At 59.0% G+C, this 55,156-nt stretch carries 57 protein-coding genes, 1 tRNA gene and 1 pseudogene (2 of these 59 only partly in view); 31 read left to right on the forward strand and 28 right to left on the reverse strand.

From position 1 onward, the window contains the following. The 3 genes in view from emhC to ACIF4X_RS06635 are tightly spaced (at most 3 nt apart) and all read right to left on the reverse strand, a layout consistent with a single transcriptional unit that may run on beyond the window. Window positions 1–794, reverse strand: partial view of an efflux RND transporter outer membrane subunit EmhC gene (emhC, locus tag ACIF4X_RS06625; protein ID WP_397481455.1) — the 5' portion only. 667 nt of this gene lie to the left of the window's left edge; 794 of the gene's 1,461 nt are visible here — the first part of the coding sequence; it begins with the start codon at window positions 792–794; its stop codon lies beyond the left edge, outside the window. After that, window positions 791–3,940 carry an efflux RND transporter permease subunit EmhB gene (emhB, locus tag ACIF4X_RS06630; RefSeq protein WP_397481456.1) on the reverse strand — a complete coding sequence of 1,050 codons (3,150 nt, stop codon included), beginning with the start codon at window positions 3,938–3,940 and terminating at the stop codon, window positions 791–793. The genes emhC and emhB overlap by 4 nt, the downstream gene beginning before the upstream one ends. Window positions 3,941–3,943: 3 nt before the next feature. Further along, the gene (locus ACIF4X_RS06635) at window positions 3,944–5,101 is read right to left on the reverse strand and encodes an efflux RND transporter periplasmic adaptor subunit (RefSeq protein ID WP_397481457.1); all 1,158 of its coding nucleotides are present in this window, start codon (window positions 5,099–5,101) and stop codon (window positions 3,944–3,946) included. A 266-nt stretch (window positions 5,102–5,367) separates the two neighbouring features. Between ACIF4X_RS06635 and emhR the strand changes: the two genes are divergently transcribed. Continuing rightward, window positions 5,368–6,000 (forward strand): efflux system transcriptional repressor EmhR, encoded by a 633-nt coding sequence (gene emhR, locus ACIF4X_RS06640; RefSeq protein ID WP_007917080.1) that lies wholly within the window; start codon window positions 5,368–5,370, stop codon window positions 5,998–6,000. 472 nt (window positions 6,001–6,472) lie between these two features. Here emhR and ACIF4X_RS06645 read toward each other — a convergent pair whose 3' ends face one another. Genes ACIF4X_RS06645 through ACIF4X_RS06655 form a run of 3 tightly spaced genes read right to left on the reverse strand, consistent with a single transcriptional unit; the run spans window position 6,473 to window position 9,054 of the window. Beyond that, on the reverse strand, window positions 6,473–7,522 hold the full coding sequence (locus ACIF4X_RS06645) for an alkene reductase (protein ID WP_397481458.1): 1,050 nt from the start codon (window positions 7,520–7,522) through the stop codon (window positions 6,473–6,475). A 28-nt stretch (window positions 7,523–7,550) separates the two neighbouring features. Next, window positions 7,551–8,717 carry an MFS transporter gene (locus ACIF4X_RS06650; RefSeq protein WP_397481459.1) on the reverse strand — a complete coding sequence of 389 codons (1,167 nt, stop codon included), beginning with the start codon at window positions 8,715–8,717 and terminating at the stop codon, window positions 7,551–7,553. A gap of 34 nt (window positions 8,718–8,751) precedes the next feature. After that, window positions 8,752–9,054, reverse strand: a complete 303-nt coding sequence (locus tag ACIF4X_RS06655) for a helix-turn-helix transcriptional regulator (protein WP_007917068.1) — start codon at window positions 9,052–9,054, stop codon at window positions 8,752–8,754. Window positions 9,055–9,224: 170 nt separating this feature from the next. Between ACIF4X_RS06655 and ACIF4X_RS06660 the strand changes: the two genes are divergently transcribed. Next, entirely contained in the window at window positions 9,225–9,803 is a 579-nt protein-coding gene (locus ACIF4X_RS06660; RefSeq protein WP_397481460.1) for an ACP phosphodiesterase, read from the forward strand. Between the two features lie 124 nt (window positions 9,804–9,927). On the opposite strand, the gene ACIF4X_RS06665 is transcribed toward ACIF4X_RS06660, so the two are convergent. Together ACIF4X_RS06665 and olsB are read right to left on the reverse strand one after the other, a co-directional pair. Further along, the gene (locus tag ACIF4X_RS06665) at window positions 9,928–10,719 is read right to left on the reverse strand and encodes a lysophospholipid acyltransferase family protein (protein WP_397481461.1); all 792 of its coding nucleotides are present in this window, start codon (window positions 10,717–10,719) and stop codon (window positions 9,928–9,930) included. Continuing rightward, window positions 10,719–11,474, reverse strand: a complete 756-nt coding sequence (olsB, locus tag ACIF4X_RS06670) for an L-ornithine N(alpha)-acyltransferase (protein WP_007916280.1) — start codon at window positions 11,472–11,474, stop codon at window positions 10,719–10,721. The genes ACIF4X_RS06665 and olsB overlap by 1 nt, the downstream gene beginning before the upstream one ends. Window positions 11,475–11,627: 153 nt before the next feature. Here olsB and ACIF4X_RS06675 point away from each other — a divergent pair, with 153 nt between their 5' ends. From ACIF4X_RS06675 to ACIF4X_RS06695, 5 genes are all read left to right on the forward strand, one after another. Continuing rightward, window positions 11,628–12,506 carry an acyl-CoA dehydrogenase gene (locus tag ACIF4X_RS06675; protein WP_397481462.1) on the forward strand — a complete coding sequence of 293 codons (879 nt, stop codon included), beginning with the start codon at window positions 11,628–11,630 and terminating at the stop codon, window positions 12,504–12,506. 181 nt (window positions 12,507–12,687) lie between these two features. Beyond that, on the forward strand, window positions 12,688–13,761 hold the full coding sequence (locus ACIF4X_RS06680; RefSeq protein ID WP_397481463.1) for a serine hydrolase domain-containing protein: 1,074 nt from the start codon (window positions 12,688–12,690) through the stop codon (window positions 13,759–13,761). Continuing rightward, window positions 13,758–14,054, forward strand: coding sequence for an amidase (locus ACIF4X_RS06685; RefSeq protein WP_397481464.1), 297 nt, complete (start codon window positions 13,758–13,760; stop codon window positions 14,052–14,054). The genes ACIF4X_RS06680 and ACIF4X_RS06685 overlap by 4 nt, the downstream gene beginning before the upstream one ends. Window positions 14,055–14,260: 206 nt before the next feature. Next, the gene (locus tag ACIF4X_RS06690; RefSeq protein WP_397481465.1) at window positions 14,261–14,851 is read left to right on the forward strand and encodes a YceI family protein; all 591 of its coding nucleotides are present in this window, start codon (window positions 14,261–14,263) and stop codon (window positions 14,849–14,851) included. Between the two features lies 1 nt (window position 14,852). Beyond that, window positions 14,853–16,010 carry a phosphatidylserine/phosphatidylglycerophosphate/cardiolipin synthase family protein gene (locus ACIF4X_RS06695; protein WP_397481466.1) on the forward strand — a complete coding sequence of 386 codons (1,158 nt, stop codon included), beginning with the start codon at window positions 14,853–14,855 and terminating at the stop codon, window positions 16,008–16,010. Between the two features lie 136 nt (window positions 16,011–16,146). Here the strand turns inward: ACIF4X_RS06695 and bglX are convergent, their stop codons facing one another. Next, window positions 16,147–18,438: a beta-glucosidase BglX gene (gene bglX, locus ACIF4X_RS06700; protein WP_397481467.1), complete on the reverse strand. Its 2,292-nt coding sequence runs from the start codon at window positions 18,436–18,438 to the stop codon at window positions 16,147–16,149. A 261-nt stretch (window positions 18,439–18,699) separates the two neighbouring features. On the opposite strand from bglX, the gene ACIF4X_RS06705 reads away from it, so the two are divergent. From ACIF4X_RS06705 to ACIF4X_RS06720, 4 genes are all read left to right on the forward strand, one after another. Continuing rightward, window positions 18,700–19,308: a LemA family protein gene (locus tag ACIF4X_RS06705; RefSeq protein ID WP_277760980.1), complete on the forward strand. Its 609-nt coding sequence runs from the start codon at window positions 18,700–18,702 to the stop codon at window positions 19,306–19,308. Between the two features lie 117 nt (window positions 19,309–19,425). Beyond that, window positions 19,426–20,181, forward strand: a complete 756-nt coding sequence (locus ACIF4X_RS06710; RefSeq protein WP_397481468.1) for a TPM domain-containing protein — start codon at window positions 19,426–19,428, stop codon at window positions 20,179–20,181. A gap of 33 nt (window positions 20,182–20,214) precedes the next feature. Beyond that, the gene (locus ACIF4X_RS06715; RefSeq protein ID WP_397481469.1) at window positions 20,215–20,832 is read left to right on the forward strand and encodes a TPM domain-containing protein; all 618 of its coding nucleotides are present in this window, start codon (window positions 20,215–20,217) and stop codon (window positions 20,830–20,832) included. 310 nt (window positions 20,833–21,142) lie between these two features. Beyond that, window positions 21,143–22,360 carry a class I SAM-dependent methyltransferase gene (locus ACIF4X_RS06720; RefSeq protein ID WP_397481470.1) on the forward strand — a complete coding sequence of 406 codons (1,218 nt, stop codon included), beginning with the start codon at window positions 21,143–21,145 and terminating at the stop codon, window positions 22,358–22,360. 90 nt (window positions 22,361–22,450) lie between these two features. Here the strand turns inward: ACIF4X_RS06720 and ACIF4X_RS06725 are convergent, their stop codons facing one another. Continuing rightward, window positions 22,451–23,341, reverse strand: coding sequence for a DMT family transporter (locus ACIF4X_RS06725; RefSeq protein ID WP_397481471.1), 891 nt, complete (start codon window positions 23,339–23,341; stop codon window positions 22,451–22,453). 273 nt (window positions 23,342–23,614) lie between these two features. Between ACIF4X_RS06725 and ACIF4X_RS06730 the strand changes: the two genes are divergently transcribed. From ACIF4X_RS06730 to ACIF4X_RS06740, 3 genes are all read left to right on the forward strand, one after another. Further along, the gene (locus tag ACIF4X_RS06730) at window positions 23,615–24,196 is read left to right on the forward strand and encodes a DJ-1/PfpI family protein (RefSeq protein ID WP_397481472.1); all 582 of its coding nucleotides are present in this window, start codon (window positions 23,615–23,617) and stop codon (window positions 24,194–24,196) included. A 13-nt stretch (window positions 24,197–24,209) separates the two neighbouring features. Continuing rightward, window positions 24,210–24,515: a ribbon-helix-helix domain-containing protein gene (locus ACIF4X_RS06735; RefSeq protein WP_016982789.1), complete on the forward strand. Its 306-nt coding sequence runs from the start codon at window positions 24,210–24,212 to the stop codon at window positions 24,513–24,515. A gap of 182 nt (window positions 24,516–24,697) precedes the next feature. Next, the gene (locus ACIF4X_RS06740) at window positions 24,698–25,042 is read left to right on the forward strand and encodes a YegP family protein (protein ID WP_397481473.1); all 345 of its coding nucleotides are present in this window, start codon (window positions 24,698–24,700) and stop codon (window positions 25,040–25,042) included. A gap of 138 nt (window positions 25,043–25,180) precedes the next feature. Here the strand turns inward: ACIF4X_RS06740 and ACIF4X_RS06745 are convergent, their stop codons facing one another. Together ACIF4X_RS06745 and ACIF4X_RS06750 are read right to left on the reverse strand one after the other, a co-directional pair. After that, window positions 25,181–26,062: a dihydrodipicolinate synthase family protein gene (locus ACIF4X_RS06745; protein ID WP_397481474.1), complete on the reverse strand. Its 882-nt coding sequence runs from the start codon at window positions 26,060–26,062 to the stop codon at window positions 25,181–25,183. A gap of 22 nt (window positions 26,063–26,084) precedes the next feature. Continuing rightward, entirely contained in the window at window positions 26,085–26,867 is a 783-nt protein-coding gene (locus tag ACIF4X_RS06750; protein ID WP_236429965.1) for an aldolase, read from the reverse strand. Between the two features lie 106 nt (window positions 26,868–26,973). Here ACIF4X_RS06750 and ACIF4X_RS06755 point away from each other — a divergent pair, with 106 nt between their 5' ends. Next, window positions 26,974–27,516, forward strand: coding sequence for a helix-turn-helix domain-containing protein (locus tag ACIF4X_RS06755; RefSeq protein WP_397481475.1), 543 nt, complete (start codon window positions 26,974–26,976; stop codon window positions 27,514–27,516). 97 nt (window positions 27,517–27,613) lie between these two features. Here the strand turns inward: ACIF4X_RS06755 and ACIF4X_RS06760 are convergent, their stop codons facing one another. Then, entirely contained in the window at window positions 27,614–28,633 is a 1,020-nt protein-coding gene (locus ACIF4X_RS06760) for a DUF4917 family protein (RefSeq protein ID WP_397481476.1), read from the reverse strand. A gap of 154 nt (window positions 28,634–28,787) precedes the next feature. Here ACIF4X_RS06760 and yiaY point away from each other — a divergent pair, with 154 nt between their 5' ends. After that, complete coding sequence (yiaY, locus tag ACIF4X_RS06765; RefSeq protein WP_397481477.1) at window positions 28,788–29,936, forward strand: L-threonine dehydrogenase; 1,149 nt, start codon at window positions 28,788–28,790, stop codon at window positions 29,934–29,936. A gap of 29 nt (window positions 29,937–29,965) precedes the next feature. On the opposite strand, the gene ACIF4X_RS06770 is transcribed toward yiaY, so the two are convergent. Beyond that, window positions 29,966–30,586, reverse strand: coding sequence for a hypothetical protein (locus ACIF4X_RS06770; protein WP_397481478.1), 621 nt, complete (start codon window positions 30,584–30,586; stop codon window positions 29,966–29,968). Between the two features lie 220 nt (window positions 30,587–30,806). Here ACIF4X_RS06770 and ACIF4X_RS06775 point away from each other — a divergent pair, with 220 nt between their 5' ends. Both ACIF4X_RS06775 and ACIF4X_RS06780 read left to right on the forward strand, forming a co-directional pair. After that, window positions 30,807–32,084 carry a hypothetical protein gene (locus ACIF4X_RS06775; RefSeq protein ID WP_397481479.1) on the forward strand — a complete coding sequence of 426 codons (1,278 nt, stop codon included), beginning with the start codon at window positions 30,807–30,809 and terminating at the stop codon, window positions 32,082–32,084. Window positions 32,085–32,165: 81 nt separating this feature from the next. After that, window positions 32,166–33,077 (forward strand): LysR family transcriptional regulator, encoded by a 912-nt coding sequence (locus tag ACIF4X_RS06780; protein ID WP_397481480.1) that lies wholly within the window; start codon window positions 32,166–32,168, stop codon window positions 33,075–33,077. A 42-nt stretch (window positions 33,078–33,119) separates the two neighbouring features. Here the strand turns inward: ACIF4X_RS06780 and ACIF4X_RS06785 are convergent, their stop codons facing one another. Together ACIF4X_RS06785 and ACIF4X_RS06790 are read right to left on the reverse strand one after the other, a co-directional pair. Further along, window positions 33,120–34,286 (reverse strand): MFS transporter, encoded by a 1,167-nt coding sequence (locus tag ACIF4X_RS06785; protein ID WP_397481481.1) that lies wholly within the window; start codon window positions 34,284–34,286, stop codon window positions 33,120–33,122. Window positions 34,287–34,301: 15 nt separating this feature from the next. Beyond that, on the reverse strand, window positions 34,302–35,537 hold the full coding sequence (locus ACIF4X_RS06790) for an aminotransferase class I/II-fold pyridoxal phosphate-dependent enzyme (protein ID WP_397481482.1): 1,236 nt from the start codon (window positions 35,535–35,537) through the stop codon (window positions 34,302–34,304). A gap of 379 nt (window positions 35,538–35,916) precedes the next feature. On the opposite strand from ACIF4X_RS06790, the gene ACIF4X_RS06795 reads away from it, so the two are divergent. From ACIF4X_RS06795 to ACIF4X_RS06805, 3 genes are all read left to right on the forward strand, one after another. Continuing rightward, window positions 35,917–37,110, forward strand: coding sequence for a CaiB/BaiF CoA transferase family protein (locus tag ACIF4X_RS06795; RefSeq protein ID WP_397481484.1), 1,194 nt, complete (start codon window positions 35,917–35,919; stop codon window positions 37,108–37,110). Then, window positions 37,107–38,033, forward strand: a complete 927-nt coding sequence (locus ACIF4X_RS06800; RefSeq protein WP_397481485.1) for a hydroxymethylglutaryl-CoA lyase — start codon at window positions 37,107–37,109, stop codon at window positions 38,031–38,033. The genes ACIF4X_RS06795 and ACIF4X_RS06800 overlap by 4 nt, the downstream gene beginning before the upstream one ends. 185 nt (window positions 38,034–38,218) lie before the next feature. Further along, window positions 38,219–39,550, forward strand: a complete 1,332-nt coding sequence (locus ACIF4X_RS06805; protein ID WP_397481486.1) for an MFS transporter — start codon at window positions 38,219–38,221, stop codon at window positions 39,548–39,550. A 274-nt stretch (window positions 39,551–39,824) separates the two neighbouring features. On the opposite strand, the pseudogene ACIF4X_RS06810 reads toward ACIF4X_RS06805, so the two are convergent. After that, window positions 39,825–40,105: pseudogene (locus ACIF4X_RS06810) on the reverse strand (type II toxin-antitoxin system RelE/ParE family toxin). Further along, window positions 40,095–40,334: a CopG family ribbon-helix-helix protein gene (locus ACIF4X_RS06815; RefSeq protein ID WP_397481487.1), complete on the reverse strand. Its 240-nt coding sequence runs from the start codon at window positions 40,332–40,334 to the stop codon at window positions 40,095–40,097. The pseudogene ACIF4X_RS06810 and the gene ACIF4X_RS06815 overlap by 11 nt, the downstream one beginning before the upstream one ends. A 178-nt stretch (window positions 40,335–40,512) precedes the next feature. Between ACIF4X_RS06815 and ACIF4X_RS06820 the strand changes: the two genes are divergently transcribed. From ACIF4X_RS06820 to ACIF4X_RS06850, 7 genes are all read left to right on the forward strand, one after another. Further along, window positions 40,513–41,247, forward strand: a complete 735-nt coding sequence (locus ACIF4X_RS06820; protein WP_397481488.1) for a hypothetical protein — start codon at window positions 40,513–40,515, stop codon at window positions 41,245–41,247. A gap of 29 nt (window positions 41,248–41,276) precedes the next feature. Further along, window positions 41,277–42,005, forward strand: a complete 729-nt coding sequence (locus ACIF4X_RS06825) for a hypothetical protein (RefSeq protein ID WP_397481489.1) — start codon at window positions 41,277–41,279, stop codon at window positions 42,003–42,005. Window positions 42,006–42,009: 4 nt separating this feature from the next. Continuing rightward, window positions 42,010–42,426: a fosfomycin resistance glutathione transferase gene (gene fos, locus ACIF4X_RS06830; protein ID WP_397481490.1), complete on the forward strand. Its 417-nt coding sequence runs from the start codon at window positions 42,010–42,012 to the stop codon at window positions 42,424–42,426. A gap of 60 nt (window positions 42,427–42,486) precedes the next feature. Next, entirely contained in the window at window positions 42,487–43,125 is a 639-nt protein-coding gene (locus tag ACIF4X_RS06835; protein ID WP_034153111.1) for a LysE family translocator, read from the forward strand. A gap of 79 nt (window positions 43,126–43,204) precedes the next feature. After that, entirely contained in the window at window positions 43,205–44,554 is a 1,350-nt protein-coding gene (locus tag ACIF4X_RS06840) for a diguanylate cyclase domain-containing protein (RefSeq protein ID WP_397481491.1), read from the forward strand. Window positions 44,555–44,671: 117 nt separating this feature from the next. Beyond that, window positions 44,672–44,827, forward strand: coding sequence for a KGG domain-containing protein (locus tag ACIF4X_RS06845; protein WP_007911485.1), 156 nt, complete (start codon window positions 44,672–44,674; stop codon window positions 44,825–44,827). A 76-nt stretch (window positions 44,828–44,903) separates the two neighbouring features. Further along, complete coding sequence (locus tag ACIF4X_RS06850) at window positions 44,904–45,407, forward strand: DUF4142 domain-containing protein (protein ID WP_397481492.1); 504 nt, start codon at window positions 44,904–44,906, stop codon at window positions 45,405–45,407. Between the two features lie 45 nt (window positions 45,408–45,452). Here ACIF4X_RS06850 and ACIF4X_RS06855 read toward each other — a convergent pair whose 3' ends face one another. After that, a complete protein-coding gene (locus ACIF4X_RS06855) occupies window positions 45,453–45,863 on the reverse strand; it encodes a low affinity iron permease family protein (protein WP_397481494.1) in 411 nt (136 codons plus the stop codon). A 213-nt stretch (window positions 45,864–46,076) separates the two neighbouring features. Here ACIF4X_RS06855 and ACIF4X_RS06860 point away from each other — a divergent pair, with 213 nt between their 5' ends. Both ACIF4X_RS06860 and tam read left to right on the forward strand, forming a co-directional pair. Further along, window positions 46,077–47,162 carry a type I restriction endonuclease gene (locus ACIF4X_RS06860; RefSeq protein WP_064119711.1) on the forward strand — a complete coding sequence of 362 codons (1,086 nt, stop codon included), beginning with the start codon at window positions 46,077–46,079 and terminating at the stop codon, window positions 47,160–47,162. Window positions 47,163–47,295: 133 nt separating this feature from the next. After that, complete coding sequence (gene tam / locus ACIF4X_RS06865) at window positions 47,296–48,066, forward strand: trans-aconitate 2-methyltransferase (protein WP_397481495.1); 771 nt, start codon at window positions 47,296–47,298, stop codon at window positions 48,064–48,066. Window positions 48,067–48,248: 182 nt separating this feature from the next. On the opposite strand, the gene ACIF4X_RS06870 is transcribed toward tam, so the two are convergent. Then, a complete protein-coding gene (locus tag ACIF4X_RS06870; protein WP_397481496.1) occupies window positions 48,249–48,977 on the reverse strand; it encodes a class I SAM-dependent methyltransferase in 729 nt (242 codons plus the stop codon). A 565-nt stretch (window positions 48,978–49,542) separates the two neighbouring features. Here ACIF4X_RS06870 and ACIF4X_RS06875 point away from each other — a divergent pair. Beyond that, on the forward strand, window positions 49,543–49,905 hold the full coding sequence (locus ACIF4X_RS06875) for a DUF6124 family protein (RefSeq protein ID WP_397481498.1): 363 nt from the start codon (window positions 49,543–49,545) through the stop codon (window positions 49,903–49,905). A gap of 218 nt (window positions 49,906–50,123) precedes the next feature. Here ACIF4X_RS06875 and ACIF4X_RS06880 read toward each other — a convergent pair whose 3' ends face one another. The 8 genes from ACIF4X_RS06880 to ACIF4X_RS06915 all read right to left on the reverse strand — a co-directional run. Next, window positions 50,124–51,338: an aldose 1-epimerase family protein gene (locus ACIF4X_RS06880; RefSeq protein ID WP_397481500.1), complete on the reverse strand. Its 1,215-nt coding sequence runs from the start codon at window positions 51,336–51,338 to the stop codon at window positions 50,124–50,126. 364 nt (window positions 51,339–51,702) lie between these two features. Continuing rightward, complete coding sequence (locus ACIF4X_RS06885; RefSeq protein ID WP_397481502.1) at window positions 51,703–52,110, reverse strand: type II toxin-antitoxin system HicB family antitoxin; 408 nt, start codon at window positions 52,108–52,110, stop codon at window positions 51,703–51,705. Between the two features lie 36 nt (window positions 52,111–52,146). Then, on the reverse strand, window positions 52,147–52,326 hold the full coding sequence (locus tag ACIF4X_RS06890; RefSeq protein WP_397481503.1) for a type II toxin-antitoxin system HicA family toxin: 180 nt from the start codon (window positions 52,324–52,326) through the stop codon (window positions 52,147–52,149). 313 nt (window positions 52,327–52,639) lie between these two features. Then, a tRNA-Gly gene (locus ACIF4X_RS06895) sits at window positions 52,640–52,713 on the reverse strand. 158 nt (window positions 52,714–52,871) lie between these two features. Further along, window positions 52,872–53,756, reverse strand: a complete 885-nt coding sequence (locus tag ACIF4X_RS06900) for an alpha/beta fold hydrolase (protein ID WP_064119706.1) — start codon at window positions 53,754–53,756, stop codon at window positions 52,872–52,874. A 317-nt stretch (window positions 53,757–54,073) separates the two neighbouring features. Beyond that, window positions 54,074–54,766, reverse strand: a complete 693-nt coding sequence (locus tag ACIF4X_RS06905) for a pseudouridine synthase (RefSeq protein ID WP_397481504.1) — start codon at window positions 54,764–54,766, stop codon at window positions 54,074–54,076. A gap of 33 nt (window positions 54,767–54,799) precedes the next feature. After that, entirely contained in the window at window positions 54,800–55,030 is a 231-nt protein-coding gene (locus ACIF4X_RS06910) for a cysteine-rich CWC family protein (RefSeq protein ID WP_397481505.1), read from the reverse strand. Beyond that, window positions 55,023–55,156: the 3' end of a diguanylate cyclase gene (locus ACIF4X_RS06915; protein WP_397481507.1), read on the reverse strand. Its footprint extends 1,354 nt past the window's final position; only the last 134 of its 1,488 coding nucleotides appear in the window; the start codon falls outside the window, past its right edge; it ends in the stop codon at window positions 55,023–55,025. The genes ACIF4X_RS06910 and ACIF4X_RS06915 overlap by 8 nt, the downstream gene beginning before the upstream one ends.

The following is a 55,156-nucleotide window of genomic DNA, read 5'->3' on the forward strand; positions in this document are numbered from 1 at the left end:
GCCGCTTGCAGGTTGGCCGGGATACCGGTGCCGAGCAGCAGGGTCAGGCTGTTTTCGTCTTGCGCGACCTGACGGGTATAACGCGCCAGTTGTGCACGGGCGTTTTCCACGGAAGTGCGTGACTGCGCCAGATCCAGCGCCGAAGCCACGCCGACTTCGTTGCTGCGGCTGGTCAGCTTGTAGCTTTCTTCGAAGGCACCGAGGGTGTCTTGCGTCAGCTTGAGCAGTTCCTTGTCCGCTTGCCAGGTCAGGTAAGCATTGGCGACGCTGGCGACCAGACTGATCTGGGTGCTGCGACGTGCTTCTTCAGTGGCGAAGTATTGTTGCAAGGCTTGTTCGCTCAGGCTACGCACCCGACCGAAGAGGTCGAGTTCGTAGGCGCTGATGCCGACGGTGGCGGAGTAGGAGCTACTGATGCTCGACTCGCCGGTCTGCGAGGCACGGGCCGGAACCCGTTGACGGCTACCGCTGGCATTGGCCGAAACGGCCGGGAACAGATCGGCACGTTGGATGCGGTATTGAGCCGCATAGGCGTCGATGTTCAGCGCCGCGACGCGCAGGTCGCGGTTGTTTTCCAGGGACACCTGGATCAGCTGTTGCAGCGCCGGGTCATGGAAAAACTGCTTCCAGCCCTGCTCGGCAGCGGCCTGCGCCGGAGCCTGGGCCGGCGAATACGCCGGCCCCTGCGGGTACTGACCTGCGACCGGAGCCTCAGGCTGCTGATAGTCAGGTATCAGCGAACAACCGCTCAGCACGAAGGCGGCGACTGCGATGGAGAGTAGCGACTTGCTCATTGGCCAGCCTCTTTAGGAGTTTCAGTAGCTTCATCCTCGTCAGCGATCTTACGCTGGCCGATGGACGAAACCGTAACGAAGAACAGTGGGACCCAGAAGATCGCCAGGATCGTGGCCGTGAGCATACCGCCAATCACGCCCGTACCGATCGCATGTTGACTGCCTGAACCGGCGCCGGTGGAGATCGCCAACGGTACAACACCGAGGACGAAGGCCAGCGAGGTCATGATGATCGGGCGCAGACGCATGCGGCAGGCTTCAATCGCCGCATCGCGCAGGCTGCGTCCCTGTTCATGCAGTTCCTTGGCGAATTCAACGATCAGAATGGCGTTTTTAGCCGCCAGACCGATAGTCGTCAACAGACCTACCTGGAAGTACACGTCGTTGGACAGACCGCGCAGGCTGGTGGCCAGCAGCGCACCGATGATCCCCAGTGGCACCACGAGCATAACCGCGATCGGAATCGACCAGCTTTCGTACAGCGCCGCCAGACACAGGAACACCATCAGCAGCGACAGGGCGTACAGCGCTGGCGCTTGCGAACCCGACAGACGTTCCTCGTAGGACAGACCGGTCCAGGAGATACCGACACCCGCCGGCAGCTTCTTGGCAATCGCTTCGACTTCGGCCATCGCTTCACCGGTGGAGTAACCCGGCGCCGGAGAACCGAGGATCTCCATCGCTTCTACACCGTTGTAACGCGCCAGTTTGGGCGAGCCGTAGATCCATTCACCCTTGGCGAACGCGGAGAACGGCACCATGGTCCCGGCGCTGTTGCGCACGTACCACTTCTTCAAGTCTTCAGGGCTCATGCGAGCACCGGCCTGACCTTGCACGTAGACCTTCTTCACCCGACCACGGTCGATGAAGTCGTTGACGTAGCTACTACCGAAGGAGATCGACAGCGTGCTGTTGATATCAGCAATGCTCACGCCGAGGGCCTGGGCCTTCTGATCGTCGATTTCCAGGTGGTATTGCGGCTCGTCGTTCAAGCCGTTCGGACGCACCTGATAGAGCACCTTGCTCTGCGCCGCCAGACCGAGGAACTGGTTGCGTGCCTCCATCAGTTTTTCGTGACCGATACCGGCGCGGTCCTGCAGGAACACGTCGAAACCGGTGGCGTTACCCAATTCCAGTACCGCCGGCGGGGCGAAAGCAAACACCATCGCATCACGGAAACTGAAGAAGTGTTGCTGCGCACGTTGGGCGAGGGCGAACACGCTGTTGCTCGCGTCACGCTCATCCCATGGTTTGAGCATGATGAACGCCAGACCCGAACTCTGACCGCGACCGGCGAAGTTGAAGCCGTTCACGGTGAACACCGAGGCGACCGCGCCGGATTCTTTCTCCAGCAGGTAGGAACGCATTTCGTCGATCACGACTTGCGTACGTTCAGCACTGGAACCGGCCGGGGTTTGCACTTGAGCGAACAGTACACCCTGGTCTTCTTCCGGCAGGAACGCGGTTGGAATGCGGGTGAACAGCCAGATCATGCCGACCACGATCAGCAGGTACGCCAGCAGGTAAGGAGCCTTGCGCGACAGCATGTTGCCGACACCGCGCTCGTACTTTCTGACACCGCTGTCGAAAGTACGGTTGAACCAGCCAAAGAAACCTTTTTTCGGTGTGCCGTGCTCGCCTTTCGGAATCGCCTTGAGCATGGTTGCGCAGAGCGCCGGGGTGAAAATCAGCGCGACCAGTACCGACAGGGCCATGGCCGAGACGATGGTGATCGAGAACTGCTTGTAGATCACACCGGTGGAACCGCTGAAGAACGCCATCGGCAGCAGTACCGCCGACAGCACCAGCGCAATACCGACCAGTGCGCCCTGGATCTGGCCCATGGACTTCTTGGTCGCTTCCTTCGGTGACAGGCCTTCTTCGCTCATCACCCGCTCGACGTTTTCCACCACAACGATGGCGTCGTCCACCAGCAAGCCGATGGCCAACACCATACCGAACATGGTCAGGGTGTTGATGCTGAAACCGAACGCCGCGAGGATGCCGAATGTACCGAGCAATACTACCGGCACGGTCATCGTGGTGATGACGGTGGCGCGGAAGTTTTGCAGGAACAGGAACATCACCAGGAACACCAGCACGATCGCTTCGACCAGGGTTTCAACCACACCCTTGATCGATTCGGTCACCACCGGGGTGGTGTCGTACGGGAACACCACTTCCATGCCTTCCGGGAAGAACGGCTTGAGCTCGTCAATCGTCTTGCGCAGGGCCTTGGCGGTGTCGAGGGCGTTGGCGCCGTTGGCCAGCTTCACAGCCAGACCGGACGACGGCTTGCCGTTGAACTGGGCCGAAATGGTCGAGTTTTCGCCACCCAGACCGACATCGGCAACGTCACCGACACGAACTTGCGAACCGTCCTGATTGACCTTCAGCAGAATCGCCTTGAACTGCTCGGCAGTCTGCAGACGGGTCTTGCCGATGATCGTGGCGTTCAGTTGCTGGCCTGGCAGCGCCGGCAAACCGCCGAGCTGACCGGACGACACCTGAACGTTCTGTGCCGAGATTGCAGCGCTGACATCAGCCGGGGTCAGGTTGTATTTGTTCAACTTCGCCGGGTCGAGCCAGATGCGCATCGCGTACTGGGCACCGAAGACCTGGAAGTCACCGACACCGGCGGTCCGCGAGATCGGATCCTGCATGTTCGACACGATGTAGTTGGACAGGTCGTCCTTGGTCATGCTGCCGTCACGCGAGACCACACCGATCACCAGCAGGAAGTTTTTCACTGCCTTGGTGACGCGGATACCTTGTTGCTGCACTTCCTGCGGCAACAGCGGGGTGGCGAGGTTCAGCTTGTTCTGAACCTGCACCTGCGCGGTGTCGGAGTTGGTGCCTTGCTCGAAGGTCGCGGTGATGGTCATGCTGCCGTCGGAGTTACTTTCCGAGGACACATAACGCAGGTTGTCGATACCGTTGAGCTGCTGCTCGATCACCTGGACCACGGTGTCCTGCACGGTTTGCGCCGAAGCGCCCGGGTAGGTCACGGAGATCGCAATGGCTGGCGGTGCAATGCTCGGGTATTGGTTGATCGGCAATTTCAGGATCGAAAGTGCCCCGACCAGCATGATCACCAGGGCAATTACCCAAGCGAAAATCGGACGGTCGATGAAGAATTTTGACATGAGTTACTCCCCTTTGCCGCCAGCGGCTTTGTCAGCAGGCTGAGCGGGGGCCGGGTTCTTTTTGCCAACGTTGGTCGCTTCGGTCGGATTAACCTGAACACCTGGGCGCACGTATTGCAGGCCTTCAGTGATCAGACGATCGCCAGCCTTCAGGCCGTCTTCGATCAGCCACTGGCTGCCGACGGTGCGGCTGGCCTTGAGCTGACGCAGTTCGACCTTGTTGTCGGCGCCGACGACCAGTGCGGTCGGCGTGCCTTTGAGGTCGCGGGTCACGCCTTGTTGCGGCGCCAGAATCGCTGCGGCATTAACACCGGCCTGCAACTGGGCGCGGACGAACATGCCCGGCAGCAGGGTGTGATCCGGGTTCGGGAACACCGCGCGCAAGGTCACCGAACCGGTAGTCGGATCGACCGTGACTTCGGAGAATTCCAGCTTACCGTCGAGCTTGTACTGGCTGCCGTCTTCCAAGGTCAGTTTGACCGCTGCGGCGGTATCGCCGGACTTCTGCAGGCGACCGCTTTCCAGCTCACGGCGCAGTTCCAACAGTTCAACCGAGGACTGGGTCACGTCGACGTAAATCGGGTCCAGTTGCTGGATCGTTGCCATCGCGTCGGCTTGACCATTGCTGACCAGTGCGCCCTCGGTGACCGAAGAACGGCCGATGCGGCCGGAGATCGGCGCGTACACCTTGGTGTATTTCACGTTGATCTGCGCGCTCTGCAGCGAGGCTTCGGATTCCATGCGGTTGGACACGGCGGTGTCGTATTCCTGACGGCTCACGGCCTGCTCATCGACCAGTTGCTTGTAGCGGTCGGAGATCGACTTGGTCGAACGCAGGCTGGCTTCGGCGCTTTTCAGCGTCGCCTCATAGACCGCCGGATCGATCTGATACAGCTGCTGGCCGGCTTTGACGTCGCCGCCTTCCTTGAACAGACGCTTGAGGATGATGCCGTTGACCTGCGGTCGAACTTCCGCAATGCGGAACGCACTGGTGCGGCCCGGCAGTTCGGAGGTGAGGGTAAACGCTTGTGGTTGCAGGGTGACGACGCCGACCTGAGGGGGCGGAGCGGCCGGTGCCGCTTCTTCCTTTTTACATCCGCTGAGCAGCGATGCCAGGGCGACGGCAGTGACCAGAGCGGTAACAGCTGGCTTGAATTGCATGAAAATCCTCGGGTCAGGCGCGCGAAAAGCGCACAAGAAGTGTGGAAGGGTAAAAAAAGAGTACCGGGTGGATAAGTAGCTTGCTAAGGAATATACTTACGTTCATGGTTGTTTGTAAACACCTTGGCGTCGTATCCACCCTGTTACAAAAAACGTCGCAAGGTTTGAAATTGTAGGCCGGGGAGCCGATTCATGAGAGATCGCCCCCTCTTTATTCAGCGGATATTCAGCCATCCCTGAAACATCCTGTTTGAGGTTTTACTGCCATGGTCCGTCGTACCAAAGAGGAAGCTCAGGAAACCCGCAGCCAGATTCTGGAAGCGGCAGAGAAAGCCTTTTATGAAAGGGGGGTTGCGCGCACGACCCTGGCGGATATCGCGGCCCTGGCCGGCGTCACGCGCGGTGCCATTTACTGGCATTTCAGCAACAAGGCCGATCTGGTGCAGGCGATGCTCGATTCGCTGCGTGAGCCGCTGGATGAACTGGCCAGAGCCAGCGAAAGTGAAGACGAGCTCGATCCATTGGGCTGCATGCGCCAACTGCTGATTCATTTGTTTCATCAAGTTGCGCTGGACCCGAAAACCCGGCGTATCAACGAAATTCTGTTTCATAAGTGCGAGTTCACCGATGAAATGTGCGATTTGCGCCAGCAGCGCCGGGACGTCAGTCTCGATTGCAACGAGCGCATCGCTCTGACGTTGCGTAATGCGGTAAATCGCGGCCAGTTGCCGGAAGATCTCGACACCGCCCGTGCGGCCATCAGCATTCACAGCTATATCGATGGCCTTCTGTATGGATGGCTTTTGGCGCCGGACAGCTTTGAGTTGCATGCCGAGGCCGAGCGCTGGGTCGATACCGGGTTGGATATGCTGCGCCTGAGCCCCAGCCTGCGCAAATGAAACAAAATGCGTAATTGGCACAGCTTATGTCAATTGGCCTGCCTTGATATACGTTTGCGGCGGGGAGTTTATACGTAGCGAGCTAGGCATTTTGTAGGGAATTTGTGTCTTCTGTGTGAATGAGTGTGAGCCGCTTGCCCTCACCCTAGCCCTCTCCCAGAGGGAGAGGGGACTGACCGAGGTGTTCTTGCGAGTTACACCGACATGAAATATCCCGCCGAACTCAGGTTTCGAACATCCCCCGATCGGCTCCCTCTTCCAGAAGGAGAGGGGCTGACCGAGGTGTTCTTTCGAGTTACGCCGACCTGAAATATCCAGCCGAACTCAGGTTTCGAACATCCCCCGATCGGCTCCCTCTCCCTCGGGAGAGGGCTGGGGTGAGGGGCTACGTACTCAGCCGCGCAATCACTCTCCCGCCGAACACAAAAAAGCCCCCGACTCTCACAAGTCGGGGGCTTTGTGTTTCTACTGATTACAGCGCTGGATAGTCGATATAACCGACCGGCCCTTTACCGTAGAACAGCTCCGGACGCGCATCATTCAACGGCGCATCCGCCTTCAAACGCGCTGGCAGATCCGGGTTGGCAATGAACGGCACACCAAACGCCACAGCGTCAGCCTTGCCGCTGGCCAGCCACTCGTTGGCGCTGTCCTTGGTGAAACGTTCGTTGGCGATGTACGGGCCACCGAAAGCTTCTTTCAACTGCGAGCCGAGGCTGTCGGTACCTTCTTTCTCACGGGAGCAGATGAACGCGATGCCGCGTTTGCCCAGCTCACGTGCGACGTAGGTGAAGGTTTCCGCCAGGTTGTCGTCGCCCATGTCATGGGAGTCAGCGCGCGGTGCCAGGTGCACACCCACGCGACCAGCGCCCCAGACTTCGATCGCCGCGTCAGTCACTTCCAGCAGCAGGCGCGCACGATTTTCCAGGGAACCGCCGTAGTTGTCGGTGCGCTGGTTGGTGCTGCTTTGCAGGAACTGGTCGAGCAGGTAACCGTTGGCGCCGTGGATTTCCACGCCATCGAAACCAGCGGCTTTGGCGTTCTCTGCACCGGTGCGGTAGGCGTCGACGATGTCGGCGATTTCAGCGGTTTCCAGGGCTCGCGGGGTTGGGTAGTCGGCCAATGGGCGAACCAGGCTGACGTGGCCTTTTGGCTGGATCGCGCTCGGTGCCACCGGCGCTTCACCGTTGAGGTACGACGGGTGGGAAACCCGGCCGACGTGCCACAGTTGCAGGAAGATCTTGCCGCCAGCGCCGTGAATGGCTTTGGTCACGTTGGCCCAGCCGCGGACTTGATCGTTGGACCAGATGCCCGGGGTGTCCGGGTAGCCAACGCCCATCGGCGTCACCGAAGTGGCTTCGCTGAGGATCAGGCCGGCGGAGGCGCGTTGCACGTAGTATTCGGCCATCAGCGCATTCGGTACGCGGCCTTCGTCGGCGCGGCAGCGGGTCAGCGGGGCCATGATGATGCGGTTGGCCAGTTCGATGTCGCCGAGTTTGATCGGATCAAAAATAGTTGCCATGTCTACAACCCTCGTAAGTGGAAAGTAATCAGTTAGTTGCCGGGGCCAGATCGGCATTGCCGTTCTGACGGAAAGTAATCAGCGTCACCAGCAGCGCGAGCACCGCCAGCGCGGCGGCGGCGAGCGGCACGCTGGTCAGGCCGTAACCGTGGGCGATGACGCTGCCGCCGACCCAGGCGCCGAGGGCGTTACCGACGTTGAACGCGCCGATATTCAGGGTCGAAACCAGGTTCGGTGCGGCTTTGCCGAAGGTCACCACGTTGACTTGCAGCGCCGGTACGGCGGCGAAACACGCGGTGGCCCAGAGGAACAGGGTGATTTCGGTGGGGATCAGCGCGACGCTGGTCCAGGTCAGCACGGTGGAGACCACGGCCATGGCGATGAACACGCCGATCAGCGTGGCGGCCATGCCTTTGTCGGCGAGTTTGCCGCCGATGATGTTGCCGACCGTCAGGCCCAGGCCGATCAGCATCAGCGTCCAGGTCACGCCACGCGGCGACACACCGGTGATTTCGCCGAGCAGCGGAGCGACGTAGGTGAACAGGGTGAACACGGACGCGGCGAACAACGCGGTCATGCTCAGCGACAGCCAGATTCCGGCACCTTTGAGGGCGGCGAGTTCGGCGCGCATGTCGAGCTTCTCTTCGTCACGTTTGGCCGGCAGGAAGCGGATCAGGCCGATCAGCGCAATCACACCGATGACGGTGACGGCCCAGAAGGTCGAGCGCCAGCCATATTGCTGACCCAGCGCGGTACCCAGCGGCACGCCGAGGACGTTGGCCAGGGTCAGGCCGGTAAACATCAACGCCACCGCCGAAGCACGCTTGTTGGCCGGCACCAGGTTGGCCGCGACGACCGAACCGATGCCGAAGAACGCACCGTGGCACAGCGCCGTGATCACGCGGGCAAACATCAGCACGTTGTAATCACTGGCCATGGCACACAACAGGTTGCCGACAATAAAGATGCCCATCAACGCCACCAGTGCGGCTTTACGCGGCAGTTTGGCGGTGGCCATGGCCATGAATGGCGCACCGATGGCCACGCCCAGGGCGTAACCGGTCACCAGCCAGCCGGCGCCGGGGATCGATACACCGAGGTCAGCCGCCACATTGGGCAGCAGGCCCATGATGACGAATTCGGTGGTGCCGATGGCGAAGGCGCTCAAGGCGAGGATGAGTAGCGAGAGGGGCATGCAGGTTTCCTTGTCGGCTGGCTGACGTTAAGGGTCAGAGCTCTTTACTGAGGGTGCTGAGGAACGCCTGGATCACGTCCTCGTTACGTTTGAAAAAGTGCCATTGCCCGGCCTTCTGGCTGCTGATCAGACCGGCGCGCTGCAACGTTGCGAGGTGTGCGGAAACAGTCGACTGCGACAGGCCGCAGCGTTGATCGATCTGCCCGGCGCAGATGCCGTACTCGTGGTTGTGCAACTGTTCCGGGAATTCGTTCTTCGGGTCTTTCAGCCAGTTGAGGATGTCTCGCCGTACTGGGTGCGCCAGGGCTTTTATTATTTCGTCGAGGTCGAGGTTCATGGCAGGGGACTCACAATGTGTACAACGCTATATCGCGATGTGGCGAAATATAAATCGTTAGATCGCGATACACCAATATGATTTTGATCTGACGTCAGCATAAATTGGTATATCGCGTTATAACGATACATGGATGTATGGTTGGCCGGCCGCAGTGCTAAGCTGCGCCCATGAACTATCTCGCACATTTACACCTCGGTGGCCAGCGCCCCGGCCAACTGCTCGGCAGTCTGTATGGCGATTTCGTCAAAGGCCGGCTGCAAGGGCAGTTTGCCCCGGAGGTCGAGGCGGCCATTCAACTGCATCGGCGGATTGACGTGTTCACTGATCGCCATCCACTGGTGGACATCGCCTTGGGGCGGTTTTCCGACACGCGCCGGCGTTACGCCGGGATCGTGCTCGATGTGTTTTTCGACCACTGCCTGGCGCGGGACTGGAAAATGTATGCCGACCAGCCGCTGGAGGTTTTCACCGCTGACGTTTATCGAGTGTTGACCCACGAGCGGCAACTGCCCGAGCGGTTGGCGAAGATCGCCCCGCACATGGTCGCCAATGACTGGTTGGGTTCGTATCAGCAATTTGAAGTGCTGGAGCAGGTGTTGCGCGGGATCTCGCGGCGATTGACCCGGCCGGAAGAACTGGCGGGGGCGATGCAGGAATTGCGGCGTTTGTATGAGCCGCTGAGTGAAGACTTCCGGCTTTTCTACCCAAAACTTCAGGACTTTGCACAATCCCCACCAACACCCTGAATCCCTGTGGGAGCTGGCTTGCCAGCGATGGCGTCAGCACATTCAACATTCGTGACGGCTGGTCTACCGCTATCGCTGGCAAGCCAGCTCCCACAGGGGCCAAGGTGATTTCAGGATTTGTGTTTCAGGCAGCGATTGCCGGGCGCATTGGCGACTGTCGGGTTTCTGGAATCGATCCAAACAACGCCTTCTGCACCGCCTGCTGCGCCTCGAACGCCAGTGCCGCACGCTCACGACCCTGACAGGCAATCGTCTTGAGCAGGTGCACTTCGACATCGCCGCAATCATTACTGAACAAACGCATCAGGTGCGAGAGCAGATCGTCGTCACCAATAAACGGCGCCAGCGCATCGATTTCGCCGTCACGCAGATAACGGATCGCCACCGGTTGCAGCATCACTTCGGAATCAATCGCCGCCGCCAGCAAGCGACCATGAAAGGTGCGCAGCGAACGGCCGTCGGTGGTGGTGCCTTCCGGGAACATCAGCAACGCGTGATCGGTTTGCAAGTGACGGGTCATCTGCTTGCGGATCAACTGGCTGTCGCCCGAACCGCGACGGATGAACAGGCTGCCAGCCTTCGCCGCGAGCCAACCGGCCACCGGCCAGGTGCGCACTTCGGCTTTGGATAGAAACGACAGCGGTGTGAGCATGCCGAGCAGCGGAATATCGGTCCACGACACATGATTGCTGACCCACAGCATCGGCTGTTTTGGCAGTTCACCGTGCACGGTTACGCGAAAGGGCAGGGCGTTGCTCAGGCGCGCCATGAAGAAGCGCGACCAGCGCTGGCGCCGCTCCATCGAATGTGCCAAACCAATCCGTTCAAATACACCGAAGACGCTGGCCATGGTCAACCCCAGCGAGACCACCAGCAGCACCCGCGCGATCCGCGCGTACACCCGCAGCCGGCTCATCACACGGCCGCCTTGAAGTGCTTGGCATAGCGCGGGCAGAGTTCGTCGCGCTTGAGCAGGATGAACACGTCGGCGACCTGGAAATCTTCGTCCCAGCACGGCTCGCCGCAGATTTTCGCGCCCAGGCGCATATAAGCCTTGAGCAGCGGCGGCATTTCCGCGATCACGTTCGATGGAATATCCAGCGTCGGCAGCGGATTTTTCGGCTCGGCGCGCAGGTGTTCGGTGCAAAGATACCGTTCGCGCAGACGCTGCATGATCGCGTGGGCCTGGATGCCGCCGTCCTGCATCGGGATGCTCGCGCAACCCATCAAATAACTGTAGCCGCCCTGATTCAGCACTTCGGCCAACTCGCCCCACAACACCGCGATCGTGCCACCGTTGCGATACGCCGGGTCCACGCAGGTACGGCCGATTTCCAGAATCGGGCCTTGCAAATGCGCGAGGCCGTGCAGGCTGAATTCTTCTTCGCTGTAGAACTTGCCGAGGCTGCTGGCGGCGGTGTGATCGAGCAAACGGGTGGTCGCCACCAGACGCCCGGTGTTCAAGTCACGCACGCCGATGTGGCTGCAGTGAACATCATAGTCGTCCATGTCCAGACCCAGTTCTGCGCCTTTCAGTTTGGCGTTGAACTCGCCGCTGAAGACGTTGAAACGCAGGGCCTGGGCTTGTTGCAAGGCCTCGGCGCCGATCAGGCGTTCGGCTTGCAGGCGGCGTTCATTGCCGGTGTCGCTGATGCGGGCGATCTGAGTCATGTGAATCTCCGTACGGGCCTTTAACCCGTCGTGGGTTGCAGCCGATCGACTTTCTTTATGCAGCCGTGTTGTGCAAAGTCAGGCTATGTAGCCCCGGTGTCATCGCCATGAACGTTCGGTGATGCTTATATGACAGCCCACAAGGAGCCTCTGATGCCCTGGCCAGATCTGCTGCACCGCCGTGACCGATTGCCCGCCGTTGCTGACCTGGCCGAGGGTTTTGCGACGTTGTTGCAGCAGTTGGGCAGCGTCACGCCGTTCGAATTGGCGGTCGCGGGCGGGCGGCGAATGGCGACGCCGGGGCTGGCGTTTCTGGTCGGTTACCAAGCGGCATTGCGCATGTTGTGGCCGAGTGCACCGCTGAGCCTCGGTGCGTTGTGTGCGACCGAACAGCGCAGTTTGCGCCCGGCGGACATGCAGACACGGCTGAGCGATTTGCGCCTGACTGGGCGCAAGGATTTCGTCACGGCCGGCGATGCGGCGGACTGGTTGCTGATCGCTGCGCGCAGTGAAGAGCCCGGTGAAACGCCACGTTTGAGTCTGGCGGTGGTGTATCCCGGCGAACCGGGCGTGACCGTGGAGAAACTGCCGGCGCTGCCGTTGATGCCGGACATCAGCCATGGTCGGCTGCAGCTTGATAACGCGTTGTGCGAGTTGTTGGCCGGCGATGGTTGGGACGCCTACGTCAAACCGTTTCGCACCCTTGAAGATGTCTATGTATTGAGCGCGATGACCGCGTGGCTATATGGCGTCGGGCAGGACAGTGACTGGCCGCAGGCGCTGCAATTGCGCTTGCTGGCATTGTTGGCCGGGTGTGCCGAGGCGAGTCGGCAGCCACCGAACAATCCGGCTGGGCATGTGTTGTTGGGTGGGTTGTTTGCGCAGTTTGATGCGCTGGAGGGGGAGGTGAGCCAGGCGTTGGCTGACGGGCCGGCAGAATGGGCGCAGATGTGGCAGCGCGATCAAGGCGTGATGCAGTTGGCCTCCGGCGCTCGGGCCAAGCGGTTGGCCAACGCACTGGTGGTGTCCTGACTGGCCCCATCGCTGGCAAGCCAGCTCCCACAGGTTTCACAGGTATTCACAAAATTTGTATCCACTCAAGAACCCTGTGGGAGCTGGCTTGCCAGCGATGGCGATTTCATGGAAAAGCAAAATCTCAAATTTGTCATGAGTCCCGACTAATCTCAGCAGGTTCTCCCCAAGAGCCCTCCTCATGTGCAAAGGCCTGTCGCTGTTCCTGCTGCTGATCAGCCTCACCGTTCAGGCCGAACAATGGCCCGGCGAGCAGTGGCCAATCGGCACGACGATCACCGATACCGGGGCGCTGGAGAATTACGCCTTCCCACCCCGCGACGACGCCACCCGCCAAGGCATCCGCACTGATGCCCTGCTGATCATCCGTGACGGCCAGATCATCTACGAACGCTACGCCGGCCCAACCACCGAAGAAACCCCGCACCTGACCTGGTCAATCAGTAAAAGCCTGATGGCCACCGTCCTCGGCGTGGCGTATGGCGAAGGCCTGTTCAAACTCGAAGACCCTGCCGCAAAGTTTTACCCGCCACTGACCAAACACCCGGCGATAAAGATCGCCGATCTGCTGCACTGGGCGTCCGGTATCGACTGGCAGGAAGACTATGAATATGCCCCGCTGAAATCCTCGGTGGTGGCGATGCTCTACACCCGTGGTCATCGTGACATGGCTGCATTTGCCGCTGATCACGAGGCCTACGCCGAGCCGGGGCAGGCCTTCCGTTATTCCAGTGGCGACAGCAATCTCTTGGCGGCAGCGTTGAAAACGATCGTCGGCCCTCAGCGTTATGCGGATTACCCGTGGACGGCATTGTTCGAGCCGTTGGGCATCCGTCGCGCCGTGTGGGAAGCCGATGCCAGCGGCACGTTTGTCGCGTCTTCTTATGCTTATCTCACCGCGCGGGATCTGGCGCGGGTCGGTTTGTTGATGGCCCGCGACGGGCGCTGGAATGATCGGCAACTGCTGCCCAACGATTGGCTCGCGTTCAACCTTAAACCCTTCGCCGGTTACAAGGCTCATCAGGATGAAGCGGTCCCGGGCGGTCAGTGGTGGCTCAATCGTCCGGCGGATGGCGCCTTGTCACCGTGGCCCGATGCACCGCCCGACACCTTTGCCGCGCTTGGTCATTGGGGCCAGGCGTTGTACGTGATTCCTAGCGAGAGGCTGGTGATCGTGCGTTACGCTGATGATCGCGACGGCAATTATCGCCACAACGAGTTGCTTAAGCGTGTGTTGAAGGCGGTGCAGCCATGAAGCGCTTTTTGCTGTTGATGCTGGTCCTGCTGCTTGGCTGGGGCGTTTACGAGCGCGAAAATCTGTGGGCCTTCCCGGACATCATCAGTGCGTACACCGCCAAGGAATATTGTTCGTGCCGTTACGTGATGAACAACGATTCCGAATATTGCCGTGGCTATGTCAAACAATGGCTGCCGACCAGCCAGTTCACCGATGATCCCGCCAGCAAAACCATTACCGTCAGCGGCATGGGCCGCAGCAATCGCGCCCAGTGGCAAAGCGAACGCTCAGGCTGCCGCCTGAACCCCTGAAAACCCGCAATCCTCCTGTAAATAGAGACCCCTGTGGGAGCTGGCTTGCCAGCGATTGCGCCGGCACAGGCAATTTTTGTGTGACTGATACACCGCCATCGCTGGCAAGCCAGCTCCCACAATTGATAGATTTGTGGCGACTGAGTTTGCAATAACGGCGTGGGCGGTTAAGGTTCGTGCAGGTTTATCGGCCCCACGAGTGTTCAATGTTCAACCGCTCCCTCAGTGCAACCCTGTCCAGCCTGCTGCTTGCCGCCGTCGCGCTGCCGGCGCAGGCCAATTGGTACCTGGACGGCGAGTCGTCGCGGCTGTCGTTCGTCAGCACCAAAAACGCCCACATTTCCGAAGTGCAGCGCTTTCTGGTGCTGCACGGCAAGGTCGACCCTAACGGTCGCGCCGAAGTCGAGGTCGAGATGGACTCGATCAACAGCGGCATCCCGCTGCGCGATGAGCGCATGCGCAAAGAGTTGTTCCAGATCGAGCAATTCCCCGAAGCGACCATCACCACTCAGATCGACCTGCGTCCGATCAACGATCTGGCCCCCGGCGCGCAGCTGGAATTGCGCCTGCCGCTGACCGTCAATCTGCACGGCAAGCAGCACGAATACCCGGCCGAGCTGCTGGCGACGCGGCTCGATGATCGACGCTTTCAGGTGGTCACTCTGGAACCGCTGGTGATCAACGCCGAAGATTTTGATCTGGCGCCTGGCCTGGAAAGCCTGCGCAAACTCGCCGATCTGTCGGCTATCAGTCTATCGGTGCCGGTGGGTGCGGTGCTGATCTTCACGGCGCGCTGACATGCGCGGCGCGGTGTTTCCTTGGCGGGACGGCAACCGTTTCGAGCTGTTGATCGACGGCCCGCAATTCTTTCCGCGCATGCTTGAACAGATCGCTGGTGCGCAGGAACAGATCGAACTTGAGCTGTATCTGGTCGAGGCTGGTGCCTGTGCCGAAACCATCGTGCAAGCACTGGTGCTGGCGGCCGAACGTGGCGTGCGCGTGCGGTGCCTGTTCGATGATTACGGCAGCCTCGCGTTCACCCTCAATCTGCGCCAGCGTCTGACTCACGCCGGGGTGGAACTGCGTTTCTACAATCGGCTGAACTGGCGGCGTTGGGTCGGCAATTTCTATCGTGATCACCGTAAATTGCTCTTGGTCGATCAGCGTCTGGCGGTGGTCGGCGGCACGGGCGTCACCGACGAGTTCTGGACGCCGGGGCATGACACCAGTGAATGGCATGAAGTGATGGTCGAGATCAGCGGCCCGTTGGTGATCGACTGGCAATTACTGTTTGATCGCCAGTGGATCGCCAACCGCTACCGCCGCGCCTGGCGCCCGGCCGCGCATTTCGGCCTGCCGCGATTGCCGCGCGTGCCGGACAAGGGCGAGGGCATGGGCCGTGTGGCGTATGCCGATGCGCGCCAACATCGCGACATTCTGCAATCGTTGTTCCGTGCATTGAACAGCGGCCAGCAACGTATCTGGATGGCCACGCCGTACTTCCTGCCCACCTGGAAAATCCGCCGCTCCCTGCGCAAGGCTGCCGCGCGCGGTGTCGACGTACGCTTGCTGCTGACCGGGCCGCGCACCGATCACCCGTCAGTGCGTTACGCCGGGCATCGCTACTATCCGCGACTGCTCAAGGCCGGGGTGCAGATCTTCGAATACCAGCCGTGCTTTCTGCATTTGAAAATGGTCTTGGTGGACGATTGGGTGAGCATCGGCTCGTGCAACTTTGACCACTGGAACCTGCGTTTCAATCTGGAGGCGAATCTGGAGGCGCTGGATGCGTCGTTGACGGCCGCGGTAGAGGCGAGTTTTGTGAAGGACTTCGGGCTGAGTCAGCAGGTGAGTCTGGAAGAGTGGCAGCGCCGGCCGTTGTGGCGGCGTGTGAAGCAGCGGATTTGGGGCTGGGTGGATCGGGTGGTGGTCAATATCCTCGATCGTCGCGGCTAGTCGCTCACCGTTGATCGTTCCCACGCTCTGCGTGGAAATGCAGCCCGTGACGCTCCGCGTCACCGGACGCGGAGCGTCCCTTGAGGCATTCCCACGCGGAGCGTGGGAACGATCAGGGAGGGGACTGCGGCGTTCGTTACAGCAACTCAAAACTCTGCTGCGTCACGTCCTGCGAATCCAGGCCGATCTGCACGTTGAACTTGCCCGGCTCTGCCGCGTATTTGAGCTGGGCATTGTAGAACTTCAGGTCATCCTCGCTGATGGTGAAGTGCACGACTTTCTGCTCGCCAGCCTTGAGCATTATTTTCTGGAAGTTCTTCAGTTCTTTCACCGGACGGATCATCGAACCGGTGACGTCCTGAATGTACAACTGCACCACGGTTTCGCCGTCACGCTTGCCGGTGTTTTTCACCATGACGCTGGCGTCGAGCTTGCCCGTAGCGTTCAGCGTGGTCGACGACAGCGCCATATCGCTCAAGGCGAATTGGGTGTAGCTCAGGCCATAACCGAACGGAAACAGCGGCCCCGTGGTGTCATCGAAATACTGCGAGGTGTAGTTGCCCGGTTTGCCCGGCGTGAACGGCCGGCCAATGCTCAGGTGGTTGTAGTACGTCGGGATCTGGCCCACGGAACGCGGGAAGGTCACCGGCAGTTTGCCCGACGGGTTGTAGTCGCCGAACAGCACGTCGGCGATGGCATTGCCGCCTTCGGTGCCGCTGAACCAGGTTTCCAGAATCGCGTCAGCCGACTGGTTCTCTTCGAGAATGGTCAACGGGCGGCCGTTCATCAACACCAGCACCAGCGGTTTGCCGGTGGCTTTCAGCGCACGGATCAGCTCGCGCTGGCTTTCCGGGATGTTCAGGTCGGTACGGCTGGAGGATTCGTGGGACATGCCACGGGACTCGCCCACGGCTGCAACGATCACGTCAGCGTCCTTGGCGGCTTTGACTGCTTCGTCGATCAGCACGTTGGCCGGGCGCGGATCATCGACCACTTCCGGCGCATCGAAGTTGAGGAAGTTCAGGTAGTCGAGGACCTTCTTGTCGCTGGTGATGTTGGCGCCACGGGCGTAGATCAGGTTCGCCTTGTCGCCGATCACCGAGCTCATGCCGTCGAACAGGGTCACCGATTGCGCCGGTTTACCCGCCGCCGCCCAGCTGCCCATCATGTCGATCGGTGCCTTGGCCAACGGACCGACCAGCGCGACTTTCGCGTCTTTCTTCAGCGGCAGGGTTTCGTTCTGGTTCTTCAGCAGCACCAGGCTGCGGCGCGCGACTTCGCGGGCCTCGGCGCGGTGCAGACGGCTTTCGGCGTAGGTGTCGGCCGGATCGTCTTCAGCCTTGCCGATACGCAGGTACGGGTCCTTGAACAGGCCCATGTCGTACTTGGCGGCGAGGACTTCGCGCACGGCGTTGTCGATGTCTTTCTGTTCGATCTCGCCGGACTTGAGCAGCCCCGGCAGCTCTTTGCCGTACAGGGTGTCGTTCATGCTCATGTCGATGCCGGCCTTGATCGCCAGTTTCGCCGCTTCACGACCATCACGGGCGACGCCGTGTTTGATCAGTTCGAAGATCGCACCGTGGTCGCTGACCGCCAGGCCTTTGAAGCCCCAGTCGCGGCGCAGCAAATCGTTCATCAGCCAGGTGTTGGCCGTGGCCGGAATGCCGTTGATCGAGTTCAACGCGACCATCACACCGCCGGCGCCGGCATCGATCGCGGCGCGGTACGGCGGCAGGTAATCCTGATACATCTTCACCGGACTCATGTCGACGGTGTTGTAGTCGCGACCGCCCTCGACCGCGCCGTACAGAGCGAAGTGCTTGACGCTGGCCATGATGCTGTCGGCCGCGCTCGGGGTGGCGCCCTGATAGGCACGCACCATGACCCCGGCAATGCGCGAGGTCAGGTAGGTGTCTTCACCGAACCCTTCGGAGCTGCGGCCCCAGCGCGGGTCGCGGGAGATGTCGACCATCGGCGCGAAGGTGATGTCGAGGCTGTCGGCGGCGGCTTCCTTGGCGGCAACGCGACCGGACTGGTCGATGGCGTCCATGTCCCAGCTCGAGGCGAGGGCCAGCGGAATCGGGAAAATCGTACGGTGACCGTGGATCACGTCGTACGCGAAAAACATCGGAATCTTCAGACGGCTGCGCATGGCAGCGTCCTGCATCGGACGGTTTTCCGGGCGGGTGATCGAGTTGAACGTGCCGCCGATGTTGCCGGCGGCGATTTCCTTGCGGATCAGCTCGCGGGGCATTTCCGGGCCGATGCTGATCAGGCGCAACTGGCCGATCTTTTCATCGAGGGTCATCTGGTTCATCAGGTTGCTGATGAACGCGTCCTTGTTTTCCAGGGGTACCGGGGTCGTGGCGGCCAATACTTGATGACTGGCCAGGCTGACGAACAAACCCAGCAAACACAGCTTCTTCATGAATATTTTTCTCAAGGGCCCAAGCGGCAATGCAACGCCGGCCAGCCAAAATTTAGGGAGCGACTATTGTTGTTCGGGTACAGGCTCAAAGAAACAGAGCCAAAAACGGCAGCCGACACTTGGCAGCATGATCACGCAGGGCACTTTTTAGCCCATTGCCCCGTCGTAATCCAGCGACGCGGCCGATTATGCCCCAAGAGCCCTCTGAGAATGTTTCGCGCTCGGTTTTTATAATGATATGTGCCAAGGAGCATCACTGCGATGAATGCAAGTCCAACCTATCGCTCACGTCTGCAGGTCGCCACACTGCTGGTGCTGGCGACGCTGTTGACCGCGTGCGGCATCAACAATATCCCGACCCTCGACGAACAGGCCAAAGCCGCGTGGGGCCAGGTGCAGAACCAGTACCAGCGCCGCGCTGACCTGATCCCCAATCTGGTGGAAACGGTGAAGGGTTACGCCAAGCATGAGGAGGAAACCCTGACGGCAGTGATCGAGGCCCGGGCGAAAGCCACGTCGATTCAGGTGGATGCCAGCACCCTCGACAATCCCGAGAAGCTCAAGCAGTTCCAGCAGGCGCAGGACCAACTGACCGGCGCATTGAGCCGGTTGATGGTGGTCTCCGAGCGTTATCCGGATCTGAAAGCCAACCAGAACTTCCTCGCCCTGCAATCGCAACTTGAGGGCACGGAAAACCGCATCGCCGTGGCGCGTCGCGATTTCATTCTGGCGGTGCAGAAATACAACACCGAAATCCGCACCTTCCCCGGTCGCCTCTGGCACAGCGTGATGTACAGCGACCTGCCGATCCGCGAAACCTTCGAAGCCACCACGCCGGATGCCGATAAGGCACCCCAGGTTAAATTCTGAAAACACACCTGTGTAGGAGCTGCCGAAGGCTGCGATCTTTTGACGTTGGTTTGTAAAAAACAAGATCAAAAGATCGCAGCCTTCGGCAGCTCCTACAGGGGACGGTGGGGGTAATAGATGCGCGTGTTGAAAATGGGCCTGGTGCTGATGCTATGGCTGTTCGCCGTCAGCGCCCGGGCCGAGTTGACGTTCCCGGCGCTGAGCGGGCGGGTGGTGGACGAAGCGCAGATGATCGAGCCGTCGGTGCGCGCGCAACTGAGCCAGCAGTTGCAGGCCCACGAGCAGGCCACTGGCGAGCAATTGGTCGTGGTTACCGTGCCGGATTTGCAAGGCACCACCATTGAGGACTTCGGCGTTCAGATCGGACGACATTGGGCCATCGGTCAAAAGGACAAGAACAACGGTGCGCTGCTGATCGTTGCCCGTGACGAGCGCAAACTGCGCATCGAAGTCGGTTATGGCCTCGAAGACCGGCTGACCGACGCGCAGACTTCAGTGATCATCCATCAAGTCATTACGCCCGCCTTCAAGGCCGGTAATTTCAGCAAAGGCATCAGCGACGGCGTCGCGGCGATACTGGTGGTGCTGGGTGGCAATCCGCTGGATGAGCCGTCGACGGTCTATGAATCCAGCGGTGATCCGTCCGATGATTTCATCTCGCGGCATCCGGGATTGTTCGTGTTTTTGGTGATGTTGTTCATCCTGGCGGTGTTTGTCTGCCAGATGCTCGGTATCCTGCCTGCCGGCCGGGGTGGCTCCGGAGGAGGGGGCGGCTTTGGCGGTGGTGGCGGTTTTGGCGGCGGCGGTGGAGGTGGAGGCTTCAGCGGCGGCGGGGGCAGTTTCGGCGGCGGTGGTTCGTCCGGCGGCTGGTGAAATCAGAAGAATAATGAGCAGGCACTTTTCAACATGGCATTACTGACCGAACACGAACAACGCAAGGTCGCCGAGGCGATTGCGCGAGTCGAGCGCGACACCGACGCCGAACTGGTGACGGTGCTGGCCGCCCGCGCCGATGACTATGCGTACATCCCGTTGTTGTGGGCGAGCCTGTTGGCTTTGGTGGTGCCGGGCGTCGTGCACTACCTGACCGGGTGGCTGACCATGCACAGCCTGCTGTTGGTGCAGTGGATCAGTTTTGTCGTGCTGTGCCTGCTGTTTCGATTGCCCAAAGTCACCTCCCACCTGATCCCGCGTCATGTGCGGCACTGGCGCGCCTCGAACCTGGCGCGGCGGCAGTTTCTGGAGCAGAACCTGCATCACACGGTGGGCAGCACGGGGATGCTGATTTTTGTCTGCGAGGCGGAGCGGTATGTGGAGATTCTGGTGGATGAGGGGATTTCCAGACGGCTGGACAATAAAACCTGGGATGGGATTGTTGCGGCGTTTACCGAGCAGGTCAGGCAGGGGCGCACGCTTGAGGGGTTTGTCACGTGTATCGAGGCGTGCGGGGAATTGCTGAAGGTGCATGTGCCGGTGACACAGGTGAGGAATGAGTTGCCGAATCGGTTGGTGGTTTTGGGGTAGGTTGCAGATTTTTTATTCGGCTTGAGGGCCATACCCTCACCCCAGCCCTCTCCCGGAGGGAGAGGGGGCCGACCGAGGTGTTCTGCGCTCGACATCGACCTGAAAAACCGTGTCGATTATGGATTCAAGGCAAATCGTTCAAGTCGGTGTATCTCGTCAATATCCCCCAATCAGTCCCCTCTCCCTCCGGGAGAGGGCTAGGGAGAGGGCGCTTCTGACAACCGTTGGGTAAATAAGAGCGTGTCCCCAACCCCCATCCCCCCTAAAATACCCGCCACTCCCGATTTCGCCCGTCCGAGGCCGCTTTTCCATGCCCGTTACTGCTCCTGCCACCAAGCCCGCGCCTGATCACCACGCCCAGTTCATCGAGCTGCTGCAAGCCAGCCTCGAACAGAACGGCTTCATCAAACTGGTGTTGGCCAAATACGTCGGTGAAGAGGCGGATCTGCAGCGGGTCATCATCAAGCCGGTGACGGTCAAGGCGCAGCCGAATCTGTCGTTCGTCTATCGCTACAAGACTCGCGACATCACCAAAAACCTGCCCTTGGTCGACGGTGTAGCGGCGATTGCCGCGCTGCTGCCGGCCTCGTTCAAGAATGCGCATTTACTCGCGGTAACTGACGAAGCCCAGCTCGAATACAGCAAAAAGGGCAAGAGTTCGTTGTTCAAGAGCAAACCTCAGCAATTGCGCGAAGCGCCGTCCGCTGAGCACAACCGCGAGAAAAATCGCTTCCTCGAATTGAGTCGGCCGTTCCTCAAGGACCTGGGCGTGACCAATGCCCAAAACGAGCTGATTCCGGCGATGTCGCGCAAGTGGAAGCAGATCAACAAGTTCATCGAAGTATTCAGCCACGCCCTGACCTCATCGCCGCTGGCGCTGGACAAACCGGTGCGCGTGGCGGATTTCGGTTCGGGCAAGGGCTATCTGACGTTCGCCATTCACGATTACCTGCGCAACACTTTGAAAGCCGAGGGCGAAGTCACCGGCGTCGAGCTGCGGGAAGAGATGGTCAACCTGTGCAACGCCGCGGCGGCAAAACTCGATCATCCGGGACTGGTGTTCAAGTGTGGTGACGTGCGCAGCGTGGCGCCGAGCGAGCTGGACGTGATGATCGCCCTGCATGCCTGCGACATCGCCACCGATTACGCGATTCACACTGGCATCCGCTCGGGCGCGTCGATCATCATGTGCTCGCCGTGCTGCCACAAACAGATCCGCCTGCAGATCCAGAGCCCGGCGTTGCTCAAACCGATGCTGCAATACGGTTTGCACCTCGGCCAGCAGGCGGAAATGGTCACCGACAGTCTGCGCGCATTGTTCCTTGAGGCGTGTGGTTACGAGACCAAGGTGTTTGAGTTCATCTCCCTGGATCACACCAACAAGAACAAGATGATTCTGGCGGTGAAACGCGCCGAGCCGGTGGATTCGGCACAGTTGTTGGTGAAAATTCAGGAGTTGAAGGATTTCTACAACATCAGCGAGCACTGCCTGGAAACCTTGCTGCGCGCGGACGGCTATCTCGCCTGACTCGGTCCCTGTAGGAGCTGCGGCACGCTGCGATCTTTTGATCTTGAACAACACAGTCAAAAGATCGCAGCGTGCCGCAGCTCCTACAGTTTATGTGGTGGCTATGCGGGCCGGTTGCACAGCGGTTTTACGGCCGAGCATGACAGTCGCAATTACCCCGCAGGCAAACACCCAGGTAATCGGCTCGACATGTTCACCAAAGAACAACGCCGAAAACGCGATGGTGAAGAAAATCTGCAGCAATTGGACCTGACTGACCCGGGAAATCCCGCCCATGGCCAGCCCGGCGTACCACGCAAAGAACCCGAGAAACTGCGAAAACAACGCCACATAACCAAACGCCCACCAGGTCTTCGCCGACACCGCCCCCTGATGCTGAAGCGCGAGATACAGCACAGGCCCGATCAACAGCGGCGTCGACAACACCAGCGCCCAGCAGATCACCTGCCAGCCGCCCATCTCCTTGGCCAACCGGCCACCTTCGGCGTAACCCAGGCCACCGACGGCAATCGCGCCGAGCATCAGTAAATCCCCCGCTTGAATACTGCCGGCCCCGGTGTACAGCGCATACCCGAGCACCAACGCACTGCCGAGGGCGGCGCAGGCCCAGAAGGCTTTTGACGGGCGCTCGTGGGACAACCACGCGGCATACAGCGCCACGCACAATGGTTGCAAGCCGTTGACCAGTGCACCGTGGGACGCTGGCAAGGTTTGCATGGCCCACGCCGACAACACCGGAAAACCCAGAATTACCCCGGCGATCACCAGACTCAGACCTTTGACCTGCTGCCACGTTGGCCACTTCTCGCGGCGCCATAACAGAAGCAACGCCGCCGGAATTGCCGCGAACAGTGCGCGGCCCAAACCGTTGAGCAGTGGATGCAGTTCCTGCACCACAATGCGGGTGAAGGGCAGGGTGAGGCTGAAGATCACCACGCCGAGCAGGCCGAGGGCCATGCCGGTGTTTTCGCGCGAGGACATGATGGGAACCGGAATGAGTGGTTGGGAATGACCTTCATCAAGCCATAAACCGGGTGGTTCGGGCTGTTACAGCTAGGCACAGACTTAGGCGTACAGTTTCACGGCCCCTTCGCGAGCAAGCTCGCTCCCACAGGAGAATGCATTCCAAATGTGGGAGCGAGCTTGCTCGCGAAGAACGATGACACGGTCTCAGGTAGTAGCCGGTTGTTACCCGAGCCGCTGGATAAGGTCTACCTTGAGTAGTCCCAGGCAATTTCCAGAGGAGTCCTCCCCATGGCCGCGAAAAAGATCCTGATGCTGGTCGGCGATTACGTCGAAGACTACGAAGTGATGGTGCCGTTCCAGGCCCTGCAAATGGTTGGTCACAACGTCCACGCCGTATGCCCGGACAAGGCTGCCGGTCAAACCGTGCGCACGGCGATCCATGACTTCGAAGGCGACCAGACCTACAGCGAAAAGCCCGGTCACCTGTTCGCCCTCAACTTCGACTTCGCCAAAGCCAAAGAGACGGACTACGACGCGCTGTTGATCCCTGGCGGACGCGCCCCGGAATACCTGCGCCTCAACGAAAAAGTCCTCGATCTGGTGCGCGCCTTCGACAAGGCCGGCAAACCGATTGCTGCGGTTTGCCACGGTGCGCAATTGCTGGCGGCGGCGGGTGTACTTGAGGGGCGCGAATGCAGCGCCTATCCGGCCTGCGCCCCGGAAGTGCGCCTGGCGGGCGGTACGTACATCGATATCCCGGTGACGGACGGCCACGTTCAAGGCAATCTGGCCACGGCGCCTGCCTGGCCGGCGCATCCGAACTGGCTGGCCGGTTTCCTCGGCTTGCTCGGCACCAAAATCACCCTGTAACGAGGATCCGCCGATGTGCGAGCTCTACGTCAAGGCTGACCCGATTCTCTACGAATCACGCTCGCGCTCGCTGCGCATCTGCGGCGTGGTGACGACGTTGCGCCTGGAGAATCAGTTCTGGGACATTCTCAGCGAGATTGCCGAGGTCGACGGCATGACCACCAACCAACTGATCGCCAAGCTGTATGAAGAGGTGATGGATTATCGCGGGGAAGTGGTGAATTTTGCGTCGTTCTTGCGGGTGAGTTGTACGCGGTATCTGAGTCAGCGGCGGGTGAGTGCGCCGGAGTTGTCGGTGGTGCGGGCGGTGGTGAAATAGGCCTGACCGGGTTGACCCATCGCTGGCAAGCCAGCTCCCACATGTGACCGCATTTTCATTGGAGAACTCGGTCGAAAGTGGGAGCGAGCCTGCTCGCGAAGGGGCGGGTACAGGCGACAGAAGGCTGGGGCTGGTCTTTACTCACAGGCGCGAAATCTCTCAATCGCCAAGGAGAAACGAGCATGTCCGGATGGTACGAAATCAGTAAAAGCAGCAACGGCCAGTTCAGGTTCGTCTTGAAAGCGGCGAATGCCGAAACGATTCTGACCAGCGAGTTGTACACCACTCGCGCAGCCGCCGACGGCGGGATTGCCTCGGTGCAGGTCAACAGCCCGCTGGATGAACGCTACGAGAAAAAGTCGACGAAGGACGGCCATCCGTACTTCAACCTGAAAGCGGCCAATCATCAGATCATCGGTAACAGTGAGGCATATTCATCGGAGGCGGCGTGCGACAAGGGCATTGCCAGCGTCAAGGCGAACGGTCCGAGCAAAGTGATCAAGGACAAGACCTTGCCGGTTCTCTAAACCCGCTTTCAAATCCACCACCATTCCTGTGGGAGTTGGCTTGCCAGCGATGAGGCCATTTCATTCAGCATCGATGTTGAATGATCCACCGCCATCGCTGACAAGCCAGCTCCCACAGGTTTTTGCGTTGTCAGTGGATCAGCGCAGGGTTTTCAGGATCGTTTGCAGCTGAGTCTGGCCCGCCTCACTCAATGGGAACACCGGCAAGCGCGGATCGCCCGATTCAAGCCCGGTCTGCCGCAACCCCGCCTTGATCGTCGCCGGCAGACCACCCTTGAGGATGAAATCCAGCAGCGGCAACTGGCGGTAAAACAAATCCCGCGCGCGATCCAGATCGCCGGCCATGGCGGCCTCGTACAAGTCCAGATTCAGTTGTGGAATCAAGTTCGGCGCCGCCGTGCACCAGCCTTTCGCCCCGGCAGCAAACGCTTCCAGCGCCAGCGGATTGCAGCCGTTGTAGAACGGCACCTGACCTTCGCCGAGCAATTGCAGCTTGTGCATGCGCTGGATGTCGCCGGTACTCTCCTTGACCATGGTCACGTTTTCAACGGCATTGACGATGCGCAGAATCAAATCTACGGACATGTCTGTGCCGCTGGTGGCCGGGTTGTTGTAGAGCATGATCGGCACGCCGATGCTCTCGCCGATGGCGCGGTAGTGGGCGAGGATTTCCGCTTCGCTGAGTTTCCAGTACGAGGCCGGCAGCACCATGACCACATCGGCGCCGTGGGCTTCAGCAAAACGTGCGCGGCGCACGGCTTTGGCGGTGGTCAGGTCGGATACGCTGACGATGGTCGGTACGCGTTTGGCCACCTGCTTGATGCTGAATTCAGCGACTTGATCCCACTCCGCATCGCTCAGGTAAGCGCCTTCGCCGGTGCTGCCCAGTGGGGCAATAGCGTGGACGCCGCTGTCGATCAAACGATCGATCGATTGGCCCAGGGCGGGTAGATCCAGCCCTTCGCCGTTGGCGCCGAACGGGGTGATGGTGTAGCCGATGATGCCGTGAATAATGGACATGGGAATCTCTCCGTAGCAGGGTTCAGTTCAGACAATCGGCGTGTTGACGCAGGTTCTGCCGGGCGTAGTAGTTGAAGGCGGCGGCGTGGCGTTTCGGCTTGGCGATCCAGTCATGCGCCTCGCGGCCCAGTTCCGGGATGATCGGCTTGATCGTGCCGGCGGCCATCGCCAGCAGTTGCAGCTTGGCCGCGCGTTCGATCAGTTGGGCGATGACACACGCCTCTTCAATCGTCGTGCCGGTCGACAGCTGACCGTGGTGCGAAAGCAGGATCGCGCGTTTGTCGCCCAGCGCACCGGCAATCAGTTCGCCTTCTTCGTTACCGACTGGCACGCCCGGCCAACCCTCGAGAAACGCGCAGTCGTCGTACAGCGGGCACAGGTCCATGTGGGAAATCTGCAGCGGTACTTCGAGCATCGACAACGCAGCCACGTGGGTCGGGTGGGTGTGGATGATGCAGTTCACATCCGGGCGAGCGCGGTACACCCAGCTATGGAAACGGTTGGCCGGGTTGGCCATGCCGTGACCTTCGAGGACTTCCAGATCCTCGTTGACCAGCAACAGATTGCTCGCGGTGATTTCGTCGAAACCCAGGCCCAGTTGCTGAGTGTAATAGGTGCCGGGCTGCGGGCCACGAGCGGTGATCTGGCCGGCGAGACCGGAGTCGTGGCCGTTCTCGAACAGAATCCGGCACGTCAGGGCCAGCTTTTGCCGGTCCGTCCACGTATTATCCGCCAGGCTTTTTTGCATCTGGATCAGCGCTTGCTTGACCAGTTGGTCTTTGGGTAGTGCTAATGTCTTGGCCATGTCTGTGTCCTTTGGGTGATTGCAGATGACACTAAAGAGGCTATATGACACAAAGTGTCATTGGCAAGCACAAATCGTCGCTCCCTTGCTGGAATAACCGCCGCGCATGTCTATCCGTTTGAAATTGTTGAGAAAAAAACTTGGCGTAACCCTTGAGGCGCTGGCCGAAAAATCCGGCATGACCAAGAGTTATCTGTCCAAAGTCGAGCGCGGGCTGAACACCCCGTCGATTGCTGCCGCGTTGAAACTGGCGAAAGCGCTGAACGTCAAAGTCGAAGAGTTGTTCTCCGAAGACAACGTCAGCCTCGACAGCTACAGCCTGGTGCGCAGCCATGAGCGCCAGTCATTGGCGGCCAATGACCAGAGTCCGGGATATGCCGTGCTCGCGCATCAGGTCAGCGAGCGAAACCTGCTGCCGTTCATCATCTACCCGCCAAAAGAGTTCAGCGACAAGACCTTCAAGGAGCACTTGGGCGAGGAGTTTTTGTTCGTCCATGAAGGGCAGGTCGAAGTGGATTTCATGAGCGAGAAAGTGTTGCTGGAACGCGGCGATGCGCTGCACTTCAATGCGCAGAAACCGCACCGGATCAGATCGGTGGGGGATGTGCAGGCGCAGTTGCTGGTGGTGGTGCACAGCGCTGAGGATTGAACCCTGAAATCAAAAGATCGCAGCCTTCGGCAGCTCCTACAGGGGAACGCATTCCAACTGTAGGAGCTGCCGAAGGCTGCGATCTTTTGATCTTGCTTCAAACCTCGACCGGCACCGACAATTTGGGGCTACCGAGCGCATGGCTCTTCGCATCAAAAAACCGCAACTCAACCCCTGTGCCCTCGAACACCTGCGCGTAATGGCGCTTCTGATGCTGAACAAAAGCTGCACTGCGCGGATAAATCGAGATCGCCACCGTCGCCGGTTTCGCCAGGCGCAGCGCCCGAACGATGTGCGCATCCTGCTCACCCAACGCATGACCAAAGATGCACAGACTGCCGCCATGCCCCAGCAACTGCTGATAACAGAACGACAGATAATCCGAGCTGCGGATGGTCTTGAGCTTGTCCGCACTCGGCCCTTCGGTGACGAACAGCGGCACGTCATCCAGCGTCTTGATCGTGTTGTTGATGGCGAAGCTGCCGAGCAGCGTGCCCTCGGTTGACGTCAGTTTGCGTGCGGTGCCGTCCTGATTGCGTACCAGATGCAGACCACCGTGCAGGTACAGCAAACGCGTTTTTTCAGTGGCACTTTCGCTCAGGTCGAAACTGGCATTCGGACCGTTGAACAGATCATCGATGGCCTCGCTGTTGTGTTGCAGTGCCCAGTAGTTGAGCAGGTCGTAATTGGTGGTGAACACCGTGCGATAGCGCGCCAACTCTTCATTCAACACCGTCAGCGTCGATGACTTCACCAGTCGCCATGGAATGTGCACCGCGTGCACGGTGTTGATCAGCGCTTCCTTGATCGCGTAATAGCGATTGCGCGGCGCCGCCGAGCTGACGGCCAGTGCCTTGTTGACCCGACTGGTGGTTTTCAGCGCGCCGAGGACCTGCTCGAAACTGCGCGTCTGCATCGCGTCGAACACTGCCAGTTCCGACGCACTCAGCGGTTTTTCTTCGACGGTGCGGGCGTTCTCGAACAGCGAGTCATAGCCGAAGTCGTCCCAGACCGCGCGGCTGGCCCCGTTGCCCACCAGCAAGCCACTGAAGTCGGTCGCGGTGCACAGGACGTTCCAGTCTTCGAGGGTGGCGTCGACATCGAGAAAATCGGTCATTGCGTAGGCGGTCTCAAAACAAAGGGCTGATGGGCGGCGACTTTATCACGAGCGGGCATTGAGCCAGATCAACATCCGCCGTGACCGATCGGTCGATCCTGTGTGCATCCGCCGGATCGGCGCAGTCGATTCGGCCCCAGTCAGGAGACGTACGATGAGCAGTACCTTTTTCATTCCGGCGGTCAACATCATGGGCAACGGCTGCCTCGACGAAGCCATGGTCGCGATCCGCAACTACGGTTTCCGCAAGGCACTGATCGTCACTGACTCAGGCCTGGCCAAGGCTGGCGTGGCCACCATGATCGCCGAGAAACTGGCGATGCAGGACATCGATTCGGTGATTTTCGACGGCGCCAAACCGAACCCGAGCATCGCCAACGTCGAGTCGGGGCTGGGGCTGCTCAAGGAAAGTCGCTGCGATTTCGTCGTGTCGCTGGGCGGTGGTTCGCCGCACGACTGCGCCAAAGGCATTGCCTTGTGCGCGACCAACGGTGGGCAGATTCGCGATTACGAAGGCGTCGATCAATCGAGCAAGCCGCAACTGCCGCTGATAGCGATCAACACCACCGCTGGTACCGCCAGCGAGATGACCCGTTTTTGCATCATCACTGACGAATCGCGCCACGTGAAAATGGCCATCGTCGACCGCAACGTCACGCCGCTGCTGTCGGTCAACGACCCGGAGCTGATGGTTGCCATGCCCAAAGGTCTGACCGCCGCCACCGGCATGGACGCGCTGACCCACGCCATCGAAGCCTACGTCTCGACCGCTGCCAACCCGATTACCGACGCCTGTGCGCTGAAAGCCATGACCCTGATCAGCAACAACCTTCGCCTGGCAGTACGCGACGGCAGCGACCTCGCCGCGCGGGAGAACATGGCTTATGCGCAGTTCCTTGCCGGCATGGCCTTCAACAACGCTTCCCTCGGGTATGTGCATGCGATGGCGCATCAGTTGGGTGGTTTCTATGACTTGCCCCATGGCGTGTGCAACGCGGTGCTACTGCCCCACGTGCAGACGTTCAATGCGCTGGTGTGTGCCGATCGGCTGACTGATGTCGCCCACGCCATGGGCGCGGATATTCGCGGTTTCAGCGCAGAAGAGGGCGCTCAGGCGGCGATTACTGCAATCCGCTGTCTGGCCAAAGACGTCGAGATTCCCGGTGGCCTGCGCGAACTCGGCGCCAGGCTCAGCGACATTCCGCTGCTCGCGAGCAATGCGTTGAAAGACGCCTGCGGTTTGACCAATCCACGGGCGGCGGACCAGCGCCAGATCGAGGAGATTTTTCGCAATGCGTTTTGAGCGGCACGGCAGTGGTAATTTCTTGACGGTCAGGTTTTGCCTTTGCCTTTGCCCTTGCCTTTAGCGGTCACCGTAAACGTTCGAACACGGCCCCAGTCAGACACCTTCCCGTCGATGTTGTGAATGGCGGATGTCCGGTGCAGTCCGGGAGCTAAGGGTTTTGTAACCTGAGCACGCCATCGTTTGAGGGTGTCGACGTCGGCTTTGGCAATCACCTTGTTGGTGTCCAGATCGATAATGTTAACGAAGCCTTCAGCTTGTGTGACGTCTCCGGAAAAGAACGGAAGCGTATTTACCTGTTCTCCCTCCTCTGGTTCGAAAACTACCGGGACGTTGATTTCCGGCCGCAGTACCACGGTATACCTGCGCTCCGCACTCCATTCTGAAGGGACGCCTTCCCACGTCTGGCGCGCGTGAATCCCTTGCTCACCCGTAGACTGGGCGCCGCCGATGCTGAACGCCCATCGTCCATTTGCGCTGACCTTTCCTCCCCCGAGCGCATTCCCATATTCAATGCTCCATACCTGCACCAGAGCATCCGGTATACCGCTGCCAAGCAACAGTGTTGCGACCCCCGTTGTACTTCCCTCTTCAGGGAGCGTGATGGTCGGCGGGGCAGGTGGGGGATTGGACTTTTCTAAAGGACTCATTGCTCTTCTCGTTTCAGGCTGAATTTGAATCGAGAGGTTGGCATGACGTGATTCCTTCCGAACCTGTAAAAACTACCAGTTTTTTAGCTTCATTCGCTTGGTCGGTAATTTCGTTTTCTTCTAAAAAACTGTCATTTCTGTCAGTTGTCCGGCGTGGTTGCTTCGGATCGAATGCTCTGACAACGGGGGGCGACTCCGATCTCTCAAGGAGCACACGAACATGCCTAAAGCCAATGCACGCAAAGCACAATCAGCCGGTGAGCCGGATCAGACGTTCGCCCATTCGGGCCTGCAAACGCTGCAGTTTCCTGCCGCGCGCAAAACCATCGGCAAAAGTGTCGCAGTGCTGCCCTCGGGGCGGATCATGGTCAGTGCGACCGTCATCGATGCCTCGGGGGCCTCGCATTACGGCCTTGCACGACTGCTCCATGACGGTCTTCTCGACACCGGCTTCGGCCAGAGCGGGTACCTGAGCGGCCAGTTTGCCAAGGGTCGGTTATCACAAGGCGGGAATCTGGTTGTCGATGCGAGCGGTGCATTCTGGATGAGCGCAGTGCTTGCAGACACCGAGGGCAAGCTCAAGCAAATCATCGCTCGATTCAAACCCGACGGTACGCTCGATCCCGAGTTTGGTGATGGGCAGACTGGCTACCGAGTCGTGCCGACGCGTATTCCTGCGCTCGACTATGCCACGGGCGGTCGCTTGATATTGGCGCAATCCACCCCAGCGATAACGATGCCGGACAGATTGCTTTTCGTCACCTCTCAAGGGGGCAGCGGGTTGTTGACGCGTTTCTTTCTGGATGGCAAGGATGACCCGGCGTTTGCTGGCAAAGGCTGGATTCACGTGACGCTTTCCGGTGTGGCGATCACGTTGCACGGGGTCACACAGTCAAGCGATGGACAGATTCTTGTCCATGGCAAGACAGAAGTGACCAATCAGGGGCTGGTCATGGCTTATGACCGTTCCGGGCAGGTTGCTGACTCGTTCGGCGCGAAAGGCACGCTGCTGCTCAATCTGCACAATGCCGGCGTACCGCTTGAAACCTCGGTGAATCGTATCGTTGTGCAATCGGCGCAGCGCTTGTTGTTGATCGGATCTGCCGTCGAGTCGTCCGCCGGGGAGAAACGTCAGCATGGCTTCATCAGCGGGATCGATCTCACTGGCAAGACTGATCCAGCGTTCAACCGCGGGACACCCGTCATTACCGCAGCCGCGCAGCCACTGGATCTGAAAAGCTGGAGCGCAGGGTTCGTGCTGAATGACTCTCCCGGCCCGCGAATCGTCACGGTCGGACAGACCTCGGACGGCCCCCGACGGTTACTCACGGGGGGCTTTTTGGTCGATGGTGCCGCGGATCCTGCATTTGATGTCGAGGGCGCCGCCGGTATCGAGTGGATTGCACGGGATGCCTGTCTGCAGGGTTCGTCCGTGTTGCTGCTGGGGCAGAGAAATGAAGCGGCTCACCTGGTGCGATTGTTGACGGCAGCGAACTGACGGCGGGGTAATCACAGTGTCGACGTGATTGAAATCCGGGCTATCCTGCCGACTCGGACGAACCCAGTCAGCGAGCCCTCCATGCTGCAAAAAAGCCTGATCCGCCGCCTCGACCTGATCACCCTGCAACTGTTTGTCGCCGTGCACGAAGAGGGCACGCTGACCCGCGCGGCCTCGCGTGAAGCCATCGCGGTGTCGGCGGCGAGCAAGCGGCTGATGGAGCTGGAAGAGGCGCTCGGGATCAGCCTGTTCGTGCGTCAGGCCAAAGGCATGACCCTGACGCCGGCCGGGGAAACCTTGCTGCACCATGCCCGGCAGATGCTGTTCAACGTCGAGAAAATGGGCCTGGAACTCGGCGAGCACAGCCACGGCGTGCGCGGTTATGTGCGCATGCTGGCGAACCTTTCGGCGATCATTCAGTTTCTTCCCGAAGACTTGCGCGACTTCTCCGCGCAGCATCCGCAGGTCAAGACCGATCTTGAAGAACGGCCCAGCGCCGGGGTGATTCAGGGTGTGCTCGATGGCGTGGCGGATCTCGGCATCTGCTCCAACGACAGCGACACCAAAGGTCTGCACAGCGTGTTGTACCGTCAGGACAAACTGGTGGTGGTGATGCTGCCGGAGCATCCGTTGGCCGCGCGTGAATCGGTGGCGTTCGCCGAAACCCTGGACAGTGATTACGTCGGTTTGCACGCGGCCAGTTCGATCAACATGCGCACGCATGCTGCGGCTCGTCAGGCCGGCAAGGTTCTGCGCATTCGCATTCATGTGCCGGGGTTCGATGCGGTGTGCCGGATGGTCCAGGCCAACATGGGCATCGGTATTTTGCCGCAGCGTGCTTATGAATTGTTTGGCCAGGCATTGGGGTTGCACGCGGTGCCGTTGACCGATGACTGGTCGGATCGCGCGTTGATCGTGGTGGTGCGGGAGGAGGCGGGGTTGTCGCCGGTGAGTCGGATGCTGTTTGAGCATTTGCGTGGGCAGGGCTCCTGAGATTCTCGGCGATCTGATTGAGGATATTTTGCGCAATGCTTTCTAACGCTTGTCGCCCATCGGCGCAAACCGCACGCAGAGCATCGCGCCGACAGCGAGCAACGTACACAGCAGCGACAAGCGCCAGGCTTGTGGACTGGCGATCAGACTGGCCATCGCGCCAATGATCGCCGCCATCAATTGATGAGTGAACCCGCTCAGCGCCATCGCATAAGCTCCGGCAATCGGCGCGCCATCGTTGGCACGGGACAGGCTGATCGGGTAGTTCAACGATTGGCCGAACACGGCCACGCAATACGGCAGCCAAAACAGTAATGCGATGGAGTTGGCCGTCAGACTGCCCAGCAACATCACGCTGCTACCAGCCAATACCAAACTTGCGCCGACAGTCATCAACCCTGCCTGACCGGTACGCAGCACGAAGTGATTGACCGCCAGCGCGCCGAGAAAATAGGCAGCGCTGATTGGCCAGCCGAGCAGTCCGTAATCCACCGACGACCAAGCGAATGTCCCCTGCAAAATAAGTGGCGCCGCAGTGTTGAATGCGATGATCACGCCATAGCCCAAGCCACCGGCCAGCGCCGGCAGCAGAAACGCCCGGTGCAACAGAATTTGCCGATAAGCCGACCACGATGAGGCGCTGGCCGGTTCTTCAGCCATCGCTGGAAAAGTGACTCGCGCCACCATCAGCGCCATCAACAGGCACGTCACGCCGAGCAGATAGAAGATCGCCTGCCAGCCCAGCGTCGCCTCGATCAGCGAGCCCATATATTGGCCGATGCCCAGCGCCACCACGAACGAAATGGAAATCCACGACAACGCCTTGGCCAGCAGATCGCCGCGAAAGCTGTCACGGATCAGCACCCGCGCCATCACCGAAATACCGCTGGCACCGATACCTTGCATCAGTCGCAGCAGCAAAAACGATTCAAGCGTCGAACCCGGCGGCAACGCCAGATTGGCCAACCCGTAAATGACCAACGCCGCCAATAACACCGGTTTGCGTCCGATGCGCTGGGCCAGACTGCCCCAGAACAACATCGGCAACGCCATGCCTATCAGGTACAGCGACAACCCCCACGACACCTGTGCAGGTTCCGCACCCAGGTATAGGGCGATCTCCGGCAACGCCGGCAAATAAATACTCATGCCCAACTGGGCGAGAAAAACCGTGCTGCAAGTGATCAGGAGGGTGACGCTGGCGTTCATGGCTCGTCCCTGTTTTCAGTCGTCGAAATCGCAACGGTGAGTGCGCAACAGCCCGTTGACCCTTTCACAGAAGCGCTGAATCAGCGCCGGCTGCATGTCTGCGCGCAGCGTAATACGTATGGCTGCCTTGCCTTGAGCGACCACCGGGAAAAATACCGCGCTGGTGAAGAATCCCTGTTCGGCCAATTCACTGGCAATACGATTGGCCACGGTAGCCTTTCCGCATTTGATCAACCGAATGGCCATGTTGCTGTGGCACTGATCGGTGCTGATCAGGCTGTCGAAGAGGCGGATATTAGCCTGAAGATTGCTTTGCAGCGTGGCGAACTCGGCGCTGCGATGCAGGCGGATCGATGCTCTGCCGGCACCGATCGCCGCGCAGTTGAGACTCTGCGACCAGTTGCTTGGCCCACCGTAGCGCTGAACAAGCGTTTTCTGTCGTCCGTTGCCCAGCATCACCAACCCGCCGCTGGCGCCAAACGACTTGGCCAGTGACGCGACAATCAGGCAGTCGTCCTCCAGCGCCGCCACCCGTGGCCGGACGAGGCCGGCGCCCTGCTGACCGACAGCGGACAACGCGTGGGAATCATCCAGATAAAGAAACAACCCGTAGCGATCCTTCAAGTACAGCAGACCTTCCATGTTGGCGGCGCCGCCCATGCTGTACGCGCCGTCAGCGACATACGCCACGCGGTCGTGTCGCTGGCAGACGCGTTCGAGGAAATCCATGTCGTTGTGCGGCGCAGTCACCACGAGGGTTTCATCGGCACACGCGGCCTTCAAATGACTCATCGAATAATGCGCGTGACGGTCAAACACCATTACCGGTGGCCGGCCTTCGGTGAAGATGCCGCTGGCCAGCAATGGCAGGATTCCAGCGCTGGCGGCGCTGCAAGACAAGGTGCTCAGGCAGACGGCGTCGAACAGTTGCGACAATTCGCTCTCGTATTGCTCGAGAATCGCCAGTTTGCAGCGGTTTTTCGAGTTGGCGACGCGCAGGCTGCCGGTTTCGCGTAACGCGGTGATGGCGCCTTCGAGCAATGCAGGGTGATGGTCGAGACCAAGGTATGAGGTCGTGCAGAAATGATGGAATTCACGTCCATACTGATCAAGCAGGTGGTTGGGGCTCTTCACTTCGACATTGAGGCCGGCGACTTTGCCCTGTTCGGCGATGTCCCAATCGTGGTCGGCCAGGGCGATGATTTTGCGGAAGTTGGAATACAGATTGGGCGTGGGCAACGGAAGATTCACAGGCGACATTCCTTGAGCGTAGCGATCCATGGGGTGTTGCAATTTGTGTGTGTTGCCAGACTTTACAGAGCGAAAAGTCCGGCAAAAATCGGCTGTTTCCGCGAATCCTGAGAGGCGACGGAGTTTTGTTTGTAGGGCGAAGCGACGAAAATCTGTCGAGTAATCACCTTTCTGACTTGGGCGAAAATCGAGCAATCCTGCCGACACCGGAACAACCCCGATCGGCGAGCCCAACAGGCGGATGGCTGACCTGAACTCAACGAAATCTCACCCAAGCGTTCGCATTTGGCGAACGCCCATTGCCGAGAGACGGCTGGATTGCCCGATCATCGTTCCTCTAGCCTTGGCCGCCTATTCCAAGAACAAGAGGTACCCCACGATGACTGCCCCCCTGAGTGCGATCAAAGTGATCGAGATCGGCACGCTGATCGCCGCGCCGTTCGCTGCGCGCATGCTCGCCGAGTTCGGCGCCGAGGTGATCAAGATCGAAGCCATGGGTCAGGGCGACCCGTTGCGCAAATGGCGCAAGCTGCACGAAGGCACGTCGCTGTGGTGGTACCTGCAATCACGCAACAAGAAATCCCTGGCGCTCAACCTGAAATCTGCCGAAGGCATTGAACTGGTCAAGCAACTGGCCAGCGACGCTGACGTCATCATCGAAAACCTGCGCCCCGGCGCGCTGGAGAAACTTGGCCTCGGCTGGGATGTACTTCACGCGCTGAACCCCAATCTCACCCTTGTACGGATTTCCGGCTACGGGCAGACCGGCCCATACCGCGACCGTCCCGGCTTCGGCGCGATCGGCGAAGCGATGGGCGGCATTCGCTACACCACCGGAACCCCGGGTTCGCCTCCGGCGCGGGTGGGTGTCAGCCTGGGTGATTCGCTGGCGTCGTTGCACGCGGTCATCGGCGCGCTGATGGCGCTGCTGCGGGTCAAGACCGGGCAGGGCGGTGGGCAAATCGTCGACGTTTCACTGGCGGAAAGCGTGTTCAACGTCATGGAAAGTCTGGTGCCGGAATACGACATGCTCGGTCATGTCCGCGAACGCAGCGGCGGCGCGTTACCGGGCATTGCTCCCTCCAATACCTATCTGACAGCTGACGGCGCCTATGTGGTGATCGCCGGCAACAGTGACCCGATTTACAAACGGCTGATGCACACCATTGGCCGCGATGATCTGGCTGACGCCGAAGAATTCGCTCACAACGACGGACGCGCCGCCAAGAGCGGTTTGCTCGACGCCGCCATCACTCACTGGACCAGCAGTTTGCCGATCAACGACGTGCTTGCCGTGCTGGAAGCGGCTGAAGTGCCGGCCGGGCGCATTTATTCGGTGGCCGACATCGTGGCCGATCCGCACTACCAGGCGCGGGACATGTTGCTCAATGCCGAATTACCCGGCGGCGCGACAGTAAAGATGCCCGGCATCGTGCCGAAACTTTCGGAAACCCCCGGCGCTGTGAATTGGTCGGGGCCCAGACTCGGCCAGCACACTGACGGCATTCTCGTCGGCCTCGGCCTGACTGAACTCGACATCGAACGCCTGAAAAGCCAAGGGGTGGTGCAATGATCACCGACTATTCGCAAACCCTGGTCGTCCAGGAAGTCTCGCCGCGTGACGGCTTGCAGATCGAGCCGACCTGGGTGGAAACCACTGACAAGATCGCCCTGATCGATCAACTGTCGCTGGCCGGTTTCAGCCGTATCGAAGCCGGTTCGTTCGTGTCGCCGAAAGCCATCCCGGCGCTGCGGGACGGCGAGCAAGTCTTCACCGGTATTCAGCGCCAGCCGGGGGTGATTTACGTCGCGCTGATTCCCAACCTCAAAGGCGCGCAGCGTGCATTGGCGGCGGGTGCTGATGAACTGAATCTGGTGATGTCCGCCAGCCAGACGCACAACCTGGCCAACATGCGCATGCGTTGCGAGGATTCGCTGGCGGCGTTTGCAGAGATTGTGGCGTTTGCCAGCGGCTCCGGCGTGCGCCTCAATGGCAGTATCGCGACGACGTTCGGTTGCCCGTTCGAAGGCCAGATCGACGAGGATCGCGTGCTGCAAATCGTCGACGCTTATCAGGAGCTCGGCATTGCCGGCATCACCCTCGCCGACACCACCGGCATGGCCAATCCGCGACAGGTGGATCGCTTGGTGCGGCGCGTGTTGCAGCGGGTTTCGCCGGCGGATCTGACCCTGCATTTTCACAACACCCGTGGTCTGGGTTTGTGCAATGTGCTGGCGGCTTACGAGGCGGGCGCGCGGCGTTTCGATGCGGCGCTCGGTGGTCTCGGTGGCTGCCCGTTCGCGCCGGGCGCGTCGGGCAATATCTGCACTGAAGACCTGGTAAACCTGTGCGCTGAGATCGGTATTCACACCGGCATCGATTTGCCGTTGCTGCTGAAACTCTCGCGTGGCTTGCCGGATCTACTGGGCCACGAAGTCCCCGGCCAACTGGCCAAGGCCGGGCGCAACTGCGACCTGCACCCAATTCCCACTTGAACACCGCTATTCCCTGTGGGAGCGGGCTTGCCCGCGATGAGGGCGTCACATCCAACGTGGATTTCGACTGATCTGACGCCATCGCTGGCAAGCCAGCTCCCACACAAAAACGCTCCACAGTGAGCGTCGTAACCAGACAACAAAAACAATCGGACGCCCACCGGCAGTCCGTCTGGAGAAAAGCTATGAGCCTCAATGTAATGGAGGCGGGCGCCCGTCCGTCCGTCGATCACGACGCCGAAAAAGCCCTGGTCAGCAAGGTCGCCTGGCGCCTGATGCCGCTGATCATGGTCTGCTACCTGTTCGCCTTCTTCGACCGCATCAACATCAGCTTCGCCAAGTTCCAGTTGCAGACCGACCTGAGCCTGAGCGATACCGCTTATGGCCTCGGCGCGGGGCTGTTCGTGGTCGGTTACGTGCTGTTCGAAGTGCCGAGCAACATGATGCTGTACAAGGTCGGCGCACGACGCTGGATTGCCCGAATCATGATGTCGTGGGGCGTGGCGACGGCAGCGATGGTGTTCGTCAACAGCGAATGGCAGTTCTACGCGCTGCGCTTTGTGATCGGTGCGATGGAGGCCGGATTTGCCCCGGGCGTTTTGTATTACCTGACGCTATGGTTCCCGCAGCATTTCCGTGGCCGCATCACTTCGATGCTGTTTCTCGCTTCGGCGTTTGCCGGTCTGGTCGGCGCGCCGTTCTCCGGGCTAGTGCTGGAACACCTCGACGGCGTGCTGCAAATGCGCGGCTGGCACTGGCTGTTCCTGCTCGGCGGTGTACCGTGTATCGGCCTCGGTTTTCTGGTGCTGACGCTGCTCAAGGATCGCATCGAAGATGCGCACTGGCTGACGGCTGACGAGAAGAAATTACTCTCCAGTCGCATCGCCCAGCATGAACCGCACAAGAGCGGTGGCTCACTGCTCGCGGCGTTGAAGATTCCCGGTTTTCTGACCTTGGGGCTAATCTATTTTCTGATCCAGGTGGCGTCCTACGGTCTGAATTTCTGGGCGCCGCAACTGATCCGCAGTGCCGGCACCGAGAGTCCGGTGATGATCGGTCTGCTGACGGCCATTCCGTACATTTGCGGGGCGATCAGCATGGTGGTGATCGGGCGTTTGTCGGACGCGACCGGTGAGCGGCGCAAGTTTGTCGCCGGGCTGGTCATTGTCGGGGCGATCGGCTTTTTCAGTGCGGGAATTTTCGCCAGCCACACCACGTTTTTGATCGTTGCTCTTGGCTTGCTTGGCGCCGGGATCATTGCCTCGATTCCGAGCTTCTGGACGCTACCACCGAAGTTGTTGGCCGGGGCGGGCGCTGGCGCGGCGGGCGGGATTGCGGTGATCAACACCCTTGGACAATTCGGCGGGATTGTCAGCCCGGTGATGGTCGGGCGGATCAAGGATCTGACCGGCAGCACCACGCCGGCGCTTTATGTCATTGGCGTGGCGGCGCTGATCGCGGCGGCGCTGCTGTTATGGGGCTTGCCGCAGAAATTGCGCACGCTCGATAAGTTCTGAGATTTGCGGCGCCTGCAATGACGCCTTCGCGAGCAGGCTCGCTCCCACATGTGATCGCATTTCTCCAGTTGGAATTCGGCACCTGTGGGAGCGAGCCTGCTCGCGAAGACTGTCTTCCAGACACTGAAAATCGTGGATTTATAACATCAGCTAACGGCCAGCCCATTCTTCTCAAACATCCCGCCGTGGCACAAGCGTCGGGGTGGCGATCAGGCGTTGAACGGGTTGAATCGGACGATTGAGGAGGGGATTGCGCGAATCTCATAAGTCGCTACTACCACGCCTTGGGTGGGAGCCGACGGGTATGGAAAATACGCAAAACCTGTAATCGGCTTTGACAATGCGATAAGGAATCAAATAGGGCCGATCAGGAACAACCCACTCTCGAGTACCCGGAAGGCGGCCTTCGCGACCCGAAGAGGGAAATCGAGTGAGGTGATCAACGTTGGCGAGAATTGCCTGAACAAACTCTGAAGCAGCCTCGGGATTATCGAGAGCGATGTAGGCAGTTATTATCGAGATTTTTTAACGCAGTTTCAGCCACTCAACTCGCATTGGCTTTCCATTTTTGCGCGATGCCCCTGACATCCTCATCAGAAGCGAAGTCATCAGCGTCGGCTTCTTTCAGTGCCTTCTGGATTTCTTCGACTTGCCAGGCCTCCCGCGCCAGATACACACGTAATGCATCCACCACCAGGTAAGACTTGGTGCGACCGGTCGCTTTGGCAAGATTGGCGAGGGTTTCAGCAATTTCGTCTGGGATACGCAGTGACATAAGGGACATGGATAGCTCGGTGTAGTGACGTGTAACACGTGACACTACAGCGTAATACGGAGAGGGGGTCAGTTCTATTCGTCTTCAGGGTAAGGCGAAATACGTTTTGTTGTGTTGATGATTCGGTTGAAAGGGTCGATACAGCAAGGGATAGTGCGCGACTGAAAAAGTGCTCAAGGAGCGAGAAGTGACAGTGAAGTCTGGCTGGATCGGTTGTGCGGCATTGTGCGGGTGGTTGCTGGCGGGGCAGGCATTGGCCGATTGCACGCCGGCGCCAACGGCGCAGGAGATGGATTTTTCCCTCTGCAAGGATTGGCCGGCGTATCCAGGGTTGACGCTCACCGCGGCCGCCCATTTCTCGCCCGATCCGGTGTATGGCGCGTCAGAGACTATAGGGCTTTACGATCTGCGTTTGGCCTTGGTGGCGAGCGCAGACTCGCAGCCGTTAGCGAGCTTTTATCAGCCCTCGGCATTCTCTGTGGATGCCATCGCGCTGGACGAACTGAAATTCGATACCGCCCGCTATAAGCTCGCGCCGCAATTGCAGGCCTTTGGCGTGCGAGTACGGTTCAAAGGCTCTTCGCGCGTGAATCCTCTGGATGAAACCTGGTTGTCGCTTTATGTGAAAGAGGGCAACGCGTTGCGTCCGGTAATGGACAGACTGGTGGTTTATGAATATGGCGGGGAGTGGGATGGCAATTGTGCGGGAGAGCGCTACGAGACTACGCGAACCGTGGCGTTGGCCAAGACCAGCAGCCATGGCTTTGCCGACCTGATCATCAAGACGATCCGTAGCTCGACCGTTGGCCAGGGCGAAGGCGAGGCGTGTGTATCCAATACCGTCACGCAAAAACCGGTCTTGACGACACTTCGCTATGACGGCAAAAACTACGTAATGCCTGAAGATTTCAAAGGCCTCTAAGACTGATGTCTTTTACTCAAGGAAGAATAATGTTCTCGCGTACTACATTGCTGGGCTCTTTCATCGCGATGGGCCTTTTAACGATGGCCGCTGAAGCCCAGGCCGCTTGCGAAGTGAAGAAGTTCGACGGCCATTCCCTTTCGCGCTGCAAAGCGTGGCCGGCGTACAACGACCAGTCGATTGCGGCGAAATCTTCATTTCTCTCGGATTCGGGCGATGATGAGATGGGGACGTTCGATCTGGAACTGGCGCTCGTCAGTTCGACAAGCGGCAAGAGTCTCGCTACCTATGCCAAGCCGGGTGCCTACAATTCCGATGCCATCAGTTTCGACGATCTGACAATCGATACGGCCCGCTACCGATTGGCAGCAGATATCCGTGCATTCGGATTGCGTTCGAAATTCGCCAGTCATGGCTCCAGAGCCAATCCTTACGCAAAAACCGATTTGGCGTTGTATGTGCGGGAGGGCAACAAATTGCGCCCTGTGCTGGAAGGCTTGGTGATTCGCAAGGAGTTCGGCGAAGGGACGGATGAGTGCGGAACCGAGGACACGCAAATCCGCAGAACTATCGATATCGGCCCGACGAGCCACCATGGATTCGCCGATCTGATCGTCAGCTCGACTGGTTCAATTTACAAATCCTTCTTGTCTGATAAGAAGTGCATCTCGAAAACTATCGAGATGAAGAAAACTCGCGTCACCCTGACCTACGACGGCGAACAATACACCGTCCCCGAAGACCTCAGAGGTTACTGACCCAATGCTCACCGGCCTCAACCACTTGACCCTTGCGGTCAGCGATTTGCAGCGAAGTCTGGCGTTCTACCGTGATGTGCTGCATTTGCGTGTCGAAGCGACGTGGGACGCCGGTGCCTACCTGTCGCTGCCGGGACTGTGGTTGTGTCTGTCGCTTGATCCGCTGCGCTCAAGCGAACCGTGCGTCGATTACACCCATTACGCGTTCAGCCTCAGTGCCACCGATTTCGCAGGTTTTGTGCAGAAGCTAAAAGCCGCGAATGTGCAGGAATGGCGCGACAACCGCAGCGAAGGTGCGTCGTTCTACTTTCTCGATCCCGACGGCCACAAACTCGAAGCCCATGTCGGCGATCTCGCTTCACGACTGGCAGCCTGTCGACAAAAACCGTACGCCGGCATGCGTTTTTACGACCAGCAGTGAACACGCGCAATCGGCTGATATAGACTGGCGGCCACGTGTTCTGGCGCTTGCAGGTTTTCCATGACTCCATCGTTGCTAATGGCCGTGCTGGCCTCGGGTTTCATTTATGGCATTACGCCCGGGCCGGGTGTACTGGCGGTGTTCGGCATCGGTGCAGCCCACGGGCGGCGGGCCGGGGCGGGGTTCCTGTGCGGGCATCTGCTCGGCGATGTGGTCTGGTGCAGCACGGCGCTGATCGCCATTGTTGGGGCCCGGGAAATCGGCAGCACCGCGTTTGATGTGCTCGGTGTGCTCAGTGGCCTGTATCTGTTCTGGCTTGGTTGGCGCGCGGTACGGGCCCAGCGTCGCAATGGTGACGAACCGCAGGGCGCGGCGCGCAAACCCTTCTGGCACGGCATTCTGTTCGGGCTGACCAATCCCAAGGCCTATCCGGTGGCAGTCGCAACGTTCACCGCGCTGCTGTCGAGCCGTGCCGAACTGCTCAATTGGTCGATGTTACCGGCGCTGATTGCCCTGAGTTTCCTCGGCGGCCTGCTGGCCTACGCTATTCTGATTGGCGTGGTCGGCGCGCAACGGGTACGCACGCTGTATCAGCGTCATGAGTTGCTGATTACCCGCTTGTGCGGCGTGATGTTTATCGGTTTTGCCATCAACGCGCTGGTGCATGCGCTGCCGGGTCTGATGCCGAACAAGGCTTGAAAATGTGTGCAGGGAGGCGCAATCACAAGGTCAGGGACGGTTGATCAGTGCTGCATTGCCCGGACACCCACGCTGAACCATGGAAAGCCGAAATTCCGCGCCGTTGGCGAGCTTTATCGACCTGTTGCTGGACGCCGTTTGTGCGGTCGACAAGCAAGGCCGCTTCGTTTTTGTCAGCGCCGCCTGCGAACGGGTTTTCGGCTATTCGCCTGAAGAATTGATCGGTCGGCAAATGATCGAGCTGGTGCACCCGGCGGATCGTCAGCGCACCCTCGCCGCCGCCAACGAAATCATGGGCGGCGAGCCCAAACTCAACTTCGAAAACCGTTACCTGCGCAAGGACGGCAGCGTCGTGCATATCCTCTGGTCGGCGCGCTGGTCGGAAGTCGATCAGTTGCGCATCGCCGTGGCGCGCGACATCACCGAGCGCAAACAGGCTGAATCGCGGCAGGCTGCGCTCTATGCGATATCCGAAGCGGCCCATGCGGCGGAAGATCTGCTGGCGCTGTTCAAGCGTATTCACCTGATCATCGGCGAATGGCTACCAGCAATGAATTTCTCCGTGGCGCTTTACGACGAGCACTGCGCACAACTGAACTTTCCGTATCACGTCGACGATCACGAATTGCAGCCCGAACAGCCCGGCACCGTCACCGGACGCCTGTGCACGGAAGTCATTCGCAGCGGTCAACCGATTCTTCTGACGCCCGACAGTCCTGATGCTCCAGCGGGTTTCGCCGAACTGGTGGCAGGGCAGAACGCGCCTTGCTGGCTCGGTGTGCCGTTGAACTCGAAAAACGGCACCATCGGTGCCTTGATCGTCAAAAGCCTGCCCGGCGGCGAGCGCTACACCGAGCAAGACAAGGAACTGCTGCAATACGTCTGCGCCCAGGTCGCCACGGCCATCGAGCGTCAGCAATTGCACGCCCGCCTGCGGCGCATGGCGCAGTACGATCAACTCACGCAATTGCCCAATCGTGAACTGCTGCGCGATCGCTTGAAGGCCGCGTTGGCCGGCGCTCGCGAGCAATCCGGGCACCTGGCTCTGTTGTATGTCGATCTGGATCGCTTCAAACAGGTCAACGACACTTTTGGCCATGCCGTTGGCGACATGCTCCTGCAAACCGTGGCCAACCGCCTAAAAGGCTGTGTGCGGGAAACCGACACCGTGGCCAGAATCGGCGGCGATGAATTTGTTGTGCTGCTGCACAGCGTTCAGGCCTCGGAAGACGCTGACGGCGTGGCGGAAAAAATCCGACAGGTCCTGGTGCAACCGATGCGCCTTGATGGCCACAACCTGCACATCGAACCGAGCATCGGCGTGGCCCGCTACCCTGAGCACGGCAGTGAGGAGCAGCAACTGTTTCGCCATGCCGATCAGGCAATGTACGCCGCCAAACGCTTGAACCATCACGCACTCAACAGCTGATAAATCCGCGCCGTTCGTCGCGGCAACTGCAACTTTTCTAAACCTTTGTTGGCCAGAAAATTCTCAATCTTAGGTGGGCACCTGCCCGCCACGATCATTACCAAGAGGTAGAGAATCATGCCTAACTCAAGAAACTCGAACTCGGGAAACTTCGCCAACGATCGAACCAAGGCTTCTGAAGCGGGTCGCAAGGGTGGGAAAACCACCACAACGACTGTCGACAAAGAGCCAAAGCCAGACATGGGCCGCAAGCCTGCTCAGAAATCGAAGTAGTCGGTGAAGGTAGTTTTGATTGAGAGGCGGGGGCGTAAGCTCCCGCTTGAATTTCGCAAGTAAGGAGGGCGCGACCATGAGCCGGATGGCCACCCGTATATGCACCATGAGTTTTGCATCATTGTTGGGCCTGTGTGCCAGCAGCGCTTTTGCCCAGTCGCCCGCCGATTTCATCAACGATGCCTCGGCCAAAGGCATGGCCGACATCGAGGCCAGTCGTCTGGCCCACAGCAAAGCCGAATCCAAAGAGGTCAAGGACTACACCATCATCGTCATCAACGACCGCACCACGGCCAATCAGCATCTGGCGAAAATTGCCAAGAAGCTCGACCTGCCGGTTGCGCCGCGTGAAGAATTGGCCGACAAGGCAAAAGAATTGATGCCGCAAGTGACCGACGGCGCATCCTTCGATCAGGCTTACGCTGCCAGTCAGGTCAAAGCCACTGAGGAGGCCATCGAGCAGATTCAGCAGGAAGCACAGACTACTGACGTGCCGGAGATCAAGGCGTTTGCCGACGAGACACTGCCGAAGCTGCAAAGCCATCTGGAGAAGGCCCGCCAGCTGCAAGCCAGCCGTTAATCAAGATTCAAGAAACCGCTGCCGTGGGCGGCGGTCTCTTGCATTTCAGCATTCATTCAAATCCTGCTTCGACTTGCTCTTCTCGCCCAGCCCCTCAAGATTGAAAACCTCCCCCTCGCCCAGCGAACGGTAGTGCCTGCGCAACGCTTCCAGTTGCTTCAGATCCAGCGCCTCCAGCCCGAGCATCGCGTTCTGCGCCTCTTTCGTTACCAAGAGCAATTCATCGATCTTCAAATGAAGAATGTCGGTGTCGCGGTTCTGCGTGTTCTGGATCAGGAAGACCATCAGGAAGGTGATGATCGTGGTCGAGGTGTTGATGATCAGTTGCCAGGTGTCGTTGTAATGGAAAATCGGCCCGCTCAAGCCCCACAAGCCGATCAGGATCAATGCGCCCATGAAGGTCTTCGGGCTACCGGCCCATAGAGCGAGCTTCTGGGAAATCTTTGCGAATTTCATGGCCATGTTCCTTATTGGGTGGGTGCATGAAATTCAGACATTGGCGGCGTTGTGAAAATTCTACTTACATCAGTGCCTCTTCGACAAAAACAAAGCCGCGCCGAGACCGCGTGATAGCGAAACTTTCATTGTGCGGGTTTGTGGCTAGTATCAAGTGGCGATCAAATTGCCATTAGCTCAATACACGGATAGACATCACGCAAGAGGCCACTCATGGAATTCTTCGAAAAGTTAGCCAGCCTAGCCGCCAAAGTTCGATTGCAGAGCGCCGCAATCCAGACGGAAGAAGCAACAAAAAATGCGTTCGTCATGCCATTTATTAGCACGGTTCTGGGCTACGACGTGTTTGACCCGACCGAGGTGACGCCTGAGTTTGTCTGTGACATCGGTACGAAGAAGGGCGAGAAAATTGATTACGCCATCATGAAGGATGGCGAAGTACAGATTTTGATTGAGTGCAAAAAAATTGGTGAGCCTTTGCATATCAATCATGCCTCCCAGTTATTTCGTTACTTTCACGTCACCAGCGCTCGAATTTCCATCCTCACCAACGGTCAGGTCTACAAGTTTTTTACCGACCTGGATGCGCCGAACAAGATGGATGAAAAACCATTTCTGGAGCTGGACCTTCTCGATATCGATGAATATTCGGTTCCAGAACTGATCAAACTGACGAAATCGGCTTTTGACGTTGACTCAATCATCAGCGCCGCTGGCGAACTGAAATATGTCAGTCAAATCAAGAAGGTGATCGCCGCGCAGGTCAGTAAACCCGATGATGATTTTGTGAAGGTGTTTGCATCTCGTGTTTATGACGGCGTGATCACACAAAAGGTACGTGAGCAGTTCCATGAACTGACCAGAAAAGCCGTTGTGCAATTTTTGAATGACCAGATCAATGACCGACTCAAATCGGCAATGAGTGGTGCGATTCAACCTGCGTTGGCGTCGTTGCCATCAGCTTCCACCGGAACTGATCCAGTGGACCCACGTGATGAATCAGATGACAAGGTACTGACCACTCTTGAAGAACTAGAGGGTTATCACATCGTTCGTGCGCTGGTTCGATCGGTGGTCGATGCCAAGCGAATCGTTCAACGTGATACGCAGAGTTACTTTGGGATTCTCCTGGATGACAACAATCGAAAACCAATCTGCCGACTGCATTTCAATCGGTCGCAGAAATACATTGGTATTTTTGATGAAGAAAAAAATGAGACCCGTCATGCGATCAGTTCTGTTGATGACATTTACGAATATTCGGATCATCTGAAAAAAACGGTCGGCTATTACGACTGATAACGGAACCGGCCTTGAAGGCCGGTTTTTTTAAAACTATGAAGACACTCTTTGCAACGTCTCGCTCTGGAACTGCCGGCGGCGCTGCCTGTATCGTGACGAACCGCTGAAATGTCCCCGACAGGAGAACGCAATGAGTTGGTCCGCCAAACAATACGTCGCTTTCGAAGATGAACGCACCCGCCCGGCCCGCGATCTGCTGGCGGCGATTCCCACGTCTGACGCGCTAACCGTGGTCGATATCGGTTGTGGTCCCGGTAACTCGACGGAGTTGCTGGTGCAGCGTTTTCCCGGGGCGAAAGTCAGCGGGCTGGACAGTTCGGCGGACATGATCGATGCAGCACGCAAGCGCTTGCCGGATTTGCGGTTCGACGTGGCGGAGATTGATAAATGGGCGGATGAAGGCCCGTTCGATGTGATCTTCGCCAACGCCGTGCTGCAGTGGGTGCCGGATCACGCGACGTTGCTGCCGGCACTGGCAGGCAAACTGTCTGCCGGTGGCAGCCTGGCGATCCAGATGCCGGACAACCTCAATGAACCTTCCCACCGTTTGATGCGTGAAGTCGCCGCGAATGGCCCTTGGGCCAGTAAACTCGCGGGTGCAGCGGGCCAGCGTACCGACATGGCGAGCGCCGGCGATTATTTCTCGATGCTGCGGCCACATTGTGCGCGGGTCGATGTGTGGCGCACCACCTATCACCATCAGCTATCAGGCGGGGCGGCGGGGGTGGTGGAGTGGTTCAAGGGCAGCGGGTTGATTCCGTTTTTGAATCCGCTGACCGAGGCGGAAAAGGCGCAGTACCTGGAGCAATATCTAGCGGAGGTTGAGAAGGCTTATCCGGCCTTGGCGGATGGCTCGGTGCTGTTGCCATTTCCACGGTTATTTATCGTCGCGACTCGCTGAGAAAAATTGGGCCCCCTCACCGCAGCCCTTTCCCTAGGGAGAGGGAGCCGACCGGTGTTGTATCCGAAACCGGAGTTCAGCTCGATATTTCAGGTCGGCGTAACCCTGGAGAACAACTCGGTCAGTCCCCTCTCCCTTTGGGAGAGGGCTAGGGTGAGGGGCTCTTCAAGTTGTAAACCCGCTCAACGCTGCACCGCCACCAACATCATCATCGGCCGCTCCCGCTCTTCCGCCAGCGCAGGTTGCGCCGTCACTTCAGCGTCACTCGGCCCCCATTCATTGACATGTCGAATCGTGAAGCCCGCATCGATAAGCGAATTGAGCAATGTCCCGACCGTACGATGCTGCTTGATCACACCCTCGGCCAACCAGTTCGTAACCCGCTCACCCTCCAACTGATAGCTGTCCAGCGGCCAACGCTTATTACCTTCACTGTCCACCAGCCAACCCGGATTACGCGGCGCCATAAAGATTGGATGCTCAATGGAAAACACAAAATGCGAACCCGGTTTCAGTGCCGCGTACAGGTGAGCAAACAGCCCCGGCAAATCCTTGATGTAATGCAGCGCCAGTGAGCTGTAAGCCAGATCAAAACTGCAGGCGGGCAGGTCGAGCTGTTCCAGATCGCCGCGCTCATAACGAATGTTCGCCGCCGTCGTAGATGCCCGCGCCCGCTCCAGCATCTTCTCCGAGACATCCAGCCCCAGTACGCTCGCCGCACCCTTCTCAATGGCCCAACGGCTGAACCAGCCATAACCGCAGCCCAGATCCACCACGTTCAAGCCATGCATGGATGGCAACAGCGCCTTGAGCGCTGGCCACTCCGGCGCCGCGTCGAGGCCGCCGATGGAGCGGTTCATCTGGCTGTAGCCCTGAAAGAATCCGGGATCGTCGTAAATGTTTTGCGTCATGGTGAAGTGCTCTTTTGAGTTCGATCGTCAGCGGCAAAGTGGCCGCGATTGGAATCCCTCGAAAGTGATGGCGCGTATTCGTCGATGGCCGCGCAGGGGGAGGGTGGTGGGAGATGGGGAAATGCTAGTCGGTCAGTTGGGAAGTGAATACCGGTGGAGTGTTGTGGATCTGTAATGTCAGAAAATGCTGCAAGGTTTTTGGCTGCTTAAACGCATTCGGTGGCCAGTGTTTATAAGTGTTCGGTGTTACGTCCTGAAGCCTACAAATCCTTGCGCCGTTGCCTACCGCTACGCCAGAATCCGCCGGCTTGTGCGCCTTTGGGGCAGTCGGTAACTTGGTTCGCGTCACTGATTTCCAGTGATCGGGTTTAGCAGCCACGCGTTTCCACCAAATCGTACAAGCGTCATTTAGCCTGGTTCTCCTGTGCTTAATGGTGGCTGTGCGCATGGCACCCTCGGGTGCGCCGGGATTTTGGTGGATTCGCCCGGTCTGCTAACTTGCGTACAGCCGCCACCCTTTCGTGTAGCAGCGGAATGGTCGTAGCCCTATTTTGGAATACACCAAATGTTCAAAGTTACGCCCAATCCGCCGGAAACCGATCCGGCATCCCCCTACGAATCACCCAACTCAAAGAAATTCCACGAAGCCGCCGAACGCGCCCTCGACCACTACCTCAGCCCGACCGCGCAGATCATGGGGTCCACCCACGAACCCGAGCCGATGTACCTCGCCAACCCGAAATACGACACCGAATCCCTGCTGGCCAACGCCAGCGAAACACTCGGCTCTGCCACCACCATGCTCAACAATTTCGCTGCGTTGCTGGATACCTCACACCGCAAGACCGCACTCGGTATCGCGCAGGTTGTGATGTTGGGCGAATTGGCGGTGAATCAGGCCCTTGATAAGGTCGTGCCGGGTGAGTAATCGCAAAGTGGTCGATTTGTAGCAGACACAAAAAAACCGGCTCTGAAGGCCGGTTTCTTGTAGTTGCGCCTACAGACATTCGCGATTCAGGGCGCCAACATCCGCAACGCCGCCGAAGTCAAAAACGCCGAACGATTCTTCTCTTCCGGATGAGGGTGCACGTGAAGATCGATGCGCTCCAGCAGGTAGCCCATCGGCCGACAATGCCTTGGCCGGTGTCACCCCTTGGTCAGATCAACCAACGGCGTCTGCCGCACCTCCGTCTCGCGCCCCCCCTGAATCTCGCTCACCTGCTTCAAGGCCTTATCCACCGCCGCCTTGTCCGCCAACAAGCTGTAGCTGATGCGGAACTGCTTGTGTTCCTTCGGCCCAATTGTTGGCACCAGGTTCAGTGGCCGCTGATAACGGCGGTTGTAGGAAAAACTTGTCCCCGGTTCCAGCCCCGTGACATAGCCCTGGCCTTGGGTATCGGTGTTTTTCCACAGGGAAAACACCGGCAGTGTCTGCGTATTGAAGCCAACCGAAACGCCCAGGCTGCCGGCCTTGTTATGCAACACGGTCAACGTATCGCCCTTCGCATCGGCATACGGCACCACGTTGTAAACCGTTTCGTCGTAGTCCTTGGTCGGTGCGCGGTAGGTTTGCCATTCGGGCAGATCGCCCTTGGCCTTGTCGTTGAACGGCGACACTTGCTTCACCGGCGCGGCGAAACGAGCGCCCTGCTCCAGGAACGGGGTGCTGAAGTTACTGTGATACAGCGCCTGGTATTCCTTCGGATAGTCGCCGTTGTTGGTCAGGGTGTCGTTGAGGGCGAACACTACGCTGCCGGGTTCGGTAACCAGTTCCGTCGCGACGGAGAAGTCGACCTTCTTGAACGCCTGCTCTTTCAGTTCACCGCGCAGGGTGATGGCGTAGGGTGGTGTTTCATCGATGTGCAGGGTGACTTTGTTTGCGGGAATGTTGGCGGCTCGACCGTGCAGGGTGAGCAGTTCGCCGTTGTCGACTCCGGGGTGGCCGACCCATTCGTATCCGCAGCGGGTGATCAGTTCATTGAAACCTTCCAGCCAGCCCAAACCACTGCGGCCATTGAGTTCGATGAAGGACGGATTGACCACTTCCTTGACCGGCGAATCCCAGCCCATGCGCACATTGCCGACCGAGGCCTGCAAGACATTCATTCCCCGTGTCGGCACTACCGAGAGTTTCATCGTACCGTTATCGATGTCGACAATGCTGACGCCCTCCTGCCGACCGCCGTGCAAGGTACGCAAAGTAACGTTGAAGGGTTTATCGGTTTTTATGCCGAGTTGCTGGCTGGTGATCTGCCAGTTCTGGGCGGCTTTGTCGGTGTCGAGCAGAACGTAATCCCAGGCCATGGCGTGGGAGGCAGCGGACAGTGCGCCGAGGGCAACAACGAGTTTGAGCGGGGTCATGGCATCAGCCTTTCTTGGAGTTGTGCGCTTTTTATAAACTGGGTGAAACGTTTCAGCAAGCTTAAATGGCGACGCGACGCTGGTGTATCGTGTTCCTGAAAGGTTCCGCGTTTACCAAACGACTCACCTCAAATCCCGGACACAAAAAACCGGCTCGATACAGGCTGTGTGAAAACACGCTTTTGTGCTCGCCGCAGACGAAAAAGGGCCTCTCAGCCCTCGTGCCTTAAAGCTGTCGCAGCAAGAAGCGAGCGTTACCAAATAACCGCTGCTCAAGGTTGCCGAAGGGGTGCTCGCAGATGGATCTTCGGCATCCCATCATTTCGGGATGCGCCTGCATTCGCTGCTTTCCAAGGTTCAGGATTCAACCCTGCTGCAATACCTTCAACGCTGCCGAAGCCAGAAACCCGGAACGGCTTTTCTCTTCCGGGTGATGCAACACATACTCATCAATGCGATTGAGCAAGTGGCCCGGCAGGGTGATGTTGAGCTTCTGGGCTTTGCCCAAATACTTGAGCACATCGATATCCACCACGGCCCATGCACAACCGGCGTATTTCGGGTTGGCCACGTGCAGGCTCAGTTTGCTGGCCGCTGGAATGGGAGCGCCGTCGTCCGCCAGAATCTCGAACTGACCTTCGATGGCTGCGCGAGCCATGGCGACGGCATCGTCCAGATCCTCTCCGGCGGAAAAGCATCCAGGAATGTCCGGGACTTCTACGCCCCAGGCGTGTTGGTCATCGCCAATTGAAATCGCAATCGGGTAGAGCATATTCGTTGTCCTCCATGGCGCAACTGACTCAGAGAGTCAAAGCAGCGCCTGCTGCAAAATACTGATGGCCGTTTTCTTCAGCAGATCCTTTTTCGGATGTGGCACGGTGACCAGTCCTGGTTTAGTCGGATGCTTGAAGTGATGGTGACTTCCTTTGATCCGTACCAGATACCAACCGTCTGCGACGAGTTGGCTGATTAAAAAACGGCTATTCACAACACCTCCCTGTGGTGTGCTTGGTGGGTACTATACCTATTGAGCTTTTATGATCAACACTATAACCACCGGACGGTCGTCGTCCTCTGACGGGCGGGGTCGCTTACCGCAGACTAGGTAAGGCAGAAGCGATGGTGAGGTGGGTGTGTTACCGGGTTTTGCTTATGTTCATGTGGCGGTGTGTTTCTGAAGGGTTCTGCGCTGCCCAAGTGGCCAAACTCAAATCCAGGGCACAAAAAAACCGGCTTTATAGGCCGGTTTTTTCTGTTCCTGCATCCCCCGTCAAAAAACACAACGTGAGACAAAATTCGAGTGGAGCGGGTAGAGGGAATCGAACCCTCGTCGGAAGCTTGGGAAGCTACTGTTCTACCATTAAACTATACCCGCTCAGAGCGGCTGACTTTGTACCAGACTCGGCCACGGATTTGAAGTTTTTCTTTTACTCATGAACGCTTTGAATCACTGAAAACGGTCAATCGCGGGCGAGCACTGCGGTGAGAAAAGCAAAATCTCAACCCCACAGCCTCGCTCGCAACGACACTCTTTCAAATAGCCAATGCATGTTGATCCTGAACAAACGAGTAACGCGTTCGGCTGGTCTGCTGTGCCGGTTTCAGAAAGCCGAGCAAGGCGTTCTGGCTGTCGCGGCAGGCAGCCTTGTGTTCCATGTCGAGAAAGTGCCCGGTGGCTTGCAGCGTGGTGAACGTGCTCTGCGCCACGTGGTTGCCGAACAGGCGTGCATCTTCGGCAGCGGTGTATTCGTCCCATTCGCCGTTTAAAAACAGCACCGGCACGTTGATCTTTTTCGCGGCATTCAAGTAGCACTGCCGGTCACTGTGCAGCACGTCGCTGATGTGGAAGTGCATCTGCCCGTATTCGTGCTCGGCGAGGCTGCTGACGTGGCGATAGTTGAAGCGTTTGAACAACGACGGCAGGTGTTTGCCGATGGTGTTGTTGACCAGATGGCCGACGCGGTCGCCGTCGCGCTGGCCGAGGTAGTCGACGCCGCGTTCGAGGTAATCGAGCATGTGCGCGTTGATCACTGGCGAGAACGAGCTGATCACCGCTCGTTCAATGCGCCGTGGCTGATGGGCGAGGGCGACCAGGGTCGCGGCGCCGCCCCAGGAGAACGACAGCACGTGTTCGGCGGCGAAGTGGTCGATCAGCTCAAGCAGAATCTGCCCTTCGACGTCCTTGGTCAGATGTTTCTCATGGCGGTTGTGGGCTTTTGACCGGCCCGCGTAGGGCTGGTCGTAGCAGACCACGTTGAATTGCGGGTGCAGGTTTTTCACAGTCTGTGCAAACGACGCAGTCGTGGCCATCGAGCCGTTGACCAGGATGATGGTCTTTTCTGCGGCGTCTGCGCGATAGAACTCCGTGTAAACCCGATACTGACCCTGTATATCCAGCACAGCGATTTCTGGCCTCATGTCATAAGACTCCTGGCAAGCAAGCGGGTATGCGCGCAAATAGAGATTGCACGAGCTTTGTGACAGGTAGGCATACGCCTGGAATTTGCTTGGCCCATGTCGATCCGTTACGGTAGGTCGACGGGTATTGTTATTGGCGGGCAGTCTGCCGGCTGAGGCGCAACCCAGAGGGCTGACGACCGGCAAAAAGTTTCTTAGAAGTATGTTGTGACTCGTCGGTCACAATTTGGCCGACGTCCTGATTCAAGCAGGGGAGCGGGGATCGCGCAAGTGCCGTTGGTAAATTGTTCGACAACTTCTGCTGAGCGGTCGCGGGCTTAGAACAAATGGATCTCTTCGGTGCGCAAAGCGCGGTACTCGCCCGGTTTTAGCGCGTTATCGAGCAGCAGCGGGCCCATCGATTCGCGGTGCAGGCGCAGGACTTTGTTGTTGAAGAAACCAAACATGCGCTTCACCTGATGGTAACGACCCTCGACGATGCTCAGGCGTGCAGCCTTCGGGCCGAGCAGCTCCAACTGCGCCGGTTGCGTGGTCAGGTCCTCGAAGGCGAAGTAGATGCCTTCGGCAAAAGTGCTCGCATATTGCGCGCCAATCTCCTGCTCGGTCTCGACGTAATAGACCTTCGGCAGTTTGGTCTGCGGCTGGGTCAGGCGGCGTGACCACGCGCCGTCGTTGGTAATCAGCATCAGGCCGGTGGTGTTGAAGTCCAGGCGTCCGGCGATGTGCAGGTCGTCCTTGTCCGGCTCATCGATCAGGTCGAGCACGGTCGGATGCTGCGGATCGCGAGTGGCGCTGACGCAGCCCGGCGGCTTGTGCAGCATGAAATAGCGCGCCGCTTTGCCGCTTTGCAGGACTTCGTCATCGACTTCGACGCGACTGAATTCCAGCACTTCGCTGTGCGGATCGCTGACGACTTTTCCGTCAATCCGCACGCGCTTTTCCACCAGTAACAGGCGAGCCTGCTGACGGTTGTAGCGGGGCAGGTTGCTGAGGAAACGGTCGACGCGCATGTTCAGTGTTCGATGAAAGAAGGGGCGCGCATCTTACGGGATCGGCCGCTTGGCCGCTTGCAGTTGCACCTCGACCTGCGCACAACGCGGACACAGGCAGGATTGGTTGCGCAGTTCTGGCGGCAGCGCTTCAAGCACGGCCGGGTCGATGCTCACGCCATAGCACCAGCATTCGCGGTCGGCGGTGCGCGGGTCGGCGAGGCTGCAGTCGTTGCGGGCGCCGCAGGCCGGGCAATGGTCGGGTTTAACGTCAGAATCAGGCATAAGTCGAGTGAGGCATTTCCACGCAGGTGCGGTTGCGGCCGGTTTGTTTGGCTCGGTACATCGCATGATCGGCCCGCGATAGCAGGGTGTGCAAGGTGTCATCGCGTTGCAGGGTGGTGGCGCCGA

It is taken from the genome of Pseudomonas sp. NPDC085632 (genome assembly GCF_044541255.1).
In the GTDB taxonomy this organism is placed as follows: Bacteria; Pseudomonadota; Gammaproteobacteria; order Pseudomonadales; family Pseudomonadaceae; genus Aquipseudomonas.

Coding starts and splice junctions, on each gene's coding strand:
- ACIF4X_RS06735 (WP_016982789.1), top strand. CDS start 24,210: ATGTGCGAGCTCTACGTCAAGGCTGACCCGATTCTCTACGAATCACGC.
- ACIF4X_RS06665 (WP_397481461.1), bottom strand. CDS start 10,719: ATGAGCCGGCTGCGGGTGTACGCGCGGATCGCGCGGGTGCTGCTGGTG.
- ACIF4X_RS06905 (WP_397481504.1), bottom strand. CDS start 54,766: ATGCGCGTCGACCGTTTCCTCAGCAACCTGCCCCGCTACAACCGTCAG.
- ACIF4X_RS06825 (WP_397481489.1), top strand. CDS start 41,277: ATGTTCTCGCGTACTACATTGCTGGGCTCTTTCATCGCGATGGGCCTT.
- fos (WP_397481490.1), top strand. CDS start 42,010: ATGCTCACCGGCCTCAACCACTTGACCCTTGCGGTCAGCGATTTGCAG.
- ACIF4X_RS06850 (WP_397481492.1), top strand. CDS start 44,904: ATGAGCCGGATGGCCACCCGTATATGCACCATGAGTTTTGCATCATTG.
- tam (WP_397481495.1), top strand. CDS start 47,296: ATGAGTTGGTCCGCCAAACAATACGTCGCTTTCGAAGATGAACGCACC.
- ACIF4X_RS06870 (WP_397481496.1), bottom strand. CDS start 48,977: ATGACGCAAAACATTTACGACGATCCCGGATTCTTTCAGGGCTACAGC.
- ACIF4X_RS06655 (WP_007917068.1), bottom strand. CDS start 9,054: ATGAACCTCGACCTCGACGAAATAATAAAAGCCCTGGCGCACCCAGTA.
- ACIF4X_RS06660 (WP_397481460.1), top strand. CDS start 9,225: ATGAACTATCTCGCACATTTACACCTCGGTGGCCAGCGCCCCGGCCAA.
- ACIF4X_RS06755 (WP_397481475.1), top strand. CDS start 26,974: ATGTCTATCCGTTTGAAATTGTTGAGAAAAAAACTTGGCGTAACCCTT.
- ACIF4X_RS06795 (WP_397481484.1), top strand. CDS start 35,917: ATGACTGCCCCCCTGAGTGCGATCAAAGTGATCGAGATCGGCACGCTG.
- ACIF4X_RS06710 (WP_397481468.1), top strand. CDS start 19,426: ATGCGCGTGTTGAAAATGGGCCTGGTGCTGATGCTATGGCTGTTCGCC.
- ACIF4X_RS06695 (WP_397481466.1), top strand. CDS start 14,853: ATGCGCGGCGCGGTGTTTCCTTGGCGGGACGGCAACCGTTTCGAGCTG.
- ACIF4X_RS06720 (WP_397481470.1), top strand. CDS start 21,143: ATGCCCGTTACTGCTCCTGCCACCAAGCCCGCGCCTGATCACCACGCC.
- ACIF4X_RS06900 (WP_064119706.1), bottom strand. CDS start 53,756: ATGAGGCCAGAAATCGCTGTGCTGGATATACAGGGTCAGTATCGGGTT.
- ACIF4X_RS06750 (WP_236429965.1), bottom strand. CDS start 26,867: ATGGCCAAGACATTAGCACTACCCAAAGACCAACTGGTCAAGCAAGCG.
- ACIF4X_RS06680 (WP_397481463.1), top strand. CDS start 12,688: ATGTGCAAAGGCCTGTCGCTGTTCCTGCTGCTGATCAGCCTCACCGTT.
- ACIF4X_RS06635 (WP_397481457.1), bottom strand. CDS start 5,101: ATGCAATTCAAGCCAGCTGTTACCGCTCTGGTCACTGCCGTCGCCCTG.
- ACIF4X_RS06715 (WP_397481469.1), top strand. CDS start 20,215: ATGGCATTACTGACCGAACACGAACAACGCAAGGTCGCCGAGGCGATT.
- ACIF4X_RS06760 (WP_397481476.1), bottom strand. CDS start 28,633: ATGACCGATTTTCTCGATGTCGACGCCACCCTCGAAGACTGGAACGTC.
- emhR (WP_007917080.1), top strand. CDS start 5,368: ATGGTCCGTCGTACCAAAGAGGAAGCTCAGGAAACCCGCAGCCAGATT.
- ACIF4X_RS06645 (WP_397481458.1), bottom strand. CDS start 7,522: ATGGCAACTATTTTTGATCCGATCAAACTCGGCGACATCGAACTGGCC.
- ACIF4X_RS06855 (WP_397481494.1), bottom strand. CDS start 45,863: ATGAAATTCGCAAAGATTTCCCAGAAGCTCGCTCTATGGGCCGGTAGC.
- ACIF4X_RS06685 (WP_397481464.1), top strand. CDS start 13,758: ATGAAGCGCTTTTTGCTGTTGATGCTGGTCCTGCTGCTTGGCTGGGGC.
- ACIF4X_RS06845 (WP_007911485.1), top strand. CDS start 44,672: ATGCCTAACTCAAGAAACTCGAACTCGGGAAACTTCGCCAACGATCGA.
- ACIF4X_RS06815 (WP_397481487.1), bottom strand. CDS start 40,334: ATGTCCCTTATGTCACTGCGTATCCCAGACGAAATTGCTGAAACCCTC.
- ACIF4X_RS06650 (WP_397481459.1), bottom strand. CDS start 8,717: ATGCCCCTCTCGCTACTCATCCTCGCCTTGAGCGCCTTCGCCATCGGC.
- ACIF4X_RS06730 (WP_397481472.1), top strand. CDS start 23,615: ATGGCCGCGAAAAAGATCCTGATGCTGGTCGGCGATTACGTCGAAGAC.
- ACIF4X_RS06740 (WP_397481473.1), top strand. CDS start 24,698: ATGTCCGGATGGTACGAAATCAGTAAAAGCAGCAACGGCCAGTTCAGG.
- ACIF4X_RS06840 (WP_397481491.1), top strand. CDS start 43,205: ATGGAAAGCCGAAATTCCGCGCCGTTGGCGAGCTTTATCGACCTGTTG.
- ACIF4X_RS06885 (WP_397481502.1), bottom strand. CDS start 52,110: ATGCTCTACCCGATTGCGATTTCAATTGGCGATGACCAACACGCCTGG.
- ACIF4X_RS06770 (WP_397481478.1), bottom strand. CDS start 30,586: ATGAGTCCTTTAGAAAAGTCCAATCCCCCACCTGCCCCGCCGACCATC.
- ACIF4X_RS06745 (WP_397481474.1), bottom strand. CDS start 26,062: ATGTCCATTATTCACGGCATCATCGGCTACACCATCACCCCGTTCGGC.
- ACIF4X_RS06800 (WP_397481485.1), top strand. CDS start 37,107: ATGATCACCGACTATTCGCAAACCCTGGTCGTCCAGGAAGTCTCGCCG.
- ACIF4X_RS06910 (WP_397481505.1), bottom strand. CDS start 55,030: ATGCCTGATTCTGACGTTAAACCCGACCATTGCCCGGCCTGCGGCGCC.
- ACIF4X_RS06785 (WP_397481481.1), bottom strand. CDS start 34,286: ATGAACGCCAGCGTCACCCTCCTGATCACTTGCAGCACGGTTTTTCTC.
- ACIF4X_RS06805 (WP_397481486.1), top strand. CDS start 38,219: ATGAGCCTCAATGTAATGGAGGCGGGCGCCCGTCCGTCCGTCGATCAC.
- ACIF4X_RS06705 (WP_277760980.1), top strand. CDS start 18,700: ATGAATGCAAGTCCAACCTATCGCTCACGTCTGCAGGTCGCCACACTG.
- ACIF4X_RS06780 (WP_397481480.1), top strand. CDS start 32,166: ATGCTGCAAAAAAGCCTGATCCGCCGCCTCGACCTGATCACCCTGCAA.
- ACIF4X_RS06875 (WP_397481498.1), top strand. CDS start 49,543: ATGTTCAAAGTTACGCCCAATCCGCCGGAAACCGATCCGGCATCCCCC.
- olsB (WP_007916280.1), bottom strand. CDS start 11,474: ATGACTCAGATCGCCCGCATCAGCGACACCGGCAATGAACGCCGCCTG.
- ACIF4X_RS06725 (WP_397481471.1), bottom strand. CDS start 23,341: ATGTCCTCGCGCGAAAACACCGGCATGGCCCTCGGCCTGCTCGGCGTG.
- ACIF4X_RS06675 (WP_397481462.1), top strand. CDS start 11,628: ATGCCCTGGCCAGATCTGCTGCACCGCCGTGACCGATTGCCCGCCGTT.
- ACIF4X_RS06775 (WP_397481479.1), top strand. CDS start 30,807: ATGCCTAAAGCCAATGCACGCAAAGCACAATCAGCCGGTGAGCCGGAT.
- emhB (WP_397481456.1), bottom strand. CDS start 3,940: ATGTCAAAATTCTTCATCGACCGTCCGATTTTCGCTTGGGTAATTGCC.
- yiaY (WP_397481477.1), top strand. CDS start 28,788: ATGAGCAGTACCTTTTTCATTCCGGCGGTCAACATCATGGGCAACGGC.
- bglX (WP_397481467.1), bottom strand. CDS start 18,438: ATGAAGAAGCTGTGTTTGCTGGGTTTGTTCGTCAGCCTGGCCAGTCAT.
- ACIF4X_RS06880 (WP_397481500.1), bottom strand. CDS start 51,338: ATGACCCCGCTCAAACTCGTTGTTGCCCTCGGCGCACTGTCCGCTGCC.
- ACIF4X_RS06690 (WP_397481465.1), top strand. CDS start 14,261: ATGTTCAACCGCTCCCTCAGTGCAACCCTGTCCAGCCTGCTGCTTGCC.
- ACIF4X_RS06860 (WP_064119711.1), top strand. CDS start 46,077: ATGGAATTCTTCGAAAAGTTAGCCAGCCTAGCCGCCAAAGTTCGATTG.
- ACIF4X_RS06835 (WP_034153111.1), top strand. CDS start 42,487: ATGACTCCATCGTTGCTAATGGCCGTGCTGGCCTCGGGTTTCATTTAT.